Genomic DNA, 57671 nt, shown 5'->3' on the forward strand with positions numbered 1-57671 from the left:
TTGTGCTCATTGACTTGCTAGCGAGATTATTCATCTCATTTATATTCGATTACTCGACTGTGCTTACTCACTCGTTGTTCAGTTTTCAAAGATCAATTTCTTTCGCTCACTGCCGTGTTACCGAAGCAGCGAGAAGTAATATACCACAGCTCGTTCATCAATTGCAAGCACTTTTTTTCTTGACAATTTCTGTCGTTGTCTGTCGGGAAATCCATACTATCATACGTTGCTGCTTGATGCAAGTCCACTCGTCATCCAAGGTGATTCGCCGTCCGAAGCAACGAGGTATAATGTACCACGCTCGGAAACCAATTACAACCCCTTTGGAAATGTTCCACAATTGCCACTGTTTTGAATGTTCCCGCAGGCTGCGAGGTGCGCGAGGGGTTTGAAAAACCAAGGGGAACTGCAGTCCTCTATTTACGTCGTAAACAATCATTTCAAAGAAAAAAGGGAACTCCAGTCCTCTATTTTGCCTTTTCCGGCTTAGATACAGCCATTTCAAAGGCAATAAGACCCTGTAGTTCCCTGCTGATCCTGAAAGCAGCTCGCATGACACAAATAGCGCCCTCTAGTTCCCCTATCCGCATAACTAAAACCTATCACCGCGTAGTTTGGAAAAATTCAATACGCTCTCCATCTAATCCATCAAAGAAAAAGTACCTGGAACCATTCGGGAGCGTCGTGATTTCTTCATCTAACTGTTGGACTGCCAACCCTTTGATCCGTGCATACTCCGCTTGGATGTCATCAACGGTAAATGCCAGATGATGAACTTTCCCCTCTTGTGGCAAAGCCGAGTTATAACCTTCAATAAGTTCAACTTCCGTTTCATTCAGCGCTTCAAAGCCCAGGAATGCAAGTCGAATGACTCCGTTCGTATGCAGCAAAGTCCCTTTGTGCTTAAGACCGATCACTTCTTCGATAGAAGCGAATCGACGCCTCCAAATTTGCTACCATTACACCGACGTGTTCCATTTTCAAAACTGCCATTGATTATAACCTCCTCACCCAACTCTCTTTATTGTATCGAAAAGAGAAGGTAAGGGCTATACCATTTAGGATTGTATCGAATAGAGTTGCTATGAGCCTTCCCCCGAAAGTCAGTATCGGAAGATGCCGCAGCTAGCCTATGTCGATCGTCTCGATCTCACCGTTTAGCGAATAAAGCGTAATTTCCTCGTTTGTGATATTGACCAAGCCAAGGTCATCGAAAACTTTGCGCACATTATCATTAGATAAATGCTTAAGGATTGTTTCCACAGCAATCTCCAATTGGCCCTGATGCTTTGATTCGTAGAACATAAGAACCTCTTTTTCCTCGACCAGCATTTTCGTATGCAGCATAGAAGCAGCCCCCTCAATCTCAATGCCTCAATTGTATATATTGGAAATAAGGAAAGTGTAAGGACATTATTAGATATGTGTTAGGTTGAGAAAATTTGGCCTTAGCTACCTGAGTCGTTGTATACTATTGCTATGAGGGTTAGACAGGAGGGAACACACATGAGATTGCTAAAGCTTCTTCAAATCTACGAGGTGGATGGGATTACGCCCAAACATCGGTCAGATCGATTCGATTTCGATGAGATTCAAGGGCAGACTTTTCGTGAAATGAACCCAACTGAAGTCGGGACGTCTATGATTCTATCCGGCATTCATCGATATATCCCATTCAAAACAACCAGGGTTCAAGCCATAGATCGGGACGGAATGGATTTCCGGGTGCTTACTCGCAACACAATCTATCATTTTGAAGTTCATACCGACCGCAGAGCCACTTAACCTTTGGAGGGTTAGCGGCTCTTTTTGTTTATTTTTATAATAATAATTTCTTTACTTCTCTAAAACTACCATTTTCCTTTATACTAATAATTGGGCTATTTGACCAATGTCTTATTAATATAAGGGAGGCTTTTCCAAAACATGAAAAAAACTTTGACAACCCGCCTTACTGCGCTCGCTCTTGTAACTGTTCTTACAAGCTCTTTTGCGGGCAGCATCGCTTTCGCTGAAACACCGGTAAACGCTCCTTCCAGCAAGATGAAATCCGATATGCGCCTTGCCATCGACAACGGAGTAGTCGAAGGTTACGGAGACAGCGACTACCGCGGTGCAAACCCAGCAACACGCGCCGAAGTCGTTACGATGGTCAACCGAGCTGCCAAGCTGAAAAGTGCAGATTCCGCATCTGCCACTTTCACAGACCTTGCCACTTGGCAAAAGCAAGCAGTAGCCAATGCCGTTGCTGCGAAACTGATCAGCGGCTTTGCTGACGGAACGTTTCATCCCGATGCTGCGGTGACTCGCCAAGAGCTTGCCGAGTTAATCGTTAAAGTAGTAACGGGCGGACAATTGCCTAGCGTAAATGAGAATGTTTTGAACTACTTCAAGGATTCCGCTTCTATTGCGAAGGAGTCCCGCCCTTATGTCGCGTACGCGGTTATCAGCGGAATTTTCACTCCGACACTTGACGGCAACTTCAACCCGACTGCTGCAGTTACGCGCGATGAAGTAGCTAAGGCGCTAAAACCGATTTTATTTAAAGTTGTAGATATTTTAACCACGAATGATATTCACGGAAAAATCGAAGTCGGCTTCGATAAAAAACGCAATCAAGATCAAGGCGGAATTGAAACGCTTGGCGGAATCGTCAACGATTTCCGTGCGGTTAATCCGGACGGAACGGTTGTTGTAGACGGCGGAGACGCTTGGCAAGGCACTCTCATTTCGAATACGACCAATGGTCAATCCGTCATGGATACGATGGCTCAAGTGCAGTACGATGCTGCAGCTATCGGAAACCATGAGTTCGATTTCGGTCGCGACGTATTAATTAACAACATTAAGAATGCCAAATTCCCTATTCTCGGCGCCAATATTATCGATACGGAAACAGGCAAACGGGTAGATTGGACACAGCCATACGTGATCGTTGAAAAAGACGGCCTGAAAATCGGCATCATCGGCTTCGCGACTCCGCAAACAACGACAACAACAAAGTCAACAAATATTGAAGGCCTTTCCTTCGTAAATCCGGTTCCTCTGGCGAAAGAATTGTCCGCTGAACTGCGTGCTAAAGGCGTTGACATCATCATGGTCACTTCTCACCTGCCGGGTGAACAGAACCAAAAGTCCGCTGAAATCATCAGCGAGCTTGCCGATCTGGCAAACGGCACAGGCAACGGCACGCTGGATGCCATCGTTGGCGGACACTCCCATATGCGCGTGTCTGGAATCGTGAATGGCATTCCTGTCGTTGAAGCGCAAAGCTGGCTGTATGCGGTTGGTCATATTCAACTGTTCGTAGACAAAGCTACCAAACAAGTCGTTTCCTCGAACGCAAGCTTGCTTGAAACATACACGAACCTAACGACGGCAGACGCGAAGATTCACCAAACGGTTGAAGATTACAAGGCGAAAATTTCAGAGAAATCCAACGAAGTTGAAGTCGTTGTCGCAGAAGCACTTAACCGCAAATCCTTCCGTTTTGCTGATAATGGCGGCGTAGAACGCGATGGTGCCTCACAGTTAGGCAACAGCATTACAGACGCTATGCGCGCTTCTGAGAAATCTGACATCGCCTTCACTAATATCGGCGGTATTCGCGCAGATTTAGATAAAGGTGATCTCACCTATGGTAAAATGTTTGAAGTATTCCCATTCGGCAACTACAATGTGACCGGTACCATGACGGCAGAGCAAATTAAAAAGGCACTGGAAGTAACAGACAAGTATTCAAATCTTCCTGCTATTCAATTCTCCGGCCTCAAAGTAGAGTGGGACAGCACGAAGCCGCTTGGCGAGAAATATTCCAAGATTACGCTGGTAGACGGCACACCGATCTATGTGGACGGCAAGTTCAATACAGACCGTACATTTAAAGTAACGACGAATGATTTCATGGCAACAGGCAGCGGCGACGGCTTTACGGTATTTGGCGAAGTGAAAGATTGGAAAGATGGCGCGATCATGCTTGATGCATGGGTAGATTACGCGAATTCCTTGAAAGCAGCCGGTAAAGAGCTATCCGTTGAGGACGATGGACGCGATGTACGATTGGATCTAAAAAAATAAGCACTTATTCATTCATTAATCCCATTAAATAAAAAAAGGCCTTTGATCAATCCTTTTCAGGAGAAATCAAAGGTCTTTTTGATTAAGCCAGCCAAACCCGCATAATGGACAGCAATTGACTTAGATTGAGCGGTTTGCTGATATAGTCAGAAGCGCCTGCCTGCAAACAAATGTCGCGGTCCTGTTTCATAGCTTTGGCCGTTATCGCAATGATCGGCAAATGCTCGTAACGGGCATTTTTTCTGATCATGCGCATAGCTTCATAGCCATCCATGACCGGCATCATCATGTCCATAAGGATAAGATCAATCTGCGGTTCCTTCTGCAAAACAGCCAGGCATTCCTGTCCATTATGCGCAACGATGACGGTCATCCCTTCATTTTCAAAAGCGTTGCTTAATACAAATACATTGCGGACATCATCGTCAACGACGAGCACATTCCTCCCTCGCAGAATGCTGCTTGTCTCTGTCAGCAGGACGGAATGCTCATCCTGTATCTCCTGAGAAGACTCATTAGCTGCTGCAGCTTCCTCCCATACCGTTTGAAATTCACTTACGGAAGGCTCCAAAGAGGGGATATAGACCGTAAAAGTACTTCCCACCCCCTCTTCACTGCTCATCCCAATGCTCCCGCCTAGAAGTCCGGCGAGCTCACGGGAGATCGAAAGGCCAAGACCCGTCCCCCCGTACTTCCGGTTCGTAGTGCCGTCCGCTTGACGGAAGGGCTCGAAGATAAGCGCCTGTTTGTCAAGAGGAATACCGATCCCCGTGTCGCTAACCGAAATCGCGAGAACTTGATCATGTTTCACCGAAGGCAGAAACCTGGCGATTTGATCGGCCTTGCATAATTCAATACCCACATGCACGCTTCCCTCATGCGTAAACTTGAAGGCATTGGATAGCAAGTTTTTTAAAATTTGACTCAGCCTCTGTTCATCCGTATAGAAGTGCTCCGGCACATTCAAATCCTGCTCAATGTGCAAGACGAGATTGCGCTGCTCGGCCACTTTGGCAAATTGACTGCGGATGAGCTTAGGAAGCTCTTTCATGTTCAGTTCTCCGACATGAATATCCAGCTTGCCGGCTTCCACTTTCGATAAATCGAGGATATCGTCAATGAGCAGCAGCAGATCGGTCCCCGAAGAATGGATCACACGGGCATATTCCTGTTCATCCAGGCTCAAGTTGCCCAACTTATTTTCCTGCAGCATTTGGGATAGAATCAGCACACTGTTAAGAGGTGTACGAAATTCATGAGACATATTGGCCAGAAATTCCGACTTATATTGAGAGCTCATCTCCAGTTGAACGGCATGTTCCTCAAGAGCTACTTTGATGCATTCAAGCTCCTTGGATCTTTCCTCTGCAATTCGGTTATGTTCCTCCAACTGTTCATTCGTCATATGAAGCTCTTCCTGCTGGCTTTGGAGCTCTTCCGTTTGAATCTGCAGCTCTTCGGTCATGAGTTGATATTCCTTCAGCAGCCGCTCCACTTCTGCACGCGTTTGGACACTATGAACAATCGTTCCAAGAACATCAAGAATATCTTCAAGCAGTTCCAACTGCTGATGCGTAAACTTATTTAAACTGGCTAATTCCATAACGGCAATGACTTCATGGTTATGCAGAATCGGCACAATCAGCACGCTTTGCGCTTTCACGGCGCCGAGTCCGGTCGTTATTTTGACATAATGATCAGGCACATTCATAAAATGGAACATTCGCTTCTCCAGCGCGCATTGGCCGACAAGCCCTTCCCCCAAATGAAACCGATGAATGCCAATGTCATCCGTATGTTCCATCATCATGGCATAGGCAGCTATTTTCTCCATCGCGACCTTCTCCTTGTGTGTAGAACGCAAATAAAAAAGGCCGAAGGATGCACCGAAAAGCTCAGCGGCTTTACTAATAAAGGTCGAACCTAACGTTTCCATATCCGATATGCCTTGAAGCACATGAACCACTTCCGCCAACTTGCGCTGCTGCCACTCCATCTCCTCATGATTGTCCAGCAGCATGTTCGTAGCGTCAGCGAGGTCCTTCACCTCATCGTTCATCGTGACATGGATACGCTGCGTACGGTCTCTCTTGAAAGAGCTTAATTTCAAAATACTTTTGGTAACCTGCTTAATCGTCCCGACAATTGAGTGCGAGATCACAAGCGCAGCCGTTAAAGTTATAATAAGCAGGATCGTTAGCATGATAAGCAAAGATCTCGTGAACATTCTGTTTTGATCGTCCAGGAGCATGGCTCTATCCTTCGTAAGCCCGATTTCGATATTGCGGAAGCGATCGAGCTGGGATCGGATATCCTCGACATTTTGCTTGCCCAGATAAAAATCATACGGATTGACGGAATCTGCGCCTGAACCTGCGCTCTTTTTCAGAATAGGAATGGTTGATTCGCTAAGCTGCCTAACCCAGCGCTCTATCGACATTTTGATTCCTTGCAAACTCTGCTCCTGCACGGCGTTTTCTTTCGTGAGCTGACTCAGTTTCATGTAGGATTGCCGCCATTTGGACTCTCCGTTGTTGTAGGTATCCAGGGAGGCGGGATCCTCGGTCAGCAGATATCCGCGTTGTCCGCTTTCCATATCCATCACGTATTTTTCGATGTTGTTGATTTCAGTGTGGACGGCAAAATCATGCTCAATGATATAGTTTCTATCCTTTTGCATCGAGGTAACTTGATTAATCACTAACGTAAATACAATACTTATACAAACGAAAATGAAAATGTAGCCAAGCATAATTTTGGATCGGATACCAAACCTCTTCTTTTTCCCCATCCGTGCCGAGTCCTCTCCTTAAGTCGAATTCCGCATCTCTATGTATTATACTACTCTCCCAAAAGTTGGGATATGGGTTATTTTACGCTTTACTACTTTACCAAGTTAATGTATTATTTAATTAAAGCAATTAGTTATTCCGAGGAGTGATAACATGAGTAATCGTACAACTGACAACATACGCCCGCGCGGCGTCCTGACCCGCATGAAACCTTACTCTCCAGGCAAGCCCATCTGGGAAGTTCAGCGGGAATTAGGCATCGAGAAAGTCACCAAGCTCGCTTCCAATGAAAATCCGATCGGTCCGTCTCCGCTAGCCATCCAAGCCATTCAAGCCTATTTGACAGATATTCATCGCTATCCTGACGCAGACACGCTTGATCTCTGTGCGGCCATTGCACGCAAGCTGGAAGTTGCGCCAGAGCAGGTCCTTGTTACGAACGGTGCCGACGAGCTCATTACGCTCCTTTCCGAGACGTTCTTAGAGGAAGGCGACGAGGTCATTGTGCCGTCTCCAACCTTCAGCGAGTACGAATTCGGCGCAAATCTGATGGGCGCACAAATCGTGGAGGTACCGCTCCGCGAAGATTACCGTTATGAAATTGCCGATCTATTGGCTGCGGTAACGGACAAAACGAAACTGCTGTATATCTGCTCACCTAATAATCCGACAGGCACTTATTTGAAAAAGCAGGATTTATATGCGCTAATGGATAAGCTCCCCCCGCATGTTTTGGTCATTTTCGACGGGGCTTACAGTCACTTTGTAACCGCAGACGATTATTGCGACGGGCTGGAACTCGTGCGTCAGGGATATCCGCTGATCGTCACGCAAACTTTCTCCAAAGTTTACGGCTTGGCCGGTATACGTGTAGGTTACGGCATTGCTTCGGCAACCATTTTGCACAATATCCGTCAGGTCAAAGAGCCTTTCAACGTAAACGCCTTGGCACAAGTCGGCGCTGTCGCCGCGATTCAGGACGACGCTCATCTTGAAGCGACACGGGATATGAATGCGCTCGGCAGAGAGCGGTTATATGATGATCTTCAGGAGCTGGGATTCAAATTCACACGTAGTATGAGTAATTTCGTCCTTGTGGAGCTTGGCCCCGACGCGAAATCCATCTATGATCAATTGATGCGCAAAGGCGTTATCCTCCGGTATGCCGGCGCTTGGAATCTACCCCATCATGTAAGAATTTCAATAGGGACGCCTGATGATCATCAAGTCCTGATCAACGCGCTCCGAGAGGTGCTTCAGGAATCCAAGGAACAGTTGGCTCTATCAACTCAGAAGGATTGACAAACTACGAGCCTCCAATACATTGTTTGACAGCGGCAAAATATGCTACAATGCTAAAAATCGCTGTTTCTTGGAGGTTCGCTATGCTGAAAGAATTTAAAGATTTTGCTTTTAAAGGGAATATGGTCGATCTCGCCGTGGGGGTTATTATCGGTGGCGCTTTCGGGAAAGTCATTACATCCATCGTCAATGATGTGATCATGCCGCCTATCGGGCTGCTATTGGGCAGAGTGAACTTTAATGAGCTTTTCATCTCCTTGAATGGTAAACATTACGACACCCTCGCCGAGGCTGCTGCCGACAAGGGCGCGCCTGTTCTGAAGTATGGGGCATTTATTTCTACATTTTTGGACTTTTTAATTGTTGCCGCAGTCATTTTTATCGTTGTCAAACAGCTGTCCAAGTTCCGCAAAAAAGAGGAGCCGAAAGAAAAAGCACCTGCGACGAAGGCTTGCCCGCACTGCTTGTCGGATATTCCAGCGCAAGCAACGCGCTGCAAATTCTGTACGTCGGAGCTTGCCTCAGGTCCTTCGGTATCGGGGAGCATTCAGTAGATTAGAGAATGCCGCAGCCACACATAGAATAAAAGGAGTTAAGCGCATACCTGCCGCTTAACTCCTTTTTATTTACTGCGGTGCCATGCTCTTGGTGCGCAGATCGGCAATTTCGCCCTGCGCAAACGCATCCCCTTGCAGCAGCTCCAGCAGCCGCGCCGCTGTAGATTCGGGCGACTGCAGCTCGCCGCTCGTATGCAGCTCCACGAACCGGCTTTGCTGCGGGAAATCCGCTTCCGATGCAGCGCGAATTTCCCGCTGCATCCCGGTATCGACCACCCCCGGTGCGACGGAGATCACCTCCACCGGGTAGGGCTGGTTCAACTGCTCGACGCCAATGCAGCGCGTCAGCATGTCGATCCCGGCTTTGGCGGTACAATACGCCCCCCAGCCGGGATAGGGCTTTTTCCCCGCGCCCGAGGAGATGTGGACGACCCGCTTCATCACCGGCAGCGCCTGCGTCTGCCGGATGAAGCTGTTCGTCAGCAGCGCGGGCGCGACGAGATTGACCTGTAGGCTGCGCTGCAGGTCCTCCTGGTCAGCTCGGCCGATGAACGTCATCGGGGCGAGCTGGCCAGCGTTGTTGATCAGCGTGATCGCATCCGCTCGATCAACAAGGCCAAGGATTCGCTCCATCAGCGAATCCAGGCCGTCCGTTTGCGCCAAGTCGCAAGCATGAAAGGTGTAAACACCTTTCATGCTTAGCGCCTCTTGGCGGAGGCTTTCGCTTTCGCTGCGCGACACGCAGTGTACCGCAGCGCCCTGCTGCAGGAGCTGCCGCGCAAGCTCGGCTCCGAGGCCTTTGGAGCCTCCCGTGATGATATAGGTTGGCATGGAGGATGTTGGCTCCTTTTTAGATAGAAATGAGATCTCGTTTAAGGGACGTTAACAACGAAGGGAACCGTGAACACTTTGCCGCCGCGCTGAAACTCTCCCCAAATTTTGTAGACGCCGCTTTTTGGGAATGTCGTCATGAACTTCGCCTCCGGACCTTTGGACTTCTCATCCGTCGGATGAACATGCAAATATTGATCCGCATTGGCGTCCAGAATGACCACGTGCCCTACTGCGCCTAAATACGGCTGCAAGTCCTGGATAGGGGATTTTGTAACAGCATCCTTGAACGTATAGGTTAAATTAAGCTCCATACCCGCCATGAGATGATCGATATTTAAAGTAACCTCATTACCATCAATGGTTTTAGTCAATGTACGGTCAGGCTCAATGGCAACAGCGGAGGCCTTCTCCCCTTGCACAGTCAAGGTATGACTTTTGACCGTTTTCTCTTTCCCGCTAGGCAGGAAATCCGCAAAAAGTCGATAGTCGCCCCCAGCCGGAAACTTCGTTGAAATCGTAAAAAGCCCATTTCCTTTATACTCCGGATGCAGATGGCTGTAGTAGGAAAGATCCTTGCCCACAGCGATAAGATGCATCTTTTTCTCATGATTCAGGTCAAAATCGTTGACTGGCTTACCATTCATATCTTGGATTTGAATTGTAACCGTCGTCTCTTCTTTGGACTTCGCCGGTGATGCGGCCACCTGGAAGATCGCCTGAACTTGCTCCGCGCTCCCCGCCTCATGGCCCCCACCGTGCACAGAGTGATCCGTAGTCTGCGATTTCCCGCACCCGCTTAGAAAAAGCGCCAATGACAACACGATCAGTCCGCTGAATCTCATTGCACTACATCATACCCTTGCTCTTCGATGGCTTCTTTGATCGCATCAACCGTCAACTTGCTCTCATCGTATTCCACTTCCACCATTTTGCCGGCTAAGTTTACTTTCCCTACAGCACCAAGTTCTTTCATTGCTTTCTCGACCGTATTCACACAGTGATTACAGGACATTCCTTCTACTTTTAAAATAATGCTGGACATTTGCTTTCACTCCTTTAGTTTAGTTTCGTTATTTCATTAGGGTGTTCATCGTTTTAAGCAGTTCATCGACAACATCCATGTCGCCTTCCTGAATGCGTTCGACGACACAGCTTTTGAGATGGCCGGCGAGCAGCAGTTTCCCAACGCCATTGAGCGCCGATTGAATCGCGGCAATTTGATGCAGTACGTCATCGCAGTACGTATCCTTCTCGATCAAACCTTTGACCCCGCGAACTTGACCTTCGATGCGGTTCAGCCGTTTGGTTAAATCCGCTTTGAGCTTATCGGAATGATGACTTTTCCGCTCCTGTCCATCCAAGCTGCAATGGTTAACTTCCGTGTCCAATTCCTTGTTCATTGGGCTATCTCCTTTGAGGGCTATTTACTATTTATCATACCCCCATCCCGTATATTGTCAATCTTTTGGATTGTACATCTGTTAAAGTTTAACCTTTTGCAACCTAAGCGCATTCAGCACGACAGAGACTGAGCTTAGCGCCATTGCGGCTCCCGCTACCCAAGGTTCAAGCAAGCCCATAGCGGCGATTGGAATGCCAATCGTGTTGTAACCGAGCGCCCAGAACAAATTTTGCTTAATATTCCGCATTGTCCGTCTGCTCATTTCAATGGCGTCGGAAATGGAGGTCAGATCGCCGCGCATCAGCGTCACATCCGCAGCCTCCATGGCTACATCGCTTCCTGTCCCCATCGCCATGCCGGTATCCGCCATCGCTAAAGCAGGCGCATCATTGATGCCATCGCCGACCATCGCGACACGGAAACCTTTCGCCTGCAGCTTTTTGACCTCGGCGGCTTTCCCTTCCGGCAAAATCTCCGCCAGCACCTGCTTGATACCGGCTTGCTGGGCAATCGCATTTGCCGTACGCGCATTGTCGCCGGTGATCATTATCACTTGAATGCCCATTGCCTCCAAGCGGGATACCGCCGCCTGCGACGTTTCTTTGATCGTATCGGCTACCGCTACAAAACCGGCATACGCGCCGTCAATAGCTGCCAGCATGACTGTTTTGCCGTCGCGTTCTAAGCGTTCCATATCCGGCAGCGCACTGGCGATATCGATTCCTTGCTCGGTCAGCAGTCTTCGGGTTCCGATGAGTATCTGACTGCCTTCCACCTGAGCTTCCAGACCAAAGCCCGGAATAGCCTTAAAGGCGGCAGCGTCCGGCAAAGAAGGAATCGACGGCAGAATGTCTTGCACAATCGCTTCGGCGAGCGGATGCTCCGAATTGCGTTCTGCCCCTCCGATCAAGCGGAGGAAGGTCTGTTTATCCATATGCGTTTGGACATCTGTAAGCTGAGGTTTCCCTTGCGTCACTGTCCCCGTCTTATCCAACACCACCACATCGATGTGATGGGCTGCCTCCAAATGTTCACCGCCTTTGAACAGAACGCCTAGTTCCGCAGCGCGGCCGGACCCGGCCATAATCGAAGTCGGCGTTGCCAAGCCAAGGGCACAAGGGCAAGCGATGACGAGAATGGCGATCGTTTTCTGAAGTGCGCCTGCGAAATTAGCCGGGTCCAGCCAAAAGTACCATAGTACGAAGGCGATAACAGCAATCCCTACGACAATTGGGACAAAAATCCCCGAAATCACGTCAGCCACACGCTGAATCGGCGCTTTCGACCCCTGTGCTTCCTCAACCACTCTGATGATTTGGGACAGCACCGTATCCCGGCCAACCTTGGTCGCCTGCATCCGGAGTACGCCGTTCTTATTTAGCGTTGCTCCGATCACTTTATCGCCTTCCCGTTTTTCAACCGGCAGGCTTTCACCCGTCAGCATAGACTCATCAACCGAGGAATGTCCTTGTAAAACCGCACCGTCAACCGGAATCTTCTCACCCGGCTTCACGATGACGATATCCCCCGCAACCACTTCTTCGAGCGGGATGCTGAGCTCTTGCTCGCCGCGGATGACCCAGGCTCTTTTGGCCTGCAGGCCCATCAGAGATTTAATGGCTTCGGAGGTGCGCCCTTTGGCTAGCGCTTCGAACCATTTTCCAAGAATGACGAGTGTAATGAGAATCGCGCTAGTTTCAAAATATAGCTCCGGCGCGTGGTTATGCCCGCTTTGCCCAGCCCATTGGACCGTTACGTACAAACTGTAAAAGTACGCAGCTGAGGTTCCCAGCGAGATAAGCACATCCATATTGGCGCTTTTATTGCTGAGCGCTTTATAGGCGCCGATGTAAAATTGCCGTCCGATGATAAATTGGACCGGAGTCGCGAGCGCCAGCTGCATCCATGGATTCATGAAAATCTCCGGCAGCCAAATCCAAGAAGTAAAAGAAAAGTGGCTGACCATCGCCCACAATAACGGAAAAGAAAGAATCGCTGAAATCCATAGCTTATGCTTATGCTTCTGTATTTCTTTTGCCCGATGCTGGCCTGTTGCGGCCTGTTCTTGTTTGCGTGCCGCTTCGTATCCCAGCTTTGCTACGCGCGCTTGCATATCGTCCGGCGTTACCTCGGAAGGCTGGTACACGATCCGTGCCGTTTCCATGGCTAGATTGACCGAAGCCTGCGACACACCGGGCATTTTGCTCAGCCCTTTTTCAATTCTCGTCGCGCACGCCGCGCAGGTCATACCCGTAATATCGAAATCAACCGTAGCGGTTGGTCCGCTTGCCGCCTGCTGTCCTGCAGCTTCATTGCTCATATTATTGTCACCTCACAGTGGATTGTTTATGTTTGCCGTTCATGTTTATATAGTATACCCCCCTACCCTATATTGTCAAGTGGTACTCGAATGATTTTAAGGCATAGCATATGCAAAAAAGAGTGATGGCCTTCATGTGCCGTTTGATAGACTAACGGCCATGCCCTGGAATTCCATATGCCGTCCGACAGCCTAATGGCCATGCCCCGAAATTCCATGTGCCGTCCGACAGCCTAATGGCCATGCCCCGAAATTCCATGTGCCGTCCGACAGCCTAATGGCCATGCCCCGAAATTCCATGTGCCGTCCGACAGCCTAATGGCCATGCTCTGGAATGTAGCTGATGAGCGCGGGGGTCAATAAGAATGCCGATGAACATTCCGGTCGATCTTAACTTTATCGCGCGAATTGGCCTTTCACTATTTAGTGGGAACAATAGTCCGCTATTTGCCCTTTAAGCGTCCCTTTCTCAATTTTGAGGGAACGCCGTTCCGCTATTTTGTCGATAAAGCACGATGTGATGGCCGATTAGGGGAAATAAAGCCCTGTAGTTCCGCCTGCAGCCTACAAGCCGCCTGTTTTGCTCAAATAGCGTCCTGTAGTTCCCCTTCACATATAAAAAGTAGGCTGAACCAAAAGTGGAATTGCGAGAGTGGAACAATATCCCGGCCATTTCTATGACATATGGATATACTTCTGTGCAGTCATATTTCTATAACTTGTGGATATCCTTCTGTGCAGTTAGGCTTCTGTGGTCAAAATAAAGGGAAAATCCCCCTCTAGTTTGACTGCAGATGCTTGCCAGATGCATTTAGCAGGAAAAACTCCCTCTATTGCGCCGATTTCGTGAGAGTTTTCCGAATCCGGTCAATATAACGGGAGCTTTGCCTTATAATATCCCTAAGAGGTCATCTTTCGAGCAATTTAGAGGGAATATTTCCAGTTATCTTCCTCCACCTTCTTCGTAACGCTTGGATTTGGAACCACCCTGTATCTACTTATGGGACAGCCTCTTACTCGCAAACTTTCTCCACTCACCTTAACTCTCTGCTGCATCCCACATTTTCCTAGTGCCCAAAGACGTTATAAGTTAGTCTCTACTGGCTCTCATTGGACGAATTCCAATGAAAACGCCCTGCAGACATGTTATTTCTTCATTTCGTTGGATGAAATCCAACAAGAGCGGCTAAAATGGCGCTAAAACCTGCCAATTTCATCACTTCGTTGGATTTTGTCCAATGTGATTGGCATTTAAGCATCAAAAATCACATGTCGTTGGAATTCATCCAACGAGTCTGAGTCTTCTCTGGCGCAGCTCCCCCACACCTATGTAATCGATAAATATCTCAGTGCATAATTCTCTAAACAATAAAAAAACTGCCCCCAAAGTAGAATATTCTACTGGGAACAGCCTCCATCTCGTGCCGGAGTGTCACTCCGATGCGATAGGTTATATCCTCACCTTGCTTAGCACCTTATCCAACGAATCTTAAAACACGTAATTTCGCTCCATCGAGCTGATTTCAATTCAACAAATTCATCCCTAAGCTGTGTATTTCAGCTTCCATCTCCTGCCGCAGCGACATTTTATCGCTTTCTTCCATAAAAGCGGCGTCTACCCCGTTCATGACAAGCTTCACAAGCTCAAGCTCAGTAAAGCCAAAACGGTCGGACAGCACGCGATATTCATTCGTGATGTTCGTTCCCGACACGCTCGGATTGTCCGTGTTAATGGTAACAAGGAGCCCTTGGTCCAAATATTCGCGTATCGGATATGCTTCCCAACCGGAGACGGCCTTCGTTTGGATATTGCTGATCGGGCACATTTCCAGCGGAATGCGGCGGTTTTTGACCATTTCCAAAATGTCGCTGTTCTCCTTTAATCGAACACCATGCCCGATGCGTACGGCTCCGAGATTCGTGACGGCTTCATACACATTCATCGCTCCCGCGGCTTCTCCGGCATGAATGGTGACGGGGATCCCCAGCTTGCCTGACTCTGCAAAAACCTCCCGGAACCACTCCGGCGGATAGGACGCCTCATCGCCGGCCAAATCGACGGCGACTACGCCTTTGCCAACATATTTGGCGGCCGCCCGGATCACTTCCAAGTTGCTTTCGCAGGAATGATTTCTCATGCAAATCGCAATAACGCCGGCTTTTACGCCGAAATCCCGCTGTCCGCGCTTCATCCCCTCAACCACATAATGAATGGTTTCTTCCACCGTCAACCCATTTTCCCGGTGCAGCTGCGGGGCAAAACGAACCTCCACATACTTACAATTATGCTCGGCCGATTGCTGAGCGACCTCGTAGGCAACCCGCTCTAACGCTTCACCCGATTGCAAAAAACGAGTCGTGAAATCAAATTTGCTTAGGTATTCGATGAGGCTGCCGCATTCCTCGCTTACACGCATATGTGGAATTAATCCATCTTTATCGTACACGGGAAGATCAATGCCTTGATCCAGGGCAAGCTCCAGAATCGTTTCCGGCTTCACACTCCCATCCAAGTGCAAGTGAAGATCAACTTTAGGCAGTCTCGCGAGCCAATCATACGTTAGATTATATGCCATATTCTATCATTCCCTTCGTTGTTTTTTAGTTAAAAGCAAGCATTAGATGCTGTATGCCGTAAGAAAGAATTTTATTAACTTTAAAACAATGTCACTTATATGTCAATATATATAACAAATATATTTTATAATACGATATGTGTAATGTTTTATTACGCAACCGAATTTCGCGCTTATTTTTTTCAAAAAGCAGTATTGTGTAGAAAGTTAGCCATTGTCTGCATTAAATCCCTATCCCCCACAAGGTATAATAAAGCCACGATGCTTTTGTAAGCGCATCCAAAACAAAGGACAAGGAGGTCATCTTTGGTTGTGCCGACGCACCCGCGAACACGATTAATTTCAAATCATTTGACTCCAAGGAGGTTGTAGAAATGTTTAAAAATGTGAAGCGTTTCGTTCAAACAGCTTGCTGCATTGCGCTCGGCTCTCTCCTCATCTCTTCCTTCGTCATCCCAGCGCCTGCCGCACATGCCGCGGTACCCAGACAAATGGAAAAGCTGGACCGGGGGCTGGTAGCCGTCAAGGTATCAACAGGCGTTCTTGTCAGCTGGAGACTTCTGGGCACGGAAGCATCTGCTACATCATTCAACGTATACCGCAATGGCGCAAAGCTTAATGCCTCCCCTATTACAACTAGCACAAACTATCAAGATAACTCGGGAACGACAAGTTCCAGCTATACGGTCCGTGCCGTTGTAGGCGGCGTCGAGCAAGCTGCATCCGCTGCCGTAACCCCCTGGGCAAACAATTATTTGGACGTCCCGATTCAAAGACCGGCAGGCGGCACAACGCCAGACGGCGTAAACTATACCTACAATGCCAATGACGCGAGCGTGGGCGACTTGGACGGCGACGGACAATACGAAATTATTTTGAAATGGGACCCCTCGAACTCTAAGGACAATTCGCAGGATGGCTATACCGGTGAAGTATTCATCGACGCTTATAAGCTTAATGGGACACTGCTGTGGCGAATTTCTATGGGGAAAAACATTCGGGCCGGCGCTCACTATACGCAATTTATGGTCTATGATTTGGATGGCGACGGGAAAGCCGAAATTGCGATGAAAACCGCAGACGGCACGAAGGACGGGAAAGGCACAGTCATCGGCAGCTCAACCGCCGATTATCGAAATTCAGTGGGCAGAGTGCTGACCGGTCCAGAGTATTTGACCATTTTCGAAGGAGCGACAGGCAAAATTCTGACCACGACCAGCTACGATCCGCCTCGGGGCACGGTAGGAGATTGGGGCGATACGTACGGCAACCGCGTAGACCGCTTCCTGGCGACAATCGCCTATTTGGACGGGGAAAAGCCAAGCTTGGTGATGGCCCGCGGCTATTACACGCGCACGGTATTAGTGGCGTACAATTGGCGTGGCGGAACGCTCTCCAAACTGTGGACGTTTGACACCAACGCTTCCGGAAACTCAGCCTATGCAGGCCAAGGGAACCACAACCTGACCGCGGCCGATGTCGATGGGGACGGCAAGGATGAAATCGTGTACGGCGCCATGACCGTGGACGACAACGGAGCAAGGAAATACAACACGGCATTAGGACACGGTGATGCTCTTCATGTAGGCGATCTTGACCCGAACAACCCGGGGCTGGAAGTATTCAAAGTCATGGAAAATACAAGCGCCACGTATGGAGCTGCTGTTTGGAACGCAGGCACTGGCGCCATACGCTGGGGTGTGAATACAGGCGCTGACACCGGTAGAGGCATGTCCGCCGACATTGATCCGAGATATGCAGGCGAAGAGGTTTGGGCAAGCAATGGTGTCGGATTGTACCAAATTAACGGCACCAAAATCAGCTCAACCGCACCTTCCTCCATCAACTTCGGCATCTGGTGGGACGGCGACGTATCCCGTGAGCTGCTTGATCATAATTGGGATGGCACCAATGGAGTCGGCAGAATCGATAAGTGGAATTACACCAGTCTCAATACAACGACTCTATTAACTGCAACCGGCACTCTTTCCAACAATGGCACCAAAGGGACTCCTAGTCTGCAAGCCGACATTCTAGGAGACTGGCGTGAAGAGGTTATTTGGCGGAAGTCGGATAACTCTGCGCTGCGCATCTATACTACCCCTTACGAGACTAGCACGCGCCTTTGGACTTTAATGCACGATCCGCTTTACCGTCTGGACATCGCCTGGCAAAATGTGGCCTACAACCAACCGCCGCATACCAGCTACTTCCTGGGAACCGGCATGGCGGCGCCAACGCAGCCGAATATTTACGTAACTCCATAAAGACACGCCAATAAGGGGCTATCTCAAAGGTCAGTAATGACCGGAGTGATAGCCCCTTTCGATTATGCGGCCCCGTTAATTCGTCGTAGGGAGTTTATGTTTTCTAAAAAAAGCCGGTGGCGTGCCATAGAAAGCAGCAAACTGCCGGGAAAAGTAAAAGGGATGGTTAAACCCGACCTCCTCGGCGATTTCCGCAATCGTCAGCGATGTCGTTTCCAGCAGCTTCTTGGACTGTCTGAGCCGAATCTTGTTTAACATTTCCATAACCGATTCGCCCGTCTGTATTTTGAATAGGTGGGCGAACCTGGAAGGGGATAAATTAACCATAGCCGCCAGCTCCGGTACGTTAAACGGCTCTTTATAATGCTGCGATATCAGCTTTATCGTGTTTTCCACGCGCGGATCCATTGGATGCTGTGTTTCCTGGACGTTTTTGGATATCAAGAGGAGGATTTCCTCCAAGGCATTTACAGCCAATCTCTCCGAAAACAGATGGGATTCTTCATTATACCGGATCAGGCTGGTGAAAGCCCCAGCGAGATGCTGCCATTCTTTTGCGTTCTCAAAACGGGCAAAACGGATTCCCTTAATGGCCTCCGGGAGCTGCAGCAAAGGCAGCCAATCTTCCTTGGGAACAAAATGACACCAAAAAAATTCCCATTCGGTGTTTTCCGGAGTTCCATAATAATGCGGCGTACCCGGCGTAATTAACGTAATTTCACCTTCAGGACATTCGCAGGTTTCATGGCCGTTGTGGAATAAACCTTTTCCGTGCAAGGTCATGGTGAGATAAAAATCCTTCGTTCCTTTCGACCGCTTAACCCGGTAGCCAAATGGCTGCCGGTACCGGCCGGAAACTAGTTTTCCAGGGATCGTCGTGCGGTTCTCTTGGGCAGAAAAACACATAAATTCCGACATACGTTGGATTCCCCCAATTCCTAGATATAAACTAGTATATCGCACTTTCCTTCCGCTGAATAACCTTTAGCGCTTCCCGTACGCTGAGCGGCGAAAGCTCGGTCTCGGCGACAAAAGCCTGCACGGCGGCAGCGTCCGTTTTCGAGTATTCGCGCAGCGCCCAGCCAATCGCCTTACGGATGAAAAACTCATTGGACTCCGCCATTCGCCGAATACAGCTGAACAGAAGCGGCACATCTGTGCGTTGCTTATACTTCAGCTGGAACAAAATGGCCGTCCGCTGCAGCCACATATTGCCTGACGCGAGCCATTTCTCCACATAGGCCGGAATGAGGTCCGGATATTTCTGCAAATGAACGCCGATCAAATGGTCAGCTATCGTATCCACAGAGTCCCACCAGGAATTCGTTACGACCATGCGTTCCAGCACCTCAATGCGCTCCTTCTCCGCATCTTTGCGAAGCTGAGTAAGCAGCAGCAGCGCCGTATAATGAAACTCCCGCTCGGGCAATGCCCAGAGCTCCTCGGCCACTTTCACGCCTTCGGCCCCTTTGGGATAGCCTTGCTCTTTCCAAAACTGCTTCGTCAATGCCACACGCTGCGGATTGCGAATGCCGAGGAAAGGGAATTGGTCGCGCATGTAAGCGGCCATCGCTGCTGCGTCGTTGTCGCTGCTGTGCGCTCTCAGCAAAGCTTCCAGCTGTTTCGTATAGGGTGATGCCATCGTTTACACGCCTCCTTTTAAACTACAAGCTATTGCTTTATTCTAGCAATTCCGCTTTGATTCGGGTATGCTTATAGCAGAATTTTTATATAGACTACCTATCGGAACGGAGAGGAACACATGACTTACAAATTAGTAGCATCGGATTTAGACGATACGCTTTTGCGTGATGACCTGACCATATCCCAGGAAACGATTGATGCGATGCATCAGGCGGTTGCCCAGGGCGTGACGGTTACGATTGCGACAGGAAGAAGCTTCCCTTCCGCAGCGAAAATTGCCAACCAAATCGGACTTAACGTACCGATCATTACGTATCAAGGCGCTTCGATCAAAAATCTCCTCGACGAGGAAGTCCTTTATGAGCGTATGGTACCGGTAGAAAGCGCCCGTTTCCTGCTCGATTATTGCGAGAAGAGAAATCTCCACCTTCAGCTTTACCATGGCGACCAGCTTTATGCAGGTGAGGATAACGATAAAATCAAAAATTACGTGCGCCTTTCCAAAACGCCTTATATCATCGGCGACCTGCGCCAATGGATCGACATTCCTCAGCCGAAAATGCTGATCGTGGATAAACCGGAAGTTTGCGACCAACTCCGCGAGGAACTGCTTCCTTTGCTCGGCGATCAATTGCACATTACGAAGTCCAAGCCGCACTATTTGGAATTCATGCACAAAGAAGGCACCAAAGGTCACGCGATCGCCTTCCTGGCGAACCATATCGGCTGCACGCTGGATGAGGTCATTGCCCTTGGCGATGCGTGGAACGACCGTGAAATGCTGGAAGTCGCTGGACTGGGTGTCGCGATGGAAAATGCTCTGCCGGAGCTTAAAGAACTGGCCAATTACGTCACCAAAAGCAACAACGAAGACGGCGTTAGACACGTCATTGAGAAGTTTATTTTAAACGCGTAAGCGAGAGACCGGTTTTCTGCATGATGAGCGTGCGGCGGAGCCGGTTTTTTTATTTGTGCGAAGCATAAAATGCGAAGCGCGAAGTACTTTTTGGACATATCCTGTCCCCCCTCCCTATATATTTTAAATAGAAAGAACGAATTCTCCGGAGGTGCTTCCATTTGGACAATTACCCGTTAACGCTGCGCGCTCTCTTTGAGCGATCCCAAACTTTATTCCCAAAAAAAGAGGTTGTTTCACGGACAATTAACGGCATACACCGGTATACGTACGCTGACTTTGGAATACGCGCGAAGAAGCTGTCCAGCTCTCTGCAAGCGCTCGGCGTCAAGCCCGGAGATCGGATTGCCACCTTTGCCTGGAATCATCATTGGCATTTGGAAGCTTATTTTGCCATCCCCTGCATGGAAGCCGTTCTGCATACAGTCAATATTCGCCTCCCCACCGAACATATCGCCTACATTCTGAATCATGCCGAGGACCGTTTCCTCTTCGTTGATGAGACCTTGCTGCCTATTATTGAAAAAATAAAAGATCAACTGACGACCATCGAAGGCTATATCATCATGACGGATAAAAAGGAGCTGCCGCCTACTTCTTTACAGCCTGTCTATTTATATGAGAACATGATAGAGAGTGGAGATCCTCATTTTACATATCCTGAATATATAAATGAAAGCGCTCCCGCCGGCATGTGTTATACGTCCGCTACAACCGGAAATCCCAAAGGCGTCGTATACTCGCACCGCGGGATTTATCTGCATTCGCTCTCCATCGGTTTGACGGATACGCTGGGCCTTTCGGAACGCGACGCCGTGCTGCCTATCGTGCCGATGTTTCACGTTAACGCTTGGGGGCTGCCCTTCGCTTCCGTCTGGTTCGGCAGCAAACAGGTGCTTCCGGGACCGGCGCCAACACCGGACATTCTGCTCCGTCTGATCGCAGACGAGAAAGTCACCATTGCGGCAGGCGTGCCGACGGTTTGGACAGCCGCTCTTAAAGCGCAAGAGGCTCTGCAACTGGATCTGTCTTCTTTGCGCGCCGTAGTCTGCGGCGGATCTGCCGCCCCGCGTTCACTCATTGAAAGCTATGAGCAGCGGCTGAAAGTCCCATTCTATCACGCTTACGGCATGACGGAAACGTGTCCGCTTGTTACGGTTGCCCGGCTAAAGAGCTATCAAGACGAGGCTCCGTTTGATGAACAATACGATACGCGGGCGATGCAGGGGCTGCTGGTGCCCGGTCTTGATATGAAAATTGTCGGACCTCGGGGCGAAGTCGCTTGGGACGGGAAAGAAATGGGCGAAATTTGGCTGCGCGGGCCTTGGGTAGCGACAGAATACTACAAAGACGTCCGAACTGCTGAGACTTTCCAAGATGGCTGGTTCCATAGCGGCGATATTGCGGTGATCAACAGCGAAGGATTCGTGAAGCTGGTGGACAGAGCCAAGGACTTGGTCAAAAGCGGCGGGGAATGGATTTCATCCCTCGATTTGGAGAATGCGTTAATGGCCCATCCGAATGTTTTTGAGGCTTGTGTCATCGGCGTGCCGCATCCCAAATGGGATGAGCGTCCCCTCGCCTGCGTCGTCCTGAAGGACGCTGCGCTGCAGGCCGGCGACAAAAAGGATTTGCTTGCTTTTATCGAAGACAAATTCGCCAAATGGTGGATTCCGGACGATGTGGTTTTCCTTCATGAAATCCCCCGTACCTCGGTAGGCAAATTCATGAAACGCGAGCTGCGCGAGCAGTATCGAACCTATTTCAAAGGAGACTAGACGCGTTATCCGCTAAGCACCACGAAGAGCGGATAATCCTACTTTTGATCGCCGTAGCAAAAAAGAGAATTTAAAGATGAAGGGCAGTGAAGATATGTTCGATGCATCTTTGTTGAAAGATAAAGTCATTCTCATTACTGGCGGGGGCACCGGACTGGGGCGCGCTATGGGGGAGCGCTTCCTGGAGCTGGGGGCGCGGCTCGCGATTACTAGCCGGCGCGAGGAAGTGTTGGCTAAAGCCGCTGCCGAAATGGGCGGCGAAGTGTTCTACAAAAGCTGCGATGTCCGCGATCCGCAACAAATTGCAGAGATGGTGTCAGCCGTAGAGCAGCATTATGGCCGCATTGATGTGTTGATTAACAATGCGGCGGGCAATTTTGCCAGCCCTACGGAGAATTTGTCTCCCCGCGCAGTTGATGCGGTGCTGAATATCGTCCTTCACGGCACGTTCTACACCACGTTGGAAGTGGGCAAAAGATGGATCGAGCAAGGCGGCGGCGGGACGATGCTGAACATCGTCACCTCCTATGCCTCCACCGGCTCGGCCTTCGTTGTGCCGTCGGCGGCGGCGAAGGCCGGCGTGCTCGCCTTGACGCGCTCACTTGCCGTCGAGTGGGCGCGCCATGGCATCCGGCAGGTGGCTATCGCGCCGGGGCTCTTCCCGACCGACGGCGCTTGGAGCCGATTGGCTCCTACGCCCGAGCTGTCGGAGAAGCTGCTGAACCGCGTGCCGCTGCGGCGGGTCGGAGAAAAGGATGAGCTCGCGAACCTCGCGGCTTATCTGATTTCGGACTACGCCGGGTACATCAACGGCGAAGTCGTCACGATCGACGGCGGCGAATGGCTGCAGGGCGCCGGGCAATTCAACGACCTGCTCGAGGTCACCGAGGAGCAGTGGGTCGGCCTTGCGGAAATGACCCGCAAGGGGAAGTCGTAGGCGTGGCCCGCGCGTTAGATTAACGGGAATTACTCCCGTTATTTCGAGCAGGTTTGGACAATGCGGATAATTAGTGGAAAATTCTCCCGTTAATTGCTCCTGCAACCATGCATTCGAGGTCATTCCCACTAAATTAACATGAGAAACTCCATTTAATCACGATGCAGTCACGCTACACAGATGAAATAACTGGAGTTTTTTCTGTTAACCGAGGCCCCGAGGACGAAAGCAGAATTGTCGCGGGAGGCCGGAAGCGGTGTCATGGCGCAAGGCACGCCGATAAAGATTGCGTCGGTGGAATCTCCGCATACCGGCCAAATAAAATCGCCACCCCGCAAGGCCTCAAGGCCCGCAGGATGGCGACTGATCTACGTTCTAGTCAAAATAAACTTCGATGCCCTTTTCGCTCGACTCATAAATCGCGCACAAGATTTTGGTCAATTCCACACCGTCCTGGACAGGTGAAATCAGCTCTGCACGGCCTAGGCAAGCCTGCACGAAATGATCGATTTCATTACGGAAGCCGTCCATGAACTCGAACGACGGATGATCGATCTGCGGCGTTACATTGAGGATCGTGTCATGCTTCTCGCTCACGATGCAGAATTCCGGCTCGATCTCAGCCCCGCCCCGATCGCCGTAAATCTTCACCGCGAATTCATTCTTCTTTGCGTGCAGGGTGAAGGAGACGTCGACCATGAGCGACGCGCCGTTCTCAAACCGGATGAGCGCATTGGCCATGTCTTCCACAGTATTTTGGGAGGCATCGTAATCCGCCGCCTTATAGAAGTTCAAGTTCTTGATATGCGAACGGTTGCCCAGCTTCGTATACGTGTTCCCGCTGACCGATTTCACTTTCGGCCGTCCCATCATGTACCAGCATAAGTCGATGACATGAATGCCGATGTCAAAAAGCGGACCGCCGCCAGCCCGCTCCTTGTCGGCGAACCAACCGCCGGGATTGCCCAACCGGCGCAAGTACGAAGCCTTGGCGTAGTACACCTCGCCAAGCTCGCCTGCATCAATGAAGCGGCGCAGCACCTGCGCGTTCGTGCCATAGCGGCGGACGAAGCCGACCATCAGCAGCTTGCCGCTGCGGCGAACGGCCTCCTCGACGAGCAAAGCTTCTTCGACGGTCGTGCAAAGCGGCTTCTCGCACAGCACGTGCTTGCCCGCCTCCAGCGCAGCGATGCTCAACGCGCCATGCGTGTTATTCCACGTACAGATGCTCACCGCCTCGACTTCCGGATCTGCGAGCATCTCACGGTAGTCGGTAAAAGCCACCTTCGCGCCGTACTTCTGAACAGCCGCGCGCGCCCGCTCCTCGTTCATATCGACGATGCCATAAAGCTCGACTTCAGGATGTTCCATATACGAGGTCAAATGTGCGTCGGAAATGGAGCCGGCGCCGATCACCGCTACTTTTAATTTCGTCATGATGTCCCTCCGATAGATGATGAATGCATTATCTTTTTACAAGTTTAGCCTTTAACAGCACCCGCCGTCATGCCCTTCATAATCTGCTCCTGGAATAGCAGGAACACGACAATGGTTGGCAGTACGGCAATCGCCAGCGCGGCCATCGTCAGCTCATAATCGGTCATATACCCTGTAGCAAAAGCGGACAAGCTCAGCGGAACGGTCTTCAGTGCAGGCTTGCTAATAAAGACCAGCGCAAACGCAAAATCATTCCAAAACCGTAAAAATCCTAAAATCGCAACCGTCGAAAGGGCCGGCAAGCTAAGCGGCAGCATCATCCGGAAGAAAATCCCCCAATAGCCCGTTCCGTCGATCAAGGCTGCTTCCTCAATCTCTTTGGGGATGGTGACTAAATAAGCGGCAACCACGAAGATAGCTAGCGGAAGTTCAAAAGCCGCATAAGGCAGGATAAGTGCGCCATACGTATTGAGAAGGCCGACTTTTTTCATGATAATAAAGAGCGGCACTAAAGTGCTGTGTATCGGAATGAGCATGCCTAGCAGAAATAACCCCATGAAGAACGGCTTTAATTTGAACTCAAACCGCGATAAAACAAAGGCTGCCAGCGCACCCAGCACTAATGTCAGCACCAAAGAGGCAATCGTGACAACGGTGGAATTCCATAGCGAGAGACCCATGCCGGATACTTTCCAAGCCCGGACGATATTGTCCCATTTCCAAACCGTCGGCAGCAAAAACGGCCGCGAATAAAACTCTTCATTCGACTTCAACGCACTCATAAATAACCAAATGAGCGGGTACAACGTGACTAGCGCGTACAAGCTAAGCAAACTATTAACGACGCCTCGCGTCCAAACTTTCCGTCTCTTACCTCCAGCGGGAAAACCCGTCTGCATCGATACAACCTGCTCCATAGATGTCCCTCCTGAGAGAACTCTTTTTCCTGATTTCTAACGATAATCCCGTTTCATGAGACGTTGGCTGCCTACGATCAAGATCAAGCTAAGAATAATGATGGCCGTGGAAATCGCACTTCCGAAGCCGAAACGATACACATTGAAGGTACTGTTATACATGTAGGAAGCAAGCAGTTCAGTGGAATGCGCCGGTCCTCCGCCCGTCATCACGTAGATGAGGTCGAACGCCTTCAAGCTTCCGGAAATACATAGCACAACTGCCACTTTAACGGTATCCCAAATCATTGGCAGCGTGACAGCAAACAATTTGCGGACCGGACCCACGCCGTCGAGCTGCGCCGCATCTTCGATTTCTGGCGAAATATTTTGCAATGCCGCAATAAACATAATCATGTAAGGTCCAATATAATTCCAGATGATCGGCACCATGAGGGCGTACATCGATACTTTCGGATCGGAAAGCCAAGCTTTCTTCCAACTGTCCAGGCCGACGCCTTCCAGCAAGAAGTTCAAAATACCGATTTGCGGGTGATAAATGTAACCCCAGATAATCCCGACAACGACAGAGGAGAGCACCATCGGCATAAAAACGGAAGCACGAATGACACGTTGGAAATAAGTACTCTTCATGAGCAAAAGCGCTAAAATCAATGCGATCGGCACTTGACCGAATACGGATGCTGCAACGATAAGCATATTATTTTTGAACGACTTCCAGAAAATTGGATCTTTGAATACTTCTACATAGTTGTCTAATCCGATAAATTTGGCGGCTCCGATCCCTTTCCAGTCGAAAAAGCCATAGTAAGCTGACCAGAAAATCGGCACGATGACAAAAAACAGATAGAGCACTAAGGCCGGAAGAAGCGCTATAGTAATGAATCCTCTGATTCTTGCGGATACGGTCATGACTTAACTTCCCCCCTTGCTAACTTTTTTGAAAAAAGGGCTCCAGCCGAGCTTGGCTGGAGTCCTGTGGCCACACGCTATTTGCCGATAGCTTTCGCTTGTGCATCTTGAATTTTCTTGGCAATATCCTCGGGCTTGCCGCCCATGAGGAGCTCTTGCAGACCATTATTTACGACATCGGCACTAGCGGAGGTAAGCTTGCCGTCGTAAACCGGCGTTTTCTTCACGTTGTTCATCATTTTGTACACTTCAGCAAACAAGGAGGATACTTTCGTTGTATCCAAGTCTACTTTGTAAGACACAAGCTGATTGCTTTCCAAGATGGCTTTCTGTGCTTCCGGACCGGACAACGCGTAGATTAGCTCGTAAGCTGCCGCTTTCTGTGCGCCGGTTACTTTCTTGCTCATCCCAAGACCTGTACCGACTACGCCGGAAAGGGAGTTTGGATCGCCTTTGCCGTTAGGGACGGATGGCAGAACAGTTACAGCCATGTTAGCCAATGCTTCTTTGGATGTATTCGCTGCCAGGTTTGGAAGCGCCCATCCGCCATCGATCATCATAGCGGCTTTGCCTTGCGCGAACATCTGTTCCATTTGTGTATTGTCAATGGAGTTGAATCCCTCTTGGAAAGCGCCTGCTTTGCCAAGCTGCTGGAGATAAGTTAGCGATTGTACGAATTCAGGATCCGTAAATTTAGCGCCTTTTTGCTCTACAGCGTTCAAGAACCATTCTGTCCCTGTCACACGGTCAGCCAGCGAGCTAAGAATACTGGATTGCGCAACCCATGCCGCTTTGTTCCCCAGGGCGATTGGCGTTACATTGTTCTTTTTGAACGTTTCTACCAGTTTCATGAGATCATCCCATGTTTTCGGCGGCTGAACGTTATATTTGTTAAAGATTTCTTTGTTGTAGTAAAGGATCGACGTTGGCGACAAGGCCATTGGCGCGCTGTACGTTTTGCCGTTGATTGTGAAATCATCGAACGATCCCGGCATGAAGCCGTTCTTCCACTCGGTTTTGCTGTCGAGCAGTTCATTGATCGGCTGAATCAAGTCGCCACCGACGAACTCCTTCGTCATGACACCCGGCCACATCACGAACAGATCAGGCATTTCATTGGCTGCAGCAACCGTTTTTAGACGCGGACGGTAGCCATCGGGTGGGATCCCCTGAATATCCAGCTCTACATTCGGGTGGTCTTTCTTGAACTTCTCCATATATTCACGCATCAATTTGGCGCGAAGATCTTCACCTGTATAGTTGTGCCAAATCGACAATTTAACTTTCTCAGCAGGCTTAGCTGCATCAGTTGGTTTAGGTGCTGTGCTATTCTTGGCTGCTGTATCCGTTGTGCCGCTAGCGCCGCAACCGGCTAACAGTGCCAATGACAATGTGGCCGCCAGTGTAACGATAAATGACTTTTTCATTCGTTTGGACCCCCTAAAAGTTTTCGTAAAAACTTACTCTCTAGCTCGCTTGTTACAACTTTAGTATAGGGGACATCTTTAGGAGACGGTACGGGAGAGACTTCGGCGCAAGGGGGGACATTTTTCAGTCTTTAGATTTTGTCGTCCCCTGTCGATCCTTGTCGATATTCGGAAGGCGTTTGTCCGGTATGCTTTTTGAACTGCTGTGTAAAATATTTGATGTCCTCATACCCGACTCGTCTGGCAATATCGCTGACTTTGGTTTGCGTGCTCTGCAGGAGGTCCACAGCGCGCTTCATTCTCTCCTGCGTCACAAATTCGATATATGTGCTGCCGGTTTCCCGTTTGAATACTTCACTGAAATGATTCGGATTGATATGGACAAAGCCCGCCACTTGCTGCAGCGAAATGGGCTGATGCAGGTTGTCGCGGATATACGCGATGGATTTGTATACATACGCATACTTGCTTTGATCCATTCCTTGATGGAAAAGGTTCATAACCGCCATGAGGATTTTAAAAATCTCCTCCTCCGGGCGTCCCTCTCCTTCATAAGCAGGCAGCGTGCTGAGAGATACTTGCGCTGAATTGGCCCGCTCCAGCCAGCGGTGGCCTGCGATGATCATCGACTGCAGATAGCCCTGCACCGTCATCGGCGTCGCCAAAGCATCCTCCATCAGCGAGCGCACCTTCTGGTTCACCCAGTGGCGCAAGTCGGTTGCGTTACCGCTGAGCAGAATCGCCGTGAGTTCGGCCTCCTCCTTCTCGGTAAGCACCGTGCGGCCTCCGCTGCGCTCCCGGATATCCGCCAGCGTGAAGAGCCCTTGCGGACCGAGGAGTCCTTGGTACGCAAAAACTTCTTTCGCCGCGATGTAGGAATCCCTCAGACTCTCGTAATCCTGCGCAAGAGTTCCCAGCGCCGCAAAAGCCGTGCATTTCAGCGTATCGGTCACCCGCTTCAGCGCTCCTTTAAGCCCGGCTTGATCCGTGCGGCCTGCTTCATAGCGGACAACGAGCAGCAAATGCTCCTTATTCATGAGCGTCACGCACGGGAGCAGCTCGTAGAGAATATTTTCTGCGGCGCCTTGCAGCAGCTCCGTAATCCCCGCTTCCCAACCCGCGACGGAAACGAGCATCACTTGCATGGCCGCAGCCGTTCCGGATTCCGGAGGAACGTCTACGCCATTTTTCCGGAACCATACCCGCAGCTGCTCTCTTGCTTCCGCGTCATCGTGCAAGCCGCGCTTTAAAGCCCGCTCCAATAATTGGTTGCGCAGCGCAGCCTGCTGAAGATTATCCTGTTTGACCGTCTCCCATTTATCCATGATGTTCTGCTTCGCCTTCAGCGCCGCTTTAATAATTTCTTCCGGACGGCTTGTCTTCAGCAAATAATCGGTTACCCCTTCGCGCAGCGCCTGCTGGGCATAGGTGAAATCATCATACCCCGTCAGGATGACGATCTCCGTGTCCGGCAGCAGCGCTTTCACTTCACGGGCAAGCTCGATCCCGTCTATCCCCGGCATACGAATATCCGTCAGCACAATATGCGGTTTTTCTACCGGAATTCGTTCCAGAGCCTCTTCCCCTGAAGATGCGGCAGGCAGCAGTTCCAGCCCGAGCTCCTTCCAATCGATAACGGTACAAAGACCGGTCCTTATAATGACTTCATCATCTACAATCAAAATTCTCATGTCGCCAGCTCCCCTGTCCCAAGCGGAATTGAAAATGTAATACGCGTTCCAGTACCTGCCGTACTTTCAACAACAAGGCCCGATCCGAGGCCATAATGCAGCAGCAATCGTCTGTGCACATTAATAAGTCCATAGGAGGTCACCGGCAGCTTCGCTTCTTTCGTTACTTCCGTTAGCATCCCCAATTGATGGTTGGCCGCAGCCAGCTGTCCATGAATGTCGCGCAGCTTCGTTTCATCCATCCCGATGCCCGTATCCTCCACGACGAATTTCATTTGATTATCGCGCAGTTCACCATGTACGTAGACATTCCCTTTTACTTTCTTTTTCTGAATACCGTGAATGAGACTGTTCTCAATCAACGGTTGAAGCAGCAGCTTCAACATCATCGTTTGCAGCATTTCAGGATCGATAAAAAATTCAATCTCGAATTGATCCGGAAAACGCATGGCCTGGATATAGGCATAGTTCTGGGCGTGCGAAATCTCCTGCTGAACCGAGCAGAACTCCTCGCCTTTATTCAGACTAAAACGCAGGAAATCGCTAAGCGCGCCTATCATTTCCGCAATTTGCCGATCCTTGTTCATCAAGGCGATCCAGTGGATGGAGGAGAGTGTATTGTACAAAAAATGCGGATTAATCTGCGCCTGAAGCGCCAAAATGTCCGCTTCCTTTTTCTTCGCTTCATTCTGCTGCACTTGCTCCTTCAGCCTGCCGATCCGTTCGCTCAGTTTATTATAGCTATGGACGAGCAGCCCGACCTCGTCGGCGCTTTTCACCTCATAGGTCGGAATTGCCTCGTCCGGGTTCAAATCTTTTAACGATTTGGTCAGTTTCGTGAGCGGTTTCGTCACCCATTGCAGGAAGTAAAGCACCAACCCCATGGCCAGCAGCAGCGCAATCGCAATCGTCACAGCTGTTACCGTAAGTACGTAGCCATTTTGTTTCTGATAGATTTCTGTCGGGATGAAGCCGACTAATTTCCAGCCTAGACGAGGCATCGAACTATACAGAACCGTATGCGGCAATTCCCCTCTAGGTACGTTCAACACGCCGCTCGTATCGCCCAGCTCGCCTAAATTCGGAAACACGTCTGCGACCTTCTGTGCCAACCAGCCAGGTTCGCCTCCTGCAATAATTTGGTCGTATTGGTCCGTCAGCATCACAAAACCGCTGCTTTCCCAGCCCGCATCCGTCAAATAATGTTCAATCTCCGCTTGATCCAGTGAAAAAGTAAGCGTTCCGATCGTCTTGAACGTACTCACATCACGAATCGGCCTGACGAGCGTAATCACTTTCTTGGGACCGTCCGCCGTTTGGTTCACATAAAGCGGCGACCACCATTTGGCTGCCGATTTGTAAACGGATTCATACTGCTGTAAAAGCGGAGGTAATCCCGACTTCGTAATCGTCGTTGTAAATAGAACCGGATTGCCGTTTTTTGGTGTGATCGTAATGTTGGATATATATTTTTTGGAATAGGATAAGTTCCATAAGGTGCCGACAATAAGCGAATAGCTGTTGACGTCCCCTTCTTTGTTGCTTAAGTAAGTTTGAATATCCTTTTGTCCGATGAGGAAAATCGACATGTTCTCCACGTCTTGAATCACGAAGTCCAGCTTGTCCGTTATTTGTTTCAACGTATTCATACCGGCCTGCTTCGCCTTATCTTCCGTCACGGATGTCGCAATGCGATAGGAAACGGTCCCCATGGAAAGCAGCGGCAATACGACTGCGAGTAAAATAATGAAAGACAGCTTGCGTTTCAGGGACTTGGCAAACCAGCGTCTCATGGGTGATCCCCTCCTTTTTTCTTTTACATAGTAGCATGTGCAGCGTTTGAAAATCATACTTTTCTTTAGGAGACCAAACTTTTCGTTTGAAATCTCAAAAAAGTATGATACCATTTGGCTCAGATCCATCTTTATAAGGGAGAAATTGGGTATGGAATCCATTCAAGATGAATTTGAATTTTTGACCGACCTTGTAACGGGGCTTGCCGCACAGTTCGGGGACAACTGCGAAGTCGTCCTGCATGATTTGACCGGTTCGTACGAAAGTACCATTGTTGCGATTGCCAACGGCCACGTTACGGGACGCAAGGTCGGAGACCCCGGCACCAATCTGGGGCTGGAACTGCTGCGGGGCAATCATGTCAACGGCAGCAAAACGAACTATTTGACACAAACCAAGGACGGGCGCATTCTGCGCTCCAGCTCGACGTATATGAAAAATAAAGCCGGCCGTATCATAGGCTCGCTATGTATCAACTATGATATAACAGAGTTGATGATCGCAGGCAAAACTTTGCAAACCCTAATCAATCCCGGGGAGCAAGCCCAAGTGAAAGAATCGTTCGTAACGAGTGTCAGCGAGCTGCTCGACGCCCTCATTCAAGAAGCGCAGGAGCAGGTCGCCAAACCCGTTGCCGTTATGGCCAAGGATGACAAAATGCGCATGATCCGCCTTTTAGACGCCAAAGGCGCGTTTCTGATCAAAAAAGGCGGCGAGAAAATTTGCACCTATCTGAATATTTCAAAGTATACCCTCTACAGCTACTTGGAAGAAAGTAAAAGTGCCGCGAAAGAGAGTGATGCGTGATGACTGAACGATTAGTGAAGCCGGAAATGCTGAGCATACCGAATCCCTTTGAGGCGTTGAACTCGTTAGAAACCTTAGAAATCCTGGAAACATTTGAATCATTGGAAGCCTTAGAAACGCCCTGTCTCATTATTGACGCTCAGCGGATGGATCGCAACATACAATCTATGGCCGAAATGATACGCAAGCAGCGTGTGAACCTGCGGCCGCACGCGAAGACGCATAAGATCCCCGCTATCACGCTTCAGCAGATCGAGGCCGGAGCTGTCGGCATTACGGTCGCCAAAGTCTCCGAAGCAGAGGTCATGGCGGCGCATGGCATTCGCGATATTTTCATCGCTTATCCCCTTGTCACTGCAAGCAAAATCGAACGGGCGATTCGGCTCAGCCGGCAAATCGAGCTGCTCGTCGGCGTCGATAGCTTAGCGGGCGCACAACTGCTGGAGAAGATCGCCGGCCGCCATGGACACACGCTGCAAGTCCGCCTGGAGATCGACACGGGCCTGCGCCGCACCGGTGTTCTTTACGAGCAGGCGTCTGAGCTTGCGGCGGAAATCACGCGCATGCCGCACTTGCGGCTGACCGGCATCTACACCTTCCGCGGCTCTCTGCTCGCCGGCAAGCCGACGCTTGACGTGGCGGCAGCCGGCAAGGAGGAAGGCACGCTGATGGTACAGCTCGCCGAGCGCCTTAGAGCGCAGGGCATCGCGATCGCGGATGTCAGCGTAGGCTCAACGCCGACGGCTCTTTACGCTGCTGCGGTGGAAGGCGTGACCGAAGTGCGTCCGGGCACGTACGTGTTCCACGACCGGATGCAGGCACGACTTGGCGTTTGCAGCCTTGAGGACTGCGCAGGCAGCGTGCTCGTCACCGTCGTCAGCCGTCCGTCGGAAGATCTCGCCATTGTCGACGGTGGCAGCAAAACCTTCGCCACCGACATTCAGCCAGGCACCGATCCTCTGCAGCTGCGGGGCTTCGGCCATATCCTGGAGCTGGCGGATGCGCAGCTCGTTCGCTTAACCGAGGAGCATGGCATGATCGAACTCGGACCGCAAGCCCAAGCTGCTAATCTACGAATTGGCGACAAACTGCGCATTATTCCTAATCATATATGCAGCACTGTCAACCTGCACAATCATGTCATGATGCAGCGCGATCAAGCTTATAAGCGCATGCCGGTGCTTGCACGGGGCATGCTGGAGTAAAATGAGCCGCCTAGCGCCACGAACCCGATATAGAATCGGCAGTGGGAAAGCTGCTATACATAGACTTGGAGGTCAATAGGATGTCGAACATTGAACAACGCCTGCAAGAACTGGGCATCACGCTCCCTGCATCCCCAGAGCCGCACTTCACCTATATTCCTTGCAATCAGACAGGGAATCTCATTTATTTATCCGGCCAGGATTGCCGGATTAACGGGGAACTGATGTACGAGGGCAAGCTTGGCCGCGAAGTCACGATCGAGCAAGGGCAAGCTGCCGCACGCCAAACGATCATCAACTGCCTGGCTGTGATGAAAGGGTATCTGGGCGATTTGGACCGCGTGGTCAAAATCGTAAAAATGCTCGCTTTCGTCAACAGTGCGCCGGGCTTTGGCGATCAACCGTATGTGATCAACGGTGCATCGGACTTGTTAGTGGCTGTGTTCGGCGAGAACGGCAGACATGCCCGTTCCGCTATCGGTACGAGCGACCTGCCTTTTCACACACCGGTGGAGATTGAACTGATCGTTGAAGTGCGCGATTAATCGCTAGTGGTGTGATCATTTTGCGCGGGAGTCCCTTTTAGAGGCATAATTTAACTGGAAAAATCCCCGTTATTTCACTCTTTCAAGGTTTATTCATTCGAATAACTGGAATTTTTCCCTATAAATCATTGAAAACGTAAATATTCAGCCTTAATGCGGTTAATTAACAGGAGAAATTTCCTTTAATTTGTCATATCGCCCTCAGATACAGATAATTAGCAGGAGAAATTCCAGTTAAGTGCTCTGGGTATGCTCGGTTCGCGCAGGAATCTCCAGTTAAGTGCTCTGAGCGCGCTCAGTTCGCGATCAGCTGCAGATAATTAACGAGGTAAATTACATCCTTAACGCCGCAAAGCAATGCCAATTCATTTAGCCCAGCACAAACAGGCCCGAGGATACATCTCCTCAGGCCTGTTTTCACATCACGGAACTTCTAAGTATCACTCACACACGGAATCGCGCGATCAAATCCTGCAAATTGCCTGCCATGCTGCTGAGCACCGAAGCCGAGGAGACAATCTCCTCCATGCTCGCATACTGCCCCTCGATGTTGGAGGAGACGTTGCGCGCACCCGAAGCAGTCTGTCCAGCGACTTCATGAATGCCGCGAATCACATCAACGGCTGTGCGCGTTTGCCCGGAGATGGCGGCCGAGCTGACCGCCACTTCCGCAATCTGGCGAGCGACATCGTCCATCGCATCGCGTATGCGCAGGAACGTTGTCTGCGCGACGCCGACAACCTCTAATCCTGTCTTCACCTCCCGGCTTCCAGCCTCGGTGGAGCTTACGACCGATCTTGTTTCCTCCTGTATGCCCGAAACAAGCTGCGTAACTTCTTCAGCGGCGGCTCCCGTCTGCAAAGCCAGCTTGCGGACCTCGCCCGCTACGACCGCAAAACCTTTGCCGGCCGTCCCTGCTCGCGCAGCTTCGATGGAAGCATTCAGGGCAAGCATATTCGTTTTCCTTGCAATACCTGCAATAATCGCATTTGCTTGGACGATTTGCTCGGACCGCTCCCCTAAACGTTGGACAGATTCCGCCAGCTCCCTCATCTTCTGATAGATGGCTTTCATTTGCGCTATCGCCGTCTCAACAGCTGTGTTGCCTGCACCGGCCGCTTGTTGGGCGAATAAAGACTGCTGGTTGGCCGATTGCGTTGCGCCGGCAATTTGAATAACCGCCTCTGACATTTCTTCCATAATGGAAACGCCTTGATGCACACTTCGTACCTGCGCGTCCGTCCCCATCGAAATTTCTTGAATCGTATACGTAATGCGTTCGGAAGACTCGCTGACCAGCTCGGCATTGCTGCTAAGCGCATCGGAGGCGGCAGCTACGTGCTGGGCACTCGTGCCCACCTGGCTAATTAAGCTGTGCAGGTTAGCTCTCATGCCATTAAAAGCCATAGCCAAATCCCTCAACTCGTCTCTGTTGCTTACGGATATATCACCCGTCGTTAAATCGCAATCAGCAATTCGCTCGGCCGTCCTTACCATGGAACGTATCGGAGTAACGATCGCTCTAGAAAGCAAAAGTCCAATAGCCAGCGCAAATAGAAAAGCAACCAAACTAACCCAAATTAACGTTCGAACGGTCGACTGCACGACCACATGATTGCGTACCGTCGCCTCCTCCTGAACCGTTCTTTCCAGTGTTTCTATTGTAGCCGCAGACTGCGTCAACGTTTCTGTCGTTGGAATCGCCCACTGCATCGCTTCGGCTTTGGCTAAATCAGCTTTCCCCTTGTCTGCGTATTCCGTCACTTTTTTAACAAGTCGCATAAACGTTTGGTTAGAGTCCGCCATGGATTGAATCGCACTCTGCTCTTCCCCGTCCTTAGCAAGTTCCCCCATTTGCGCAATAATCGAAGAAAGCTCCTCATTCACTTCCGTCAAAAACTTCTCTTTATCTTTCGCTGGATTCAGCACATAGCCGAGCAGCATGCTGTTCTGCATTTGGGTTTTCTCTTTGATCTCCGCAACATGCCGAAGAATCGTTACATTATCATCCAAAAGCTTCGAGTAAGAGCTGTCCACTTTGTCCAAATAGGTATAAGACATGCCGCTAGTTGCCGCAACGAGTAAAGAAACAATGATAAAGGTCCCTACAATTTTGCCCCGCAAAGAAACCGCAAACTTCCTCTTTTCATGGCCGGAAGACCCTCTCTTCTGCATAGCCGCGCCCCCTTCGTAAACACGCAAACGCTTACAATTCTATTCGTAAAATAACAGGCTGCCCCGTTAAGCGACAGCCTGTTAGCTTGTTAACCTTATTTGGAGTTCATATATTTCCGCATATCAAAAGCTACCGCAGCGACGATAATAACCCCTTTAATAATCAACTGCCAGTATGGGCTGATGCCGATAAACGTCAAACCGTAGTTGATAACGCTGAAAATCAATACCCCTGCGAGAACGCCTGGAACCGTTCCAATACCGCCCGAGGTGGACACGCCGCCGACTACGCAAGCCGCGATCGCATCAAGCTCGTACATGTTTCCGTAGTTATTCGTTGCACCGCCGGTTCTCGCAGCTTCCAGCACCCCGGCCAATCCGTACAAAGCACCTGCGATGGAGTAAATGTAAATCAGGTAACGGTTAACATTGATACCCGAAACGACTGCAGCGTGAATGTTGCCGCCGATCGCGTACATGTACTTCCCAAGCTTCGTTTTGTTGAAAACAATCCAAACAAGAATGGCAACTACAATGGCAATAATCACAATATAAGGGATGGAGTACGTGGCATTCGATCCAATGGACCCTGTGCCTAGTTTACTAAAGTCAGCTCGCAATCCGCCGATCGGTTGGGACTGATTCGGTTTCATATCGAAGTATAAGGAGTTGGCACCGTACACGGCTACCATCGTACCGAGTGTTGCAATGAATGGCGGGACCTTCAATTTTGCGACGATAATCCCATTGATAAGACCTACCAGAAGGCCGGCTACAATCGCGATAAGAATTGGCACAAGCAGCGGCATATGCGGAAGATCCGGGAAAAATCTGCGGCCGTAATCCTGCGTTTGCAGCATCGATGCCGAGATGACGGCGGTCAGACCGACGATCCTTCCTGTCGAGAGGTCGGTGCCTCCCGTAATCAAGATGAACGCGGCACCCAAAGCAATAATGACCCGCGTGGATGACTGCAGCAAAATGTCGCGAAGGATACTGACGGATAAAAAGCGCGGATCGTAAATCGCGATCCCAATAACGAGCACGACCAACACGATGTAGATTGCGTATTTGGTCACGAACCCACTAATGTCTCTGGATTTCAATGTTTCTGTTTTTGTACTCATGGTTTCTTGGCCCCCCATTATGCCATATGCTGTGCAGCAAGGCGCATGATCTCTTCTTCTGTTGCTTTATTTCCTTCTACGATCCCCGTAAGGCGTCCTTCGCACATGACCATGATTCGGTCTGACATCCCAAGAAGCTCGGGCATTTCAGAAGAGATCATGATGATACTTTTCCCCTGTTTCGCAAGGTCTGCAATGATCGAATAAATCTCAAACTTCGCTCCTACGTCAATCCCGCGAGTCGGCTCATCCAGCAAGAGCACGTCCGGCTCTGTTAGCAGCCATCTGGCGAGCAGCACCTTCTGCTGGTTACCGCCCGAAAGGTTTTTGATCAGCGCATGCATGTTTGGCGTCTTCACGCGAAGCATCTCGATGCTTTTCTCAACTTCAACTTTGCGTTTCGCTTCCTGAATGAACCCAAACGGGTTCATATACCGGCTTAAGTTCGCAATGACGGTGTTCTCCAGCACCGATAATACCGGGAAAATCCCTGTGACGCGGCGTTCTTCCGTAAGCAGCGCAATTTTGTGACGAATGGCATCAATCGGCGATTTGAGCTTAACCTGCTTGCCATGCATCGAAATCTGGCCGGAAGCAAGCCCCCGTAGTCCGAATAAAGCTTCGATCAATTCCGTCCGCTGCGCGCCAACCAGACCGCCTACGCCAAGAATTTCTCCCTTTCGAAGATCGAAAGAGACATTTTTGAAAGATCTTGGAATGACCGAAGTCAGTCCCTCGACACTCATCAATACGCCGTTCGGCACGTTGCTTCTTTCAGGGAAACGCTCTTTGAGATCGCGACCAACCATTTTGGAGATGATCATATCGGTGGTCAGTTGGGACGATGGCCATGTTCCAATCTTGGCTCCGTCGCGCATAATCGTTACTTCATCCGAAATCTCGAGGATTTCTTCCATTTTATGTGAAATATAGATGATCGAGACGCCACGACTTTTCAAGTCGCGAATGATGCGAAACAGCTGCTCAACTTCATTGCCTGTCAACGACGAAGTCGGCTCATCCATAACAATGACTTTCGAATTGAAGGAAACGGCTTTGGCAATTTCAATGGATTGCACCTTGGAAACCGATAACGTTCCTACAAGTGTATCCGGATTAATATCCATTTGAAGCTGTTTAAACAAGTTTTCTGTATCTTTGCGCATCTTCTTGTGATCCACTAATTTCAAAGGTCCGATGCCTCTTTGCGGGAAACGGCCTAACCAAATGTTCTCCATCACGTTACGGTGCGGTACCGGGTGCAGCTCCTGATGAATCATCGAGATGCCGTTTGCCAAGGCATCCTTGGAATTAAGAATGGATACGGTTTCACCGTTCAGCTTAATGTCTCCGCCATCCGGCTTATAGATGCCGAACAAGCATTTCATCAACGTCGATTTACCAGCCCCGTTTTCTCCCATCAGCGCATGCACGCTTCCCGGGCGAACTTTCAGGGTAACGTTATCCAGCGCCTTGACGCCGGGGAACTCCTTGGAGATTTGATTCATTTCCAGTAAATACTCATGTAATGTCATGGTAACTCCCCCTACCAGCTCACGATAATCCCTACAAAGTGAAGCCATTTATTCGAAGCCTGTCTCTTTATCTTTGCACGGGTTTCCAAATAAGGAAGGCAAGAGCGGTTAACTGCTCTTGCCCGCTTCAATTGGGATTACTTCGCTTCGTTCATGTTAGCTTTAGTAATCTTTTTGTAGGAAATCCAGATATATTTACCGTCAGTAACATCATAGCCAGTCGTTTCTTTGCTTGGTACCAGACCGTTAGCAAGAGCAGTCGCTACGTTCGTTGTTGCCGCACCTTGGTTTTTCGCATCGTTCAGAACTGTTCCGAGCAGTGTTCCATCCCCAAGTGCTTGCAGAGCAGGAGCTGTCGCGTCTACGCCAACTACCGGCATATATTTACCGCCTTCTTTGAAATAACCTTTTGCTTTCAACGCTTCGATTGCACCTAGCGCCATATCGTCGTTGTTAGCAATTACCGCTTCGATTTTATCCTCGTTGGCAGCCAGGAACGCAGCCATTTTTTCTTGGCCTTTTACACGATCCCACATAGCCGTATCTTCAGCTATTTTTTCTACGCCCAGACCGGCATCCGTGATCGCTTGAACGGAGAACTTCGTGCGAAGCTCAGCATCTTGGTGTCCCGGTTCGCCTTTGAGCATAACGTATTGAATTTTTCCGTCTTTGTTTTTATCCGCTTCAGGATGAGCCTTGAAGTAGTCAACAAGCAATTGGCCTTCCATTGTTCCGGATTGCTCAGCTTTCGCGCCTACGTAGTAAACTTTATCCCATTTCTTCATATCGTCAGCCAGTGGCTCACGGTTCAGGAACACAACCGGTACGTTTGCCGTTTTTGCTTTGTCGATAATAACGCCGGCCGCTGTACGGTCAACCGCATTGATCGCTAGAGCGTTTACTTTTTTCGTGATGAAAAGGTCAACTTTATCATTTTGTGTTGGTTGTGAGTTTTGGCTGTCTACGATATCCACCGTAGCTTTGTCTTTCGCAGCGTCAGCAATCGCTGCGCGTACACCGGACATGAACGTATCGTCGAATTTATAAATCGCTACACCGATTGTTGGTTTTTTGGCTTCTGTTTTAGCTGGAGCTGCTGTTGCAGCTGCACCAGTGCTTGTGCTTGCTGCCGGAGAAGTTGAAGGTGCTGTTTCCGTTTTACTGCCACATCCTGCTACGGTTGCAACCAAAGCGCTCGCTACTGCAAGGGTAATCAATTTTTTCAAGGTAAGACCCTCCCTAAAAGGTTGTTTTGTTTATTTACATTTCTAAATATAAGGCATGTGCAGCAGGAAACAAATGCAATATCCTCACATCTTCTATCGAAATTCTCATCACTTTATAAACGGAAAAAGCAGCTTTTGATTGTCCGACCAGAACATGTTGCTGAGGTCAATCGCTTTAATCCCGGTCGCTACGCGGTCCGGAATCTTCTTGCCATGTGAGGCTTCAACCGCATTTTTAACGCCCAAATAGCCGATGCTGAAAGGGTTTTGAATAATCGTTGCTTGAATGACACCTTCCTGCAGCATCTCTAACTCTTCGGAGGTACTGTCAAATGTGATAATTTTCACTTTACCCTGGAGATTCATTCTCTGAATCGCGTCGGCCACGCCAATCGAGGAAATTTCATTCAGGGCAACAATCCCGTCCAAATGCGGGTATTTCTCGATGATGCCTTGTGTAAGCTGATCCGCAGTTCCCCGGTCCGTCAAACTGTATACTTTGGCAATCACCTGAATGGCCGGATATTTGGATATTTCATCCAACAGACCTTGCTCCCTGAGCTCTGTGTTGCGCTCCCCTTGCCTGAAGCTGACGATGGCGATATTTCCTTGAGTCCCGGCAAGCTTAATCAATTGCTGGCCGGCCATTTGCCCGGCATCGTAATTGTTGGCGCCAATGAAGCTCTTTGCTTTGCGCGATTCCACCTCGGAGTCGATCGTCACAACCGGAATGCCTTGTTCCGCCGCAGTTTCGACAACATCCGATAATTCCTTATAATCATTAGCGGCGAGCACGATCGCGTCAGGTCCGCTCTTAATGGATTGCTCCATTAAGGCGATCTGCCCCTTCACATCCGCTTCATCGTCAGGCGCCCGAAAATCCAACGTGACATCAAATTCCTTTGCGGCAACCTCAGCGCCCATTTTAACCGTTTTCCAATAGTCCCCGTTCTGACTTCTCAGCACTACTTCCAAGTGCTTCTTCTGCGCGGTTGGTGTAGTCTCGGTTTCCTGCATACAAGAAGACATAGAGACGACAGCTGCCAAGACAGCAAGAACGAGAGAGCCTAGTTTCATTGGTTTATCCATCGCTGCTCCTTTCTACTCTTCTTCCAATATGGCTGGAATCCTAATCTTAACGACTGTTCCTTCTTCAAGCTCGCTTTCTACCTTAACGCCATACTCCGAACCGAAATACAGCTGAATTCGCTCGTGCACATTGCGCAGGCCTACGCCTGATCCCTTATCGCTTTTTACAGCCCCAATCATAATGTTTTTGAGCATTTCTTCCGACATGCCCACACCATTATCCCGGACCTGGAGCAGAATCGTATCCTGGATTTTCTCCGCGGAGATGTGAATATGACCTTTATCCACCATATACTCGATGCCATGATAAAGCGCATTTTCTACGAACGGCTGCAGAATCAGCTTCACCGTTCTATAGGGCAGCACTTCTTCCGAGACTTCGATCTCGTAATCGAACTTGTCCTTATACCTCATCTTCTGAATAATCAAATAGTTTCGGATATGCTCGATCTCATCCTCAATCGGGATAATGTTTTTCCCTTTGCTGAGCGAAATCCGAAAAAACTTGGACAAAGAGGTAATCGTCGTGACGACCTCCTCGTTTTTCCCGTTCCCAACCATCCGAACGACCGAATTGAGCGTATTGTACAAGAAATGCGGATTGATCTGAGACTGCAGAACCTCAAGCTCGTTCTTTCTTTTCGTCTCCTGTTCATCGATATTCTGATCCATCAGCTCGCGCACCCTGGAAACCATGAGATTGAAGCGGCGCGAAAGCTGCTCCACTTCATCTGCTCCGCGAACATGGATGTACGTGTCAAAATGCCCTTTCTCGACCATTTCCATCGACTTCTTCAGCCGCTTGATCGGCTTGGAAATGCGGGCTGACATGAAGGACGAGATGAGCAGAATAAAAATAAGGACAATGACTAGCAGCCATATCATAAACGTATTAATTTCCTTGCGGGTCGTAATCATCTCATCCAAATAAGAGACCCCGATGATTTTCCAACCGATATTATTAACGGTCCTAACGACATTAAGCCGGGATTCGCCCTCGCTGACATCCATATACTTGCCGTAGGAGAATTTGAGCGCCTGCTCCACATTTTCATATTTCAAACCAATATAAATAAGCTGCTGCTGAGGATGATACACAATGTTGCCGGCAGAGTCGTCGATGATGTAGACGTACCCTTTTTTGCCCAATGAAACCGTGCGGAACACACCGTCTAGCGTCTTAAAATTAACATCCACCAGAACAACCGCATCCTCCCATCTCCCGTTTCTTTGAATCGAGACCCCTTTGCTCATCGAAACGACCCACCGGTACGGATCTTTAAACAGATTCTGAATATGCGGCAAGGAGAAGCTAAGATGATTCGGATTTTCCAGTGCTGACTTAAACCAAGACTGCTCGAGCAGCCGGGTGTTTTTGCGCATGGCCGTGTGGTGAATTCCTGTAACCAATTCTCCGTCCGCGGCAAATAAATTAATCGAGACAATATCCTCGCGCGTGCTTGCAATTGTCTCCAGTTGTTCGGTCAGCTTATCCGAAGGGACGCCGTGGCTTTTGGCAATTTTGGCATCAACCACTTCGAAGGTGTCGGCCATCCCTTTTATGTAATTTTCCAAGTTGATCTGAACCTGCTCGACGATCTGCTGCGTGTTCAGGAACGCGCTTTCTTCCGCCGTCCGGGAAAATTTATTATAAAGCACCAGCGAAATGATCAGCATGACGGTTACCGTTATGAAAATAAAAGATATCGTAATGGCAAACTGAATGCTCTTGACTCTCATCGTGTCCAGCAGCACATCATACAAAGGCTTGAATAGAGCTCTTGCTTTCCGTATCAAAACTAACCCCCCGCTCCTTAACCCTACTGCGCTTTGGTGTTAGCATTGCGGTAGAAGTTTAACCTGTTAAGGATTATTGTACTAATTGCCTTTGGAATACACAACAGGCTGAGCAAGCTTTGTCAATGGTTAATCAAAATAGGAATGGCTTCTTAGTATTAATCGCGATATAGTAAGAAAAACCGTCAGGAAAAACATCCTGACGGTCCTTTTGTATGTAAACCCATACTTTTGTCCATGGGGAGGGATGGATGCGGGGTTCCAACCGCTGTTGAAATCGTGTTTTTTGAATTTATTATGCGGTATAAACACGATTTCAAAGGCGGCCCGTAAACTTTCCACCCTCACACCCATCCCTCTTCTGTTCTACTTTGAGCTGCCTTCCACTTCTTTGTTCTCTAACCTGTCTGAGATCCGGTATTCGCACCCATATATCCCTTTGTAATACTCTGGATACATAGCTCCTTCGCAGCTTTCACATGTAAATTGAGGCGGTACTGCCGGATCCCCTTGATCCATTCGATCAAAATCTTGCACGACATTAAGCGGTATGCTTTCCACTTCCGAACAAGTCAAACATATATACTTCACTGTCTGTTTCGACAGTACATAATTGCTTAGGGACAACTGGGGTTTCTTCTTTTTGCTTTTTGTTTTCTTGCTTCCAGGTGAGATCTCGAATCATCCTTTCTAAACAGCCTCGCGTTCTCTCGCAGACTGCATATTTAATCGTTAGTTTGCCTTCTTCTAGACAGACTTCCCCCTTGTATTCATAGTAACATTCGCACTTTGGACACACCAGTGGGTCTTTACCCGTCATTCTTTGTATTCGCTCTCTCCAATTCCTCCGTTTTAGTTTCTTTTGTGCCCGTACAATCCACTTCCTTGCTTCTTTCTGCCAGCTTGTCACTAGCTTTCTACTTACCTTTTTCAGCTTACGCGAATAGACCCCATAATACCGGATTGTTTTAAGTTTTCATCCGGAATATGGCGTATGACCCTTGCAATAAATTCTTCCACCGTTACTTTTTCCGTCTTCTCTTCCCCACTTGTTTTATCGTGGTAGCTGAACACGACGTATTCTCCGTCATAGGACTTGATTCGCTTTAACGCAATGGCTGGTCGCTTCATGTAGCGCCCTATGTACCCTAGCTGGTTCTTTACGTTCCCTTTTTGTTTCGGCGCATGCACATAAAAACCTTCTCCATTGGCCGAGTAGGCTTGCTGCGGTCTGGACTGTACTTGTCTCTTCTCTTCTTCGTTCAAGCTTCTTCGAATTAGCTTTAGCACCACGGTTTGCCACTGTTTTCTAAGCATTTCAAACGGCACGTAATCATACGTTTTCCATTCTCCGTTTGATTTCATTCCACCCATCGTCACCAACATATGGACATGTGGATTAAAGTTCAGACGCGAGCCAAAGGTATGTACTCCCGCAATAATGCCAGGTGTGATCTTATGTTTCTTTTCAAAATGTTCTTTTATGATTCGTACGGCCTCATGACCGGTGCGACAACATCCACTCTTTGTCCCGTTTGATGGTCTTCATACCAAAAATGTACCTTGTGGTAGTCATAACTTAAGATCCGATATTCTGCAATCGCAGGGCGAGCCAAGTACCTCCCGATATACTTTGCCGCTCCGCGGGCATCCTTCATCCGCTGCTCCGCATTCACGTAGAAACCATGCTTGTACCTTTGGTACAACTGGTTTACCAGTTCCTTCACTTTTGTATCCGTTGGAAACCACTTCATAATCAGGTCCATCAACAGTTTCTGCCATGACTTACGTAAATACGAAAACGAGACGTACTCCACCGATTTCCACTGCATCGTATGATCTAGAGCTCCTTCTGTCACCAGTGCATGGAATGCGGATTAAATTTCAAGTCCCGGCCAAACGTATGGATGACCGTAATAACACCCACCTCATACTGCTTGTTCTTGTTTTTCCGGCGGTAGTAGTATTGAATCACTCTCGCCACTTCTTTGCTTAGTTCGTTCAGCTTCCGTCGATCCTCGAAGAAATACTTCCGCAATTCTTTCGGCACAGTAAAGCAGATAATCACGGGTTCCGGGTCTCCTCCCGTACATCCCATGCATTCATACCGTGCAAAACCCATGTCTTTCGTTCCGCATCGTATCGCTTTCCTCACTGATTCTTGTATAGACTCTCTTAAATCTTCTGGAAATTGGGTCGCATGTAGTTCCCAAAATCCATGGAAGTGATCTTTTAGAATTTGCTTTACGATCCCTCGTTTCTTCCATGTCTCCTGCTTCACCATGCTCCCCCCCATTTTTCCATTTTATCAGGTTTATCCACAAATTCGAGAAGTGCATAATTTCCTAAACAATAAAAAAGGACCTCATCTCACACTTTGCACAGTGTAATTTGAGGTCCTTTTGTTCAAATTTAAGCCGTTCCTTCCCTACGCGAACGCTTTAAAAACAGTTCCTAGTCTGCAATTATATCTACTGAAAGCATGTAGACTAAAGAACGTTAGCGCTCCCCCATAGAATTGCAACAATATCCGCAACTTTACCTGCAGGTGTTAAGCTAACAATAAATTCACCTAGATCCAGAATAACCCCGCCTAGATCCAACCAAGAGAAATTGCCTCCAAACGAATTGTAAATCGCACGGAATTTCCAGAGCAAAGAATTGTACAGCGCTACGACGTCACCTACAACATTAAGTTTGCGGAAAATTAATTGAGCGATGGTCCATGCTGCATCTGCTGCACTTGAAGTGCCAGTAAAATAATTGTAAAACATTAGTTTAGTTCCTCCTTATTAAGCAATTTAGATACCTTCAAAGCATATAACAAAGTTTTGATGGATTTGGACTCATACACTTAATATGGGATATTAGCATTCTGAAATGGTAATTTAATCATTTAAAGTATCAAAATAGAAATATATTGAAATTATTTACATAATAGTTATTGTAAATTAATATATTAAATGATAATATATAGAAAAAAATAGGAGGTTTTGTTTTGAAAAAACCATGGTTAGCAGTAGTTCTTTCTATTATTTATCCAGGTATCGGTCACTTGTATTTAGGTCATGTTAAGAAAGGAGTTATTTTAATTGTTTTGGAATTTGTATCCATCTTACTTGCTTCTGTTATTATTGGATTAATCATTTACCCGATCATTTGGATTTATGGTATTGTTAACGCATATCATTTATCTACTAGACAAATAACATCTCTTAATTTAGGAACTGTAAGCATCGAAAAGGATGAAGCTTTAAAATGAATCCTGGGCACAAAAAGCTAATACTCGTCTTTACTGTCTTATCACTAATCTTTTTTTTCTTAGGTTTCTTTTCACCAGGGAGTGCTGATATTCGTCCCATGAATAAGTTAGTGTTCCGGGATGCCTGTTTTATTTTCTCATTTAATACCATAAATATATTGATTATGTTTGCCATTTCCTTGCTAGGAATTTCGCCTATATTTCTGTTTAAATTTATTTTTGGTATGGGTGCCGGATGGCAATCAGTAGGGGTTTCTCCGTGGTTATACTACGCGGCATCGCTTATTCATGGACTATTGGAATGGATAGTATGCTTAATCATTTTCATTTTTACAATTGAACACTTTCAGTTCTTAATTTCTTTTTTTATGAAGAAAAACAATATCGCACAAATTAAAAAATTTTATTTTAAAACTTGTGTACGGACGATCCCTTTAGCCGTTTTCATTTTATTTATTGCCGCACTGGTCGAGGTATATATATCGAATAGGCTATTGATTTTTTTAAAATAAGTGAATATAGGAGGGTCCATGATCTATAAGGCTATTCTTCCTTTCTTGAGGATTAGTACATCATCTATCGCAATTAAAGACAGTAATGATGTACCTGTAGGAATGATGGAACGTTATTATTCAAATAATGTACAACGACTGTTGAATTATTTATTAGATAATATAGTCAATAATGTTCGTGCTTATGACCAGAATGGGGATTTGCAGATTGATATTAAAGAAATTAATACTGTAAAAACACTTTTTGTCGAGAAGTGGCATGTTGAGTTAAAGAAGGAAAATTTCATATGTGAAAAGAAGACTAGAATTAAAACGAATCCCGAATTCTATTATGAAAAAAGTAGTACTAAGGTTTGGATAAAAAAAGATTTTGCCGACAAAATAACTCGTTTTATCGTTGATCAGCATGTAGCAGCTGAGGTACATCCAGAAGGAATGCTTCCACCAAAGAGCAATCATATTACGTTTAAAATTTTCGATGAAAGGGTTTCAATCTACGAAATCGCAGCACTGTACTACGTGTTCATTTTGAAAAATTAAACGTTCGGGCTCCGCAAATCTATTTTTTGAGGTTGATTATGGACATTCAACTGGTTTTGAATCGTTTGTTAATTGTAAAGAGAGAGCAAATTGTATACATTGAGCTTTCTGAGATTTTGTACATTGAACGTATCAAGCAAAAGACTCTAATTCATACTGATTTGCAAGAGATAAGTGTGGACGTTTCTTTGAAACATATGATGAGTATGTTGCCGGATATTTTTGTGCGTTCCCATAAATCATACATTGTGAACATTCTTAACTTGAGGGAGTTAAACTTTTTTAATCGCAATACCTATGAGGCCTATTATAAAAATAGAAAGACAGCTCTAGTTTGCAAAGATATTATGCGTAATTCAATAAAGTTATTTAGTGTAGAAGGGGTGAAAGGATATAATTCCCTTAAAAATTGAAAATGTAGAAAAAATAATTCGTGGTAATAGAATTTTGAAAAACATAACACTGGAGGTAAAGCAAGGAGAGATATTGGGCTTGTTGGGGCCGAACGGTGCTGGAAAAACGACTTTATTTCGTTTGATTACTAATCTGATGAGGCCTTCGGAGGGTAATATCTACGTTAATGGAATTGACGCAAATTCTAACCACGTACAAGCTGCACATCATATTGGAGCAATTATTGAAGTCCCTCATATGTATCCTTATTTAACTGCCTATAACAATCTGAAACACTTTAGCTTTTATAGCAATCATAACCCTGATAAAGAAAAGATACTAGAGGTGTTATGCATTGTAGGTTTGAAAGAAGCCGCAAAAAAAAAAGTTAGAACATTTTCGTTAGGCATGAAGCAACGTCTAGGTCTAGCTCAAGCACTGCTTCAGAACCCTGATTTGATTTTATTAGATGAGCCTACCAATGGTATGGATCCTATGGGGGTAAAGGTATTCAGAGAACATTTACACTATTTGACAAAAGAACAAAAGAAAACGGTTGTCATATCAAGTCACTTACTTAATGAAATGGAATTCCTATGTGATCGTGTAGCATTTATGAGCAATGGTGAGATTCTAACTATTGAATCGACGAAGAAAGAAGACAAAGAAAAGCAAGTAACGAGAATAGAAGTGGATCAAATTCAACAGGCAACGCAGTTGCTGTTAGATTATACAAGCGAACATGATCTAATACGGGTAGAAGGAAATTCACTAGTCTTCTTAGTGTTGCGTGACAACATTTCAGATCTGTTATCTTTATTCATTCAACATCAAATTAAAGTGTATAGCGTTCAAATACAACCATATAACCTGGAAGACAAATTTATAAAAATAATGCAGGAGGCTAGAGCTTGATCAGGCTTATACAAGCGGAATTACTTAAGATTTATAATCGTCCATTGGTTTGGAGCATGGTTGCCCTTCTTTTTATGATGGTTTCCATCATGGCTATACTACATATTAATTATAACAATAAGACTGTTACGAGTGATTGGAAAGCTGAATTGTTAGAAGAAAACCGCCTGCTTACTATTGAAATGCAAGAAGCACCTGAGGAAATCAGGCCATATATAAACTCACAAGTTAAACAAAATGAGTATGCATTAAACAATGGAATATCACCCAAAACAATGAGTGTTTGGAAATTTGTTAATTCCGCAGCAAAATTGTTACCTTTTGTAACACTATTTACTCTTATTATTGCAAGCAGTGTAGTGGCTAGTGAGTATAGATGGGGGACGATGCAGCTTCTTTTAATACGGCCAATTAGTCGTTATAAGTTGCTTTTGGCCAAATACGTTGTTATTCTTCTTTTTGCAGCGGTTTTACTTGCTATCGTATTTGTGGTCTCTTGGATAGCAGGTGCTATCCTATTTGGAACAAAAGGTGCTATGGAACCTTATGTATTTGCAAGGGATAGAGTGAACTTTCAAAGCACTACGTATATCAATAAACTCCTAATTACCTATGGTTTAAAAATTATAACATTATTTGTAATTGTAACCATGGCATTTGTAATTTCAGTTTTGTTTCGAAGTAGCTCATTTGCCATTGGATTTTCGGTCTTTATTTTATTTAGTGGAAATATGTTTACCTCTATATTATATCGTATTAATGTGGTAATGGCAAAATTATCATTGTTTACCCATTTAAATCTAGAAGTTTATTTTACAGGTACGCCTCCTGTTGAGGGAATAAGTTTGTTGTTTTCGCTGGGGGTGTTGCTTGGTTATGTGATCGCTTTTTATTTGGTAGGTTGGATTGCGTTTGCTAGAAGAGAGTTGGTATAAAAATCATAAGAGCAGCGATTCCGAGAAACAAGCTCGGGACGCTGCTTTTCAGGTTAGACGGGAATGCCGATATCTATTATAAACGGCAGTTGAAAGTTTAGTCATGAATCCTACTGCGCTTTGTTATTGGCATTGCGATATTCTTTCGGTGAAACACCGACATTTTTGCGGAATGAAAAGCTGAAATAGTTGGCATCGGCATAGCCTACCTTCTCGGCAATCTCCAGCGCTTTCATGTCTGTGGTGCGCAGCAGCTCCTTCGCCGCTTCCATGCGGATGTGGTTCAAATAGTTCACGAAGGTCATTTTCGTCTCTTTCTTAAAAATACTGCTGAAATATCCCGCGCTAATATGCAGATGGCCGCACACTTTATTAATCGTAATATCGCCTTCGTGATAGTGGTTCTTCGTATATTCTTTGGCCATTTCGACCAAGTTCTTGTAGGTATATTGGCGGTCCGTCGCGATATGGTTCATCATCGAGGCGCACAGCTCGGCAAGCCAGTGCTTGGCTTCTTCCAACGAGGTGAACTTATTAATCTCTGTAAAAGGAATGAAATTATCGCCGAATACTTCGTCTACGTTCAAATTCGAGTCCTTGGCCGCTTTCAAAATACAGGTTAATATTTCGAGCAAATAGATCTGATAATCCTTAACGGAAACGGCTCCTTCAATCCCTTGAAAAAGCTCGTCCATCGTCTCGCGGATCTCCTGATTCGTCCCGACCTTAATGCAGCGCGTCAAGGCGTGCTCCTTCACGTCGTCGAAGCGGACTTTCTCTCCGCTGCGCGTCTCTACATCATCGATGGAAATGATCCGGTTATTGCCAAGAATAAGTCTGTAATCCAGCGCCAACACAGCATCTTCATACGAATAGCTGATTTTGGTCACATCCTTCATGACCGTTCCAATGCCGACCGTTAACGTAAACTTCAAATATTTTTCTACATTTTGCCGCACTTCTTCCAGCACTTTCATAGTCTCCTGCAGCGCGGTTTCCCTGTCTTCGCTTTCCCTGGCAGCCAAGACGACCACTTGATCGTGATGCATAAAAACAAGACCAAGACGGCGCCTATCTGCAATCTCTTCCGTAATGTTTAATAGGGCGAAATATTTCAGTGCCTGATCCGCCGAATATTTTAAGGAAACGGACTTGGACAACTCTTCCCGATTGTCCAGTTCCTCTTCAGGAATCAGCACCCCATCTATGCTCATTACAGCAGCGACGAAGCTGCGGCCATTCAGCTCTATGCCATAGTTTGCCGCTTTCTCGTACACTTCTTCCCGCGGGAGCTTCCGGTTCATAAGCGTCGCCAAGAAATTTTCCTTAAGCACAGGCATGCTCTTCCTGTAATGCTCCATCAGCAGCTGGACATTTTCCCGGTGCGCCACTTCCTCCTGAATCTGCCCCTTCACCTTCAGCAAGGCATTGATGAGCTCCTGCGCGGAAAAAGGCTTCAACACATATTCATCAATGTGCAGCTTTATTGCCCTCTGGGCATACTCAAACTCATCATGTCCCGTAAGAATAATGAGCTTAATGGTCGGAAAGCGCTCTCGAATGGCTTCAGCCAGCTGAAGCCCATTCATGAACGGCATCTGAATGTCCGTTACCACAACGTCCGGCTGCAATCTCTCCACCATTTCCAACGCTTCCCTGCCGTTCTCCGCTTTCTCAATGACCTCGAAGCCGATCGCTTCCCAATTGATTTCGCGGACGACCCCTTCCCGCACATCCTCTTCATCGTCGACTAAAATTAACTTGTACATGTTCGCCCCCCTAAACGTTTGCATGGAAAAGTGACCAATTGGCAGTTAGTAGCAACCTTTTTTAACCATATTGTACTAAGTGCCTTTGGAATACACAACAGGATTAATGAACGTTAAAGGACAGGAAGTAATGGTCATCTTCACCTGCCCTCTGTTAAGATAAGGTAGACAGCACTTATGTACACATTGACATATCATTTAATCCCATGAATGATTCGAGGAGGAACAGCCGTTGGATTTCGCACAAATAGGACGAATCGCTTCGCTCATCCAAGAAAATGTAGGCAAAGTCATCATCGGCAAAGAGGATACGGTCGAATTGCTGGTCATCGCCCTCATTGCTTCCGGGCATGTGCTGCTGGAGGATGTGCCGGGCACCGGAAAGACGCAGCTGGCTAAAGCGCTCGCCCGCTCCCTGGACGGCACGATGAAGCGCATCCAGTTCACGCCCGACCTGCTGCCTTCGGATGTTAGCGGCATTAACTTTTACAATCAAAAGCTGGGCGAATTCGAATTCCGCCCAGGACCTTTATTCGCACACATCGTGCTCGCCGATGAGATTAACCGCGCAACGCCGCGCACACAATCCTCCTTGCTGGAAAGCATGGAGGAGCGCCAAGTGAGCATCGACGGGGAAACGCGCACGCTCGAAGCGCCGTTTCTCGTCATCGCCACGCAGAACCCTGTCGAGAATCAGGGGACATTCCCGCTGCCGGAAGCCCAGCTAGACCGCTTCTTGATGAAGCTGTCGCTCGGCTACCCGTCCGCGGCGGAGCAGGTTGAGATTTTAAAGCGCTACCAGCAGCAAGATCCGCTGGATCAGCTGCTGCCGGTTGTAGGGCGCGCCGAGCTGCTCGAAGCGCAGCGCTTGTTCACGCAGGTGCGCGTCAGCGACGAGCTGCTGCAGTACCTCGTGCAGCTCGCGGAAGCTACGCGCACGCATGCGGATGCCGCGCTCGGCGTCTCGCCGCGCGGCGTGCGCGCCTTGATGAAGGCGGCGCAGGTATACGCGGCGCTTCGCGGCCGCGACTATGTGCTGCCGGATGACATCAAGGCGCTGGCAGCGCCCGTCTGGGCGCACCGCATCCTGCTGCGAACGCGGTCGCGCCAGCAGGATCAGCAGGTGCGGACGCTGCTGGCTGGCATCCTTGCGGCTGCCCCCGTGCCTACGGAAGCGAAGCTGAGGTAGCGAATGGGCATCTCCTGGATTCTGCTCATCGCCGCCCTGCTGTTCCTTCTTCAGCATGCCCTTTTCAGCCGCTGGGGGTTTCGCGGTCTCACGCTTAAACGTACGTTCAATCAAGCGCACTGTCATGCCGGGGATCGCATCGAAATGATCGAAACGATTCAAAACCGCAAGCTGACGCCCCTTCCTTGGCTTCGCCTGGAATCCACGATCCATGCCGGGCTTCATTTCGCGAAGATGAGCAATCTTGCGGTAAGCAGCGGCGCCATTTTCCAGAATCACCGCAGTCTGTTCAGCCTGATGCCGTATACCCGAATCGTAAGGCGGCACCAGGTCATCTGCGCCAAACGAGGCTGGTATAAGCTTGAAACCGTTTCCGCTACCATCGGAGATCTGGCCGGCATGCAGGCTGCGACGATGAGCCAGCGCCTGGATTTGGAGCTTCTCGTGTACCCTCGCTTGGTAAGCCGGGATGACATCCCGCTGCTATCGAGCCGCTGGCAAGGGGACATCACGGTGAAGCGCTGGATCATGCCCGACCCGTTCCTCGTATCCGGCGTGCGGGAGTATCGCTACGGCGATACGATGAACAGTATTCACTGGAAGGCAACCGCCCGCAGCCAGCGATTGCAGGTCTACAATCGGGAGTTCACAGCAGACCCGAGGCTGTTTATCATCGTCAATACCCAAATAACCCAAACCATGTGGGATGCCGTAAGCGACCCTGAGCTCGTGGAGAAAGGCTTGTCCTACGCCGCCACACTGGCCGAGTATGCGATTAGCCAAGGCGTTCCGGTTGGTTTCGGCTACAACGGCTCTCTCGTGGGACAGCCAGGTACTCCCGTGCACGTCTCTCCTGCAGGCGGTCACCCGCATTTGGCGTATCTGTTCGAAACGATGGCCAAGCTGGCGATCTCCTGCACCCGTTCCTGCAGCGACTTTCTGGATGAGAGCATCCTGCAGGAAGGCAGTGTCTTGGATATCATCCTGTTGACCGCCTTCGTTTCCGATGCGCTGGAAGACAGTATTCAGCGGCTTGAAGCATTGGGGCATAACGTCTTTATCGTTCCTTTGCAGCACGGACTGCTAAACCTGCACGAAAAGGAGATGAGTCCATCCGATGTCAACGCCGATTCAGGTGAAAGCACGGCAAGCCAATAAGGAGAAGAAGGAGAAGAGTGCCTATCTCAAAGCCTTAGGGTACTCTCTCCTGTTCGCTGCAGCCGAACTCATTCTATTCTCGCCTCTTGTGGTGGCTGCGCATATTTATTTGTCAGAGCTCCCTCTCTGGCAGTTGATTTTGCAGTTCTTGCTGGTTTTCGCAGCAGGCAGCTTCTTGGGTCGCATAAAATGGCTGTCTCGCAAGATTTACGAGCTTATAGGATGCGCATTGGCCGGTTTTACGGCAGCCTACCTTTTTCAAGGGAACAATTGGCACAGTTGGGTCTGTGGAGGTGTCGGCATGCTGCTTGCTTACCGCGGTATTCGCTGCACGAGAGACGGCTGGCTTGCCATCTTCCCCGGAGCCTCCTTTGCAGTTGCAGGTTCGGTGTATTTCGTCGGCGTTCCACTTATGGGACATCAAGCCGTCTTTCAGCCTTACATGGACTGGTTGAACGGACTCGGGTTCGCCTCGCTGATCATCTTTTTCTTTGCTTTTCATCGCAACGGCTTGCTATACGCCACATTAGCCGGCGACGAGCGAGCGGCATCTTCCTCCCTATCGGAGACTGTGAAGCGCTCCAGCCGCATTTGGTTAATCGCATTAATTATTCTTATATTTATTGTTTCCTATTTCCAGCAGATTCGGCAGGCTATCGTCGCCGGTTTGCGTGCTGCCATCGCATGGCTGCTGCGTTTCCTGCAGTCCGATCCTCCGGCGGAAGCACCGCCGGAGCCGAGCGCTTCGGCTGCGCCGCCGCTCCTGCCTCCCGCTGACAGCCCGGAGCCGGGCTGGTTGGACGCCTTGCTGCACGTTATCCAGGTCGTCTTCGTCTATGTGATTGTCATCTCCTTAATCGTCCTGGCCATTTATGTGATTGTAACCAAGCTCGTGCCTGCTGCGGCTGCGTTCCTGAGACGATTGATGAATCGTTCTCTCAGTAACAGGAAAGACATGGAATCCGAGGGCTTCATCGATGAAGAAGAAGCGCTTGTCGATTGGAAAGGGTTGCCGCGCCTGTGGTGGAAGCAAATGAAAAAGGGAAGGAACAAAGAAAAGAGCTATGCGAAGAAATGGTCGCTCTTGCCGAACAACCGGGAGCGCATCCGCTTTCTCTACCGTCTCTTGATCGAACGGGCCGCACATAGCGGGTATACGTTTAAAGAAGCGATGACCCCGAACGAAACGGAAAAAGATCTTAGCCAGGAAAGGCAGCTGCCTTTCGAGACCGTTCATGCCGTTACTTCGGCCTATAACCAAGTGCGGTACGGCGAAACGGAAGTTTCCGATGCCCAGTTGGATCAGGTGCTGCAATCGGTCGAGCCCAGCCTTCGCAATCGCTTGAAATAGCCGAATTCGCCCAATCCGTAAACCAAAAAGGAGGCTGTACAGCATCTGACTGCATGGCCCCCTTTACTTTTTTATGAAAAATCGTCACATTCCGTCTCGCCGCCGCATATGCATAATTGTTTGAATACAATTGATGAGGTGGTTTTGAGATGTTAGCATTAAAAACTAGCTGTGAAAGAGAAGAAGTCGTTCAAACTTTATGTGACATGGGCTTGGATCAAATCGCAAGATGGATCATGGTATTGCCTGAAGACCGGTGGGAAAACATGTTTCTCTCGACATGGCCAACACTTGCGAAAAAATGCGGCTTCAACAGATAGCTGCTTTTACATAAACATAGGAAACGACTTATTTGGCCATTGCTCTATGCGATTTTTGCATCGGGCTTTTTCTTTTTCCGTTTGGTTTGCTGCCCTTTATTTGTTCGCCGACCATCTTTGCAGCTTATGTATATTTCGTGTGAATAGTCCTGTCAAAAACCGGGGAAAGCCGAACTCCACCATCTTCTGCTTCACAAGCTCCTTCATTTCCGGGGCAGTCATATCAGGCTGCGTGAATTCGCCTTTTTGATAACAATGACTGCAATAAACCTTGCTCTTCGCGCCTGATTTCTCCGTTCCTCCGCCTTGTTCATCGCGCGCCAAGGGCATTCCGCAGCTTTGGCAGTTTTTATAAACAGCATCCATGTTTGTCGTACCTCCTCATTAGCTTCATATTCCTATCATACCAAGGCAGCTTTCAAAAGCAATGCATATTTGACAGGATTTCCGTCCAAATGACAGAGGAGCTTGAATTCAAGCGCTTTCACAGGAGGATTTTAGCTCTTACAGGCGAAATATACAAGTGTACATTTTTATGAAGGAGGGACAAGTTGTGAAGCCCGTCACAGTCAATGATTTAGCACAGCGTTTCTCGCTCGAAGTACTTGCCGGACACTCGGAACTGCACCGTCCGATTACCAAAACAAAAGCGCATCGCCCCGGGCTCGAGTTTGTCGGCTATTTCGAATATTTTCCGCAAGAGCACGTGCAGCTCTTAGGGCGGAAAGAGATTACTTATCTGCACAAACTCAGCGAGCATGAAAGAAATCTTCATATCGGCAATATTGTCAAATATCACCCGCCTTGTTTCGTCGTCACTAGAAACCAAGAAGGCTTAAAATATTTAACGAAATACTGCGAGGAAGAACGTATTCCGCTTCTCCGAACGCCCGCCACTACAAGCAAGTTTCAGGACCTTGTTGATATATTTCTCAGCAAGGCCTTAGCTCAGGAGATTGCGGTTCACGGCGTTTGCGTCAACGTATCGGGGATCGGTATTCTGCTGCGCGGCAAATCCGGGGTTGGCAAAAGCGAAACCGCCCACACCTTGATCCGCCGGGGTCACCGCCTCGTTGCCGATGATATTGTGGTGCTGAAAAAGATCAGTCCGGAGACGCTTCTGGGCACGCATAACGGGAAGACCAAGGAATTCCTGGCGCTTCGCAGCATTGGGCTTATTAACGTATCGCGTCTCTACGGCCGCAAGGCTTTCCAAGATGAAACGCGGATCGTGCTTGATATTGAGCTGACCCAGTGGCAGGAGCATGCGCTCAACAACGATTTGGAGCTTGAGCCTTCTTTCACGGACTATATGGATATCAAAATTCCGCATATCGAAATCCAACTCCAGCCTGGACGGGATGTTGCCGGTCTTGTTGAAGCGGCGGCTAACAGCTGGTATTTGCGCCAGCAAGGATACAGTGCGGCTGAAGAGTTCATGCAGCGCCTGCAGAGCGAATCCTGAATACCGAGTACCGCCCCAAAACAGCTTGCTAGACCGAAAGCTGTTAATGGAGGTGTATTCTTATGCGCAAAAAATTACCATTGATTATTATTTCCATTACTTTGGTGGCTTTAATGGTCTGCGGGTGGACAGCCTATGCGTCAACTTCGTCCAACTCAGCTATTTCTACTTCGGTCAAAGGAGCTTTCAAATCCGTTAGTTCGGATGCTGTCACCCTAACTACGGAGAATGGGGATCAATCGGTGCCCTTAGCTAAATCGGTATGGGTCTACCGCAACGATGAAAAAGCGCTGCTAACCGACTTGAAAGCAGGCGATCAGATCGAAATAATCGTGAACAGCAAGCAGCAGGCCGCCTATGTCAAAGCGTCTTCACCTGCGGCCAGCGAGCCTGTACCATCACCGACTTCATCAGCTTCTGCTTCTGCTGCACCGGAGCCGACGCAGCCCCCGGCAGCTGCCCAGAACCAGGTGCCTGCACCGGCGACACAGAAACCGGACCCCCAAGCAATGCCGTCCTCTCCACCGGATAAAAGCATTTATCCCGGCTTGCAAGGCATCGATCTTAACGTCGATGGGAAGCATTTCAAGCTGCACATTGGGCAATCCAAAGGTGCGGCAAGCGGCACTACTTACGATCTCAGCATTAAGCCTGAGGACGCCGGCATGATTCACCTTAAAGGTGATGAAGCTGCCCAGTGGATTCAGAAGCTGTTGGCTTCTATTGATCTCAAATCACCCAATGCTGAGCAAAAAATCGCAGGTCTGCTTGCCAAG

49 protein-coding genes and 2 pseudogenes (1 of these 51 running past the window's edge) are annotated in these 57671 nt (G+C 48.6%); 22 read left to right on the forward strand and 29 right to left on the reverse strand.

Annotated elements, in window-relative coordinates; genetic code table 11:
• Positions 1 to 602: 602 nt before the first annotated feature.
• Both GC097_RS31730 and GC097_RS31735 read right to left on the reverse strand, forming a co-directional pair.
• Positions 603 to 993 (reverse strand): annotated as a pseudogene (locus GC097_RS31730) (VOC family protein).
• A gap of 132 nt (positions 994 to 1125) precedes the next feature.
• Positions 1126 to 1347, reverse strand: a complete 222-nt coding sequence (locus GC097_RS31735) for a hypothetical protein (protein ID WP_171687265.1) — start codon at positions 1345 to 1347, stop codon at positions 1126 to 1128.
• Positions 1348 to 1506: 159 nt separating this feature from the next.
• Here GC097_RS31735 and GC097_RS31740 point away from each other — a divergent pair, with 159 nt between their 5' ends.
• Both GC097_RS31740 and GC097_RS31745 read left to right on the forward strand, forming a co-directional pair.
• Positions 1507 to 1785: a hypothetical protein gene (locus GC097_RS31740; protein WP_171687266.1), complete on the forward strand. Its 279-nt coding sequence runs from the start codon at positions 1507 to 1509 to the stop codon at positions 1783 to 1785.
• A gap of 141 nt (positions 1786 to 1926) precedes the next feature.
• Entirely contained in the window at positions 1927 to 4077 is a 2151-nt protein-coding gene (locus tag GC097_RS31745) for a 5'-nucleotidase C-terminal domain-containing protein (RefSeq protein ID WP_171687267.1), read from the forward strand.
• Positions 4078 to 4159: 82 nt separating this feature from the next.
• Here GC097_RS31745 and GC097_RS31750 read toward each other — a convergent pair whose 3' ends face one another.
• A complete protein-coding gene (locus tag GC097_RS31750; protein ID WP_171687268.1) occupies positions 4160 to 6868 on the reverse strand; it encodes a response regulator in 2709 nt (902 codons plus the stop codon).
• Positions 6869 to 7022: 154 nt separating this feature from the next.
• Here GC097_RS31750 and hisC point away from each other — a divergent pair, with 154 nt between their 5' ends.
• Together hisC and mscL are read left to right on the forward strand one after the other, a co-directional pair.
• The gene (gene hisC, locus GC097_RS31755) at positions 7023 to 8171 is read left to right on the forward strand and encodes a histidinol-phosphate transaminase (RefSeq protein ID WP_171687269.1); all 1149 of its coding nucleotides are present in this window, start codon (positions 7023 to 7025) and stop codon (positions 8169 to 8171) included.
• An 83-nt stretch (positions 8172 to 8254) separates the two neighbouring features.
• The gene (gene mscL / locus GC097_RS31760) at positions 8255 to 8725 is read left to right on the forward strand and encodes a large conductance mechanosensitive channel protein MscL (protein ID WP_171687270.1); all 471 of its coding nucleotides are present in this window, start codon (positions 8255 to 8257) and stop codon (positions 8723 to 8725) included.
• Between the two features lie 72 nt (positions 8726 to 8797).
• On the opposite strand, the gene GC097_RS31765 is transcribed toward mscL, so the two are convergent.
• The 6 genes from GC097_RS31765 to add form a co-directional block, all read right to left on the reverse strand.
• Positions 8798 to 9559, reverse strand: coding sequence for a (S)-benzoin forming benzil reductase (locus tag GC097_RS31765; RefSeq protein ID WP_171687271.1), 762 nt, complete (start codon positions 9557 to 9559; stop codon positions 8798 to 8800).
• Positions 9560 to 9600: 41 nt separating this feature from the next.
• The gene (locus tag GC097_RS31770; RefSeq protein WP_171687272.1) at positions 9601 to 10404 is read right to left on the reverse strand and encodes a DUF8832 domain-containing protein; all 804 of its coding nucleotides are present in this window, start codon (positions 10402 to 10404) and stop codon (positions 9601 to 9603) included.
• Positions 10401 to 10604: a copper ion binding protein gene (locus tag GC097_RS31775; RefSeq protein ID WP_171687273.1), complete on the reverse strand. Its 204-nt coding sequence runs from the start codon at positions 10602 to 10604 to the stop codon at positions 10401 to 10403. Before GC097_RS31775 ends, GC097_RS31770 begins: the two co-directional genes overlap by 4 nt.
• A 28-nt stretch (positions 10605 to 10632) precedes the next feature.
• On the reverse strand, positions 10633 to 10962 hold the full coding sequence (locus GC097_RS31780; protein WP_167064504.1) for a metal-sensitive transcriptional regulator: 330 nt from the start codon (positions 10960 to 10962) through the stop codon (positions 10633 to 10635).
• Positions 10963 to 11043: 81 nt separating this feature from the next.
• Complete coding sequence (locus tag GC097_RS31785) at positions 11044 to 13284, reverse strand: heavy metal translocating P-type ATPase (protein ID WP_171687274.1); 2241 nt, start codon at positions 13282 to 13284, stop codon at positions 11044 to 11046.
• A 1523-nt stretch (positions 13285 to 14807) separates the two neighbouring features.
• Entirely contained in the window at positions 14808 to 15860 is a 1053-nt protein-coding gene (add, locus tag GC097_RS31790) for an adenosine deaminase (RefSeq protein ID WP_171687275.1), read from the reverse strand.
• A gap of 374 nt (positions 15861 to 16234) precedes the next feature.
• Between add and GC097_RS31795 the strand changes: the two genes are divergently transcribed.
• Positions 16235 to 18127 (forward strand): rhamnogalacturonan lyase, encoded by a 1893-nt coding sequence (locus GC097_RS31795; protein ID WP_171687276.1) that lies wholly within the window; start codon positions 16235 to 16237, stop codon positions 18125 to 18127.
• A gap of 75 nt (positions 18128 to 18202) precedes the next feature.
• On the opposite strand, the gene GC097_RS31800 is transcribed toward GC097_RS31795, so the two are convergent.
• Positions 18203 to 19045, reverse strand: a complete 843-nt coding sequence (locus tag GC097_RS31800; RefSeq protein WP_171687277.1) for a helix-turn-helix domain-containing protein — start codon at positions 19043 to 19045, stop codon at positions 18203 to 18205.
• Between the two features lie 31 nt (positions 19046 to 19076).
• A complete protein-coding gene (locus tag GC097_RS31805) occupies positions 19077 to 19769 on the reverse strand; it encodes a DNA alkylation repair protein (RefSeq protein ID WP_171687278.1) in 693 nt (230 codons plus the stop codon).
• A gap of 120 nt (positions 19770 to 19889) precedes the next feature.
• Between GC097_RS31805 and GC097_RS31810 the strand changes: the two genes are divergently transcribed.
• From GC097_RS31810 to GC097_RS31820, 3 genes are all read left to right on the forward strand, one after another.
• The gene (locus GC097_RS31810; protein WP_171687279.1) at positions 19890 to 20687 is read left to right on the forward strand and encodes a Cof-type HAD-IIB family hydrolase; all 798 of its coding nucleotides are present in this window, start codon (positions 19890 to 19892) and stop codon (positions 20685 to 20687) included.
• Between the two features lie 161 nt (positions 20688 to 20848).
• Positions 20849 to 22465 (forward strand): long-chain fatty acid--CoA ligase, encoded by a 1617-nt coding sequence (locus tag GC097_RS31815; RefSeq protein WP_171687280.1) that lies wholly within the window; start codon positions 20849 to 20851, stop codon positions 22463 to 22465.
• Between the two features lie 94 nt (positions 22466 to 22559).
• Positions 22560 to 23402 carry an SDR family oxidoreductase gene (locus GC097_RS31820; RefSeq protein ID WP_171687318.1) on the forward strand — a complete coding sequence of 281 codons (843 nt, stop codon included), beginning with the start codon at positions 22560 to 22562 and terminating at the stop codon, positions 23400 to 23402.
• Positions 23403 to 23777: 375 nt separating this feature from the next.
• Here GC097_RS31820 and GC097_RS31825 read toward each other — a convergent pair whose 3' ends face one another.
• The 6 genes from GC097_RS31825 to GC097_RS31850 all read right to left on the reverse strand — a co-directional run bounded on the left by GC097_RS31825 (position 23778) and on the right by GC097_RS31850 (position 31579).
• Positions 23778 to 24839: a Gfo/Idh/MocA family protein gene (locus GC097_RS31825; protein WP_171687281.1), complete on the reverse strand. Its 1062-nt coding sequence runs from the start codon at positions 24837 to 24839 to the stop codon at positions 23778 to 23780.
• 44 nt (positions 24840 to 24883) lie between these two features.
• On the reverse strand, positions 24884 to 25756 hold the full coding sequence (locus GC097_RS31830; protein WP_171687282.1) for a carbohydrate ABC transporter permease: 873 nt from the start codon (positions 25754 to 25756) through the stop codon (positions 24884 to 24886).
• Between the two features lie 36 nt (positions 25757 to 25792).
• On the reverse strand, positions 25793 to 26668 hold the full coding sequence (locus GC097_RS31835) for a carbohydrate ABC transporter permease (protein ID WP_171687283.1): 876 nt from the start codon (positions 26666 to 26668) through the stop codon (positions 25793 to 25795).
• A gap of 77 nt (positions 26669 to 26745) precedes the next feature.
• The gene (locus tag GC097_RS31840; RefSeq protein ID WP_171687284.1) at positions 26746 to 28095 is read right to left on the reverse strand and encodes an extracellular solute-binding protein; all 1350 of its coding nucleotides are present in this window, start codon (positions 28093 to 28095) and stop codon (positions 26746 to 26748) included.
• Positions 28096 to 28226: 131 nt separating this feature from the next.
• Positions 28227 to 29786: a response regulator gene (locus tag GC097_RS31845; RefSeq protein WP_171687285.1), complete on the reverse strand. Its 1560-nt coding sequence runs from the start codon at positions 29784 to 29786 to the stop codon at positions 28227 to 28229.
• A complete protein-coding gene (locus GC097_RS31850) occupies positions 29783 to 31579 on the reverse strand; it encodes a cache domain-containing sensor histidine kinase (RefSeq protein ID WP_171687286.1) in 1797 nt (598 codons plus the stop codon). The genes GC097_RS31845 and GC097_RS31850 overlap by 4 nt, the downstream gene beginning before the upstream one ends.
• Positions 31580 to 31730: 151 nt before the next feature.
• On the opposite strand from GC097_RS31850, the gene GC097_RS31855 reads away from it, so the two are divergent.
• The 3 genes from GC097_RS31855 to GC097_RS31865 all read left to right on the forward strand — a co-directional run bounded on the left by GC097_RS31855 (position 31731) and on the right by GC097_RS31865 (position 34137).
• Positions 31731 to 32387, forward strand: a complete 657-nt coding sequence (locus GC097_RS31855; RefSeq protein ID WP_171687287.1) for a helix-turn-helix transcriptional regulator — start codon at positions 31731 to 31733, stop codon at positions 32385 to 32387.
• Entirely contained in the window at positions 32387 to 33592 is a 1206-nt protein-coding gene (locus GC097_RS31860) for an alanine racemase (protein WP_281364427.1), read from the forward strand. Before GC097_RS31855 ends, GC097_RS31860 begins: the two co-directional genes overlap by 1 nt.
• Before the next feature lie 80 nt (positions 33593 to 33672).
• Positions 33673 to 34137 (forward strand): RidA family protein, encoded by a 465-nt coding sequence (locus GC097_RS31865; RefSeq protein ID WP_171687288.1) that lies wholly within the window; start codon positions 33673 to 33675, stop codon positions 34135 to 34137.
• Between the two features lie 444 nt (positions 34138 to 34581).
• Here the strand turns inward: GC097_RS31865 and GC097_RS31870 are convergent, their stop codons facing one another.
• The 10 genes and pseudogenes from GC097_RS31870 to GC097_RS31920 form a co-directional block, all read right to left on the reverse strand.
• Complete coding sequence (locus tag GC097_RS31870) at positions 34582 to 36312, reverse strand: methyl-accepting chemotaxis protein (protein WP_171687289.1); 1731 nt, start codon at positions 36310 to 36312, stop codon at positions 34582 to 34584.
• 95 nt (positions 36313 to 36407) lie between these two features.
• Positions 36408 to 37439 carry a galactose/methyl galactoside ABC transporter permease MglC gene (mglC, locus tag GC097_RS31875; RefSeq protein ID WP_171687290.1) on the reverse strand — a complete coding sequence of 344 codons (1032 nt, stop codon included), beginning with the start codon at positions 37437 to 37439 and terminating at the stop codon, positions 36408 to 36410.
• 17 nt (positions 37440 to 37456) lie between these two features.
• Entirely contained in the window at positions 37457 to 38974 is a 1518-nt protein-coding gene (locus GC097_RS31880; protein ID WP_171687291.1) for a sugar ABC transporter ATP-binding protein, read from the reverse strand.
• Positions 38975 to 39111: 137 nt separating this feature from the next.
• Entirely contained in the window at positions 39112 to 40200 is a 1089-nt protein-coding gene (locus GC097_RS31885) for a galactose ABC transporter substrate-binding protein (protein WP_171687292.1), read from the reverse strand.
• Between the two features lie 108 nt (positions 40201 to 40308).
• Entirely contained in the window at positions 40309 to 41289 is a 981-nt protein-coding gene (locus GC097_RS31890; RefSeq protein ID WP_171687293.1) for a substrate-binding domain-containing protein, read from the reverse strand.
• Between the two features lie 12 nt (positions 41290 to 41301).
• Complete coding sequence (locus GC097_RS31895) at positions 41302 to 43029, reverse strand: cache domain-containing sensor histidine kinase (protein WP_171687320.1); 1728 nt, start codon at positions 43027 to 43029, stop codon at positions 41302 to 41304.
• A gap of 598 nt (positions 43030 to 43627) precedes the next feature.
• Positions 43628 to 44586 (reverse strand): annotated as a pseudogene (locus GC097_RS35455) (IS91 family transposase); the annotation flags it as partial.
• On the reverse strand, positions 44568 to 44918 hold the full coding sequence (locus GC097_RS31910; RefSeq protein WP_171687295.1) for a transposase: 351 nt from the start codon (positions 44916 to 44918) through the stop codon (positions 44568 to 44570). The pseudogene GC097_RS35455 and the gene GC097_RS31910, both read right to left, overlap by 19 nt.
• A 23-nt stretch (positions 44919 to 44941) precedes the next feature.
• Positions 44942 to 45154 carry a hypothetical protein gene (locus GC097_RS34550; RefSeq protein WP_246294587.1) on the reverse strand — a complete coding sequence of 71 codons (213 nt, stop codon included), beginning with the start codon at positions 45152 to 45154 and terminating at the stop codon, positions 44942 to 44944.
• A gap of 421 nt (positions 45155 to 45575) precedes the next feature.
• Complete coding sequence (locus tag GC097_RS31920; protein ID WP_171687297.1) at positions 45576 to 45860, reverse strand: hypothetical protein; 285 nt, start codon at positions 45858 to 45860, stop codon at positions 45576 to 45578.
• Between the two features lie 224 nt (positions 45861 to 46084).
• On the opposite strand from GC097_RS31920, the gene GC097_RS31925 reads away from it, so the two are divergent.
• The 5 genes from GC097_RS31925 to GC097_RS31945 all read left to right on the forward strand — a co-directional run bounded on the left by GC097_RS31925 (position 46085) and on the right by GC097_RS31945 (position 49643).
• A complete protein-coding gene (locus GC097_RS31925; protein ID WP_171687298.1) occupies positions 46085 to 46348 on the forward strand; it encodes a sugar ABC transporter permease in 264 nt (87 codons plus the stop codon).
• Positions 46349 to 46878: 530 nt separating this feature from the next.
• On the forward strand, positions 46879 to 47400 hold the full coding sequence (locus tag GC097_RS31930; protein WP_171687299.1) for a tubby C-terminal domain-like protein: 522 nt from the start codon (positions 46879 to 46881) through the stop codon (positions 47398 to 47400).
• A 38-nt stretch (positions 47401 to 47438) separates the two neighbouring features.
• On the forward strand, positions 47439 to 47813 hold the full coding sequence (locus GC097_RS31935) for a LytTR family DNA-binding domain-containing protein (RefSeq protein ID WP_171687300.1): 375 nt from the start codon (positions 47439 to 47441) through the stop codon (positions 47811 to 47813).
• A 34-nt stretch (positions 47814 to 47847) separates the two neighbouring features.
• Positions 47848 to 48708, forward strand: coding sequence for an ABC transporter ATP-binding protein (locus GC097_RS31940; RefSeq protein WP_171687301.1), 861 nt, complete (start codon positions 47848 to 47850; stop codon positions 48706 to 48708).
• A complete protein-coding gene (locus GC097_RS31945; protein ID WP_171687302.1) occupies positions 48705 to 49643 on the forward strand; it encodes an ABC transporter permease in 939 nt (312 codons plus the stop codon). The genes GC097_RS31940 and GC097_RS31945 overlap by 4 nt, the downstream gene beginning before the upstream one ends.
• 110 nt (positions 49644 to 49753) lie before the next feature.
• Here the strand turns inward: GC097_RS31945 and GC097_RS31950 are convergent, their stop codons facing one another.
• Positions 49754 to 51412 (reverse strand): response regulator, encoded by a 1659-nt coding sequence (locus tag GC097_RS31950; RefSeq protein WP_171687303.1) that lies wholly within the window; start codon positions 51410 to 51412, stop codon positions 49754 to 49756.
• Between the two features lie 232 nt (positions 51413 to 51644).
• Here GC097_RS31950 and GC097_RS31955 point away from each other — a divergent pair, with 232 nt between their 5' ends.
• The 4 genes from GC097_RS31955 to GC097_RS31970 all read left to right on the forward strand — a co-directional run bounded on the left by GC097_RS31955 (position 51645) and on the right by GC097_RS31970 (position 55430).
• Positions 51645 to 52601 carry an AAA family ATPase gene (locus tag GC097_RS31955; protein WP_171687304.1) on the forward strand — a complete coding sequence of 319 codons (957 nt, stop codon included), beginning with the start codon at positions 51645 to 51647 and terminating at the stop codon, positions 52599 to 52601.
• Positions 52602 to 52604: 3 nt separating this feature from the next.
• Positions 52605 to 53759 (forward strand): DUF58 domain-containing protein, encoded by a 1155-nt coding sequence (locus GC097_RS31960; protein WP_171687305.1) that lies wholly within the window; start codon positions 52605 to 52607, stop codon positions 53757 to 53759.
• Positions 53719 to 55110: a DUF4129 domain-containing protein gene (locus GC097_RS31965; RefSeq protein ID WP_171687306.1), complete on the forward strand. Its 1392-nt coding sequence runs from the start codon at positions 53719 to 53721 to the stop codon at positions 55108 to 55110. The genes GC097_RS31960 and GC097_RS31965 overlap by 41 nt, the downstream gene beginning before the upstream one ends.
• A gap of 149 nt (positions 55111 to 55259) precedes the next feature.
• Positions 55260 to 55430 carry a hypothetical protein gene (locus GC097_RS31970; protein ID WP_171687307.1) on the forward strand — a complete coding sequence of 57 codons (171 nt, stop codon included), beginning with the start codon at positions 55260 to 55262 and terminating at the stop codon, positions 55428 to 55430.
• Positions 55431 to 55526: 96 nt separating this feature from the next.
• On the opposite strand, the gene GC097_RS31975 is transcribed toward GC097_RS31970, so the two are convergent.
• Positions 55527 to 55796, reverse strand: a complete 270-nt coding sequence (locus GC097_RS31975) for a zinc ribbon domain-containing protein (protein WP_171687308.1) — start codon at positions 55794 to 55796, stop codon at positions 55527 to 55529.
• A 187-nt stretch (positions 55797 to 55983) separates the two neighbouring features.
• Between GC097_RS31975 and hprK the strand changes: the two genes are divergently transcribed.
• Entirely contained in the window at positions 55984 to 56895 is a 912-nt protein-coding gene (hprK, locus tag GC097_RS31980) for an HPr(Ser) kinase/phosphatase (protein ID WP_171687309.1), read from the forward strand.
• 62 nt (positions 56896 to 56957) lie between these two features.
• On the forward strand, positions 56958 to 57671 hold the 5' portion of the coding sequence (locus GC097_RS31985) for a hypothetical protein (protein WP_171687310.1). The gene runs 267 nt beyond the window's last position; the window shows 714 of its 981 coding nt (coding positions 1–714); the start codon lies at positions 56958 to 56960; its stop codon lies off the right edge, out of view.

Origin of the sequence: Paenibacillus planticolens, assembly GCF_013141725.1 — a bacterium.
GTDB lineage: Bacteria > Bacillota > Bacilli > Paenibacillales > NBRC-103111 > Paenibacillus_E > Paenibacillus_E planticolens.

What these genes read in the sequence shown, in the direction of transcription:
- GC097_RS31870 (WP_171687289.1), bottom strand. Translation starts at nt 36,312, where the DNA reads ATGCAGAAGAGAGGGTCTTCCGGCCATGAAAAGAGGAAGTTTGCGGTT.
- GC097_RS31795 (WP_171687276.1), top strand. Translation starts at nt 16,235, where the DNA reads ATGTTTAAAAATGTGAAGCGTTTCGTTCAAACAGCTTGCTGCATTGCG.
- GC097_RS31830 (WP_171687282.1), bottom strand. Translation starts at nt 25,756, where the DNA reads ATGGAGCAGGTTGTATCGATGCAGACGGGTTTTCCCGCTGGAGGTAAG.
- GC097_RS31890 (WP_171687293.1), bottom strand. Translation starts at nt 41,289, where the DNA reads ATGGATAAACCAATGAAACTAGGCTCTCTCGTTCTTGCTGTCTTGGCA.
- GC097_RS31770 (WP_171687272.1), bottom strand. Translation starts at nt 10,404, where the DNA reads ATGAGATTCAGCGGACTGATCGTGTTGTCATTGGCGCTTTTTCTAAGC.
- GC097_RS31825 (WP_171687281.1), bottom strand. Translation starts at nt 24,839, where the DNA reads ATGACGAAATTAAAAGTAGCGGTGATCGGCGCCGGCTCCATTTCCGAC.
- GC097_RS31975 (WP_171687308.1), bottom strand. Translation starts at nt 55,796, where the DNA reads ATGGATGCTGTTTATAAAAACTGCCAAAGCTGCGGAATGCCCTTGGCG.
- GC097_RS31780 (WP_167064504.1), bottom strand. Translation starts at nt 10,962, where the DNA reads ATGAACAAGGAATTGGACACGGAAGTTAACCATTGCAGCTTGGATGGA.
- GC097_RS31845 (WP_171687285.1), bottom strand. Translation starts at nt 29,786, where the DNA reads ATGAGAATTTTGATTGTAGATGATGAAGTCATTATAAGGACCGGTCTT.
- GC097_RS31880 (WP_171687291.1), bottom strand. Translation starts at nt 38,974, where the DNA reads ATGACATTACATGAGTATTTACTGGAAATGAATCAAATCTCCAAGGAG.
- GC097_RS31865 (WP_171687288.1), top strand. Translation starts at nt 33,673, where the DNA reads ATGTCGAACATTGAACAACGCCTGCAAGAACTGGGCATCACGCTCCCT.
- GC097_RS31775 (WP_171687273.1), bottom strand. Translation starts at nt 10,604, where the DNA reads ATGTCCAGCATTATTTTAAAAGTAGAAGGAATGTCCTGTAATCACTGT.
- GC097_RS31960 (WP_171687305.1), top strand. Translation starts at nt 52,605, where the DNA reads ATGGGCATCTCCTGGATTCTGCTCATCGCCGCCCTGCTGTTCCTTCTT.
- GC097_RS31740 (WP_171687266.1), top strand. Translation starts at nt 1,507, where the DNA reads ATGAGATTGCTAAAGCTTCTTCAAATCTACGAGGTGGATGGGATTACG.
- GC097_RS31930 (WP_171687299.1), top strand. Translation starts at nt 46,879, where the DNA reads ATGATCTATAAGGCTATTCTTCCTTTCTTGAGGATTAGTACATCATCT.
- GC097_RS31750 (WP_171687268.1), bottom strand. Translation starts at nt 6,868, where the DNA reads ATGGGGAAAAAGAAGAGGTTTGGTATCCGATCCAAAATTATGCTTGGC.
- GC097_RS31935 (WP_171687300.1), top strand. Translation starts at nt 47,439, where the DNA reads ATGGACATTCAACTGGTTTTGAATCGTTTGTTAATTGTAAAGAGAGAG.
- GC097_RS31855 (WP_171687287.1), top strand. Translation starts at nt 31,731, where the DNA reads ATGGAATCCATTCAAGATGAATTTGAATTTTTGACCGACCTTGTAACG.
- hisC (WP_171687269.1), top strand. Translation starts at nt 7,023, where the DNA reads ATGAGTAATCGTACAACTGACAACATACGCCCGCGCGGCGTCCTGACC.
- GC097_RS31895 (WP_171687320.1), bottom strand. Translation starts at nt 43,029, where the DNA reads ATGAGAGTCAAGAGCATTCAGTTTGCCATTACGATATCTTTTATTTTC.
- GC097_RS31835 (WP_171687283.1), bottom strand. Translation starts at nt 26,668, where the DNA reads ATGACCGTATCCGCAAGAATCAGAGGATTCATTACTATAGCGCTTCTT.
- GC097_RS31970 (WP_171687307.1), top strand. Translation starts at nt 55,260, where the DNA reads ATGTTAGCATTAAAAACTAGCTGTGAAAGAGAAGAAGTCGTTCAAACT.
- GC097_RS31950 (WP_171687303.1), bottom strand. Translation starts at nt 51,412, where the DNA reads ATGTACAAGTTAATTTTAGTCGACGATGAAGAGGATGTGCGGGAAGGG.
- add (WP_171687275.1), bottom strand. Translation starts at nt 15,860, where the DNA reads ATGGCATATAATCTAACGTATGATTGGCTCGCGAGACTGCCTAAAGTT.
- mglC (WP_171687290.1), bottom strand. Translation starts at nt 37,439, where the DNA reads ATGAGTACAAAAACAGAAACATTGAAATCCAGAGACATTAGTGGGTTC.
- GC097_RS31910 (WP_171687295.1), bottom strand. Translation starts at nt 44,918, where the DNA reads ATGCAGTGGAAATCGGTGGAGTACGTCTCGTTTTCGTATTTACGTAAG.
- GC097_RS31820 (WP_171687318.1), top strand. Translation starts at nt 22,560, where the DNA reads ATGTTCGATGCATCTTTGTTGAAAGATAAAGTCATTCTCATTACTGGC.
- GC097_RS31920 (WP_171687297.1), bottom strand. Translation starts at nt 45,860, where the DNA reads ATGTTTTACAATTATTTTACTGGCACTTCAAGTGCAGCAGATGCAGCA.
- GC097_RS31745 (WP_171687267.1), top strand. Translation starts at nt 1,927, where the DNA reads ATGAAAAAAACTTTGACAACCCGCCTTACTGCGCTCGCTCTTGTAACT.
- GC097_RS31860 (WP_281364427.1), top strand. Translation starts at nt 32,387, where the DNA reads ATGACTGAACGATTAGTGAAGCCGGAAATGCTGAGCATACCGAATCCC.
- GC097_RS31840 (WP_171687284.1), bottom strand. Translation starts at nt 28,095, where the DNA reads ATGAAAAAGTCATTTATCGTTACACTGGCGGCCACATTGTCATTGGCA.
- GC097_RS31965 (WP_171687306.1), top strand. Translation starts at nt 53,719, where the DNA reads ATGTCAACGCCGATTCAGGTGAAAGCACGGCAAGCCAATAAGGAGAAG.
- GC097_RS31785 (WP_171687274.1), bottom strand. Translation starts at nt 13,284, where the DNA reads ATGAGCAATGAAGCTGCAGGACAGCAGGCGGCAAGCGGACCAACCGCT.
- GC097_RS31850 (WP_171687286.1), bottom strand. Translation starts at nt 31,579, where the DNA reads ATGAGACGCTGGTTTGCCAAGTCCCTGAAACGCAAGCTGTCTTTCATT.
- mscL (WP_171687270.1), top strand. Translation starts at nt 8,255, where the DNA reads ATGCTGAAAGAATTTAAAGATTTTGCTTTTAAAGGGAATATGGTCGAT.
- GC097_RS31735 (WP_171687265.1), bottom strand. Translation starts at nt 1,347, where the DNA reads ATGCTGCATACGAAAATGCTGGTCGAGGAAAAAGAGGTTCTTATGTTC.
- GC097_RS31805 (WP_171687278.1), bottom strand. Translation starts at nt 19,769, where the DNA reads ATGGCATCACCCTATACGAAACAGCTGGAAGCTTTGCTGAGAGCGCAC.
- GC097_RS31800 (WP_171687277.1), bottom strand. Translation starts at nt 19,045, where the DNA reads ATGTCGGAATTTATGTGTTTTTCTGCCCAAGAGAACCGCACGACGATC.
- GC097_RS31765 (WP_171687271.1), bottom strand. Translation starts at nt 9,559, where the DNA reads ATGCCAACCTATATCATCACGGGAGGCTCCAAAGGCCTCGGAGCCGAG.
- GC097_RS31810 (WP_171687279.1), top strand. Translation starts at nt 19,890, where the DNA reads ATGACTTACAAATTAGTAGCATCGGATTTAGACGATACGCTTTTGCGT.